This is a genomic window from Dyella monticola (assembly GCF_003363155.1).
Lineage (GTDB): Bacteria > Pseudomonadota > Gammaproteobacteria > Xanthomonadales > Rhodanobacteraceae > Dyella_B > Dyella_B monticola.
Genome location: NZ_QRBE01000014.1, coordinates 1 through 57,671, shown reverse-complemented (window position 1 = coordinate 57,671; position 57,671 = coordinate 1). Strand labels below are relative to the sequence as shown.

At 60.4% G+C, this 57,671-nt stretch carries 46 protein-coding genes and 1 pseudogene (1 of these 47 running past the window's edge); 23 read left to right on the top strand and 24 right to left on the bottom strand.

Annotation, left to right across the window (positions count from 1 at the left end):
* From DWU98_RS18415 to DWU98_RS18390, 6 genes are all read left to right on the top strand, one after another.
* Positions 1 to 985 carry the 3' portion of an ABC transporter ATP-binding protein gene (locus DWU98_RS18415; protein ID WP_115497038.1) on the top strand. Its footprint begins 437 nt before the window's first position, so 985 of the gene's 1,422 nt are visible here — the last part of the coding sequence; the start codon falls outside the window, past its left edge; its stop codon occupies positions 983 to 985.
* Positions 986 to 987: 2 nt separating this feature from the next.
* Positions 988 to 4,398 (top strand): glycosyltransferase, encoded by a 3,411-nt coding sequence (locus DWU98_RS18410; protein WP_115497037.1) that lies wholly within the window; start codon positions 988 to 990, stop codon positions 4,396 to 4,398.
* A 272-nt stretch (positions 4,399 to 4,670) separates the two neighbouring features.
* On the top strand, positions 4,671 to 5,423 hold the full coding sequence (locus tag DWU98_RS18405; RefSeq protein WP_115497036.1) for an NAD-dependent epimerase/dehydratase family protein: 753 nt from the start codon (positions 4,671 to 4,673) through the stop codon (positions 5,421 to 5,423).
* Between the two features lies 1 nt (position 5,424).
* Positions 5,425 to 6,420, top strand: coding sequence for a glycosyltransferase family 2 protein (locus tag DWU98_RS18400; protein ID WP_158545113.1), 996 nt, complete (start codon positions 5,425 to 5,427; stop codon positions 6,418 to 6,420).
* A gap of 7 nt (positions 6,421 to 6,427) precedes the next feature.
* On the top strand, positions 6,428 to 6,853 hold the full coding sequence (locus tag DWU98_RS18395) for a GtrA family protein (RefSeq protein ID WP_230474932.1): 426 nt from the start codon (positions 6,428 to 6,430) through the stop codon (positions 6,851 to 6,853).
* Positions 6,854 to 6,882: 29 nt separating this feature from the next.
* The gene (locus DWU98_RS18390) at positions 6,883 to 7,590 is read left to right on the top strand and encodes a class I SAM-dependent methyltransferase (RefSeq protein WP_158545111.1); all 708 of its coding nucleotides are present in this window, start codon (positions 6,883 to 6,885) and stop codon (positions 7,588 to 7,590) included.
* Positions 7,591 to 7,670: 80 nt separating this feature from the next.
* Here DWU98_RS18390 and DWU98_RS18385 read toward each other — a convergent pair whose 3' ends face one another.
* From DWU98_RS18385 to DWU98_RS18375, 3 genes and pseudogenes are all read right to left on the bottom strand, one after another.
* Positions 7,671 to 8,303 carry a class I SAM-dependent methyltransferase gene (locus DWU98_RS18385; RefSeq protein WP_115497032.1) on the bottom strand — a complete coding sequence of 211 codons (633 nt, stop codon included), beginning with the start codon at positions 8,301 to 8,303 and terminating at the stop codon, positions 7,671 to 7,673.
* A gap of 206 nt (positions 8,304 to 8,509) precedes the next feature.
* The gene (locus DWU98_RS18380; protein WP_147293365.1) at positions 8,510 to 10,117 is read right to left on the bottom strand and encodes a hypothetical protein; all 1,608 of its coding nucleotides are present in this window, start codon (positions 10,115 to 10,117) and stop codon (positions 8,510 to 8,512) included.
* Positions 10,118 to 10,207: 90 nt separating this feature from the next.
* Positions 10,208 to 11,293 (bottom strand): annotated as a pseudogene (locus DWU98_RS18375) (IS3 family transposase).
* A 192-nt stretch (positions 11,294 to 11,485) separates the two neighbouring features.
* On the opposite strand from DWU98_RS18375, the gene DWU98_RS18370 reads away from it, so the two are divergent.
* From DWU98_RS18370 to DWU98_RS18355, 4 genes are all read left to right on the top strand, one after another.
* The gene (locus DWU98_RS18370) at positions 11,486 to 12,736 is read left to right on the top strand and encodes a sulfotransferase family protein (protein ID WP_115497030.1); all 1,251 of its coding nucleotides are present in this window, start codon (positions 11,486 to 11,488) and stop codon (positions 12,734 to 12,736) included.
* A gap of 188 nt (positions 12,737 to 12,924) precedes the next feature.
* Positions 12,925 to 13,830 carry a sulfate adenylyltransferase subunit CysD gene (gene cysD, locus DWU98_RS18365; RefSeq protein ID WP_196239536.1) on the top strand — a complete coding sequence of 302 codons (906 nt, stop codon included), beginning with the start codon at positions 12,925 to 12,927 and terminating at the stop codon, positions 13,828 to 13,830.
* Positions 13,830 to 15,686: a sulfate adenylyltransferase subunit CysN gene (cysN, locus tag DWU98_RS18360; protein WP_115497028.1), complete on the top strand. Its 1,857-nt coding sequence runs from the start codon at positions 13,830 to 13,832 to the stop codon at positions 15,684 to 15,686. Before cysD ends, cysN begins: the two co-directional genes overlap by 1 nt.
* A gap of 80 nt (positions 15,687 to 15,766) precedes the next feature.
* The gene (locus DWU98_RS18355) at positions 15,767 to 16,942 is read left to right on the top strand and encodes a DegT/DnrJ/EryC1/StrS family aminotransferase (RefSeq protein WP_115497104.1); all 1,176 of its coding nucleotides are present in this window, start codon (positions 15,767 to 15,769) and stop codon (positions 16,940 to 16,942) included.
* A gap of 58 nt (positions 16,943 to 17,000) precedes the next feature.
* Here the strand turns inward: DWU98_RS18355 and DWU98_RS18350 are convergent, their stop codons facing one another.
* The 4 genes from DWU98_RS18350 to DWU98_RS18335 all read right to left on the bottom strand — a co-directional run bounded on the left by DWU98_RS18350 (position 17,001) and on the right by DWU98_RS18335 (position 22,573).
* On the bottom strand, positions 17,001 to 17,945 hold the full coding sequence (locus tag DWU98_RS18350; RefSeq protein ID WP_115497027.1) for an electron transfer flavoprotein subunit alpha/FixB family protein: 945 nt from the start codon (positions 17,943 to 17,945) through the stop codon (positions 17,001 to 17,003).
* A gap of 29 nt (positions 17,946 to 17,974) precedes the next feature.
* Positions 17,975 to 18,721, bottom strand: coding sequence for an electron transfer flavoprotein subunit beta/FixA family protein (locus DWU98_RS18345; RefSeq protein WP_115497026.1), 747 nt, complete (start codon positions 18,719 to 18,721; stop codon positions 17,975 to 17,977).
* A 111-nt stretch (positions 18,722 to 18,832) separates the two neighbouring features.
* Complete coding sequence (locus DWU98_RS18340) at positions 18,833 to 20,926, bottom strand: glycosyltransferase (protein ID WP_329955409.1); 2,094 nt, start codon at positions 20,924 to 20,926, stop codon at positions 18,833 to 18,835.
* Between the two features lie 30 nt (positions 20,927 to 20,956).
* Complete coding sequence (locus tag DWU98_RS18335) at positions 20,957 to 22,573, bottom strand: electron transfer flavoprotein-ubiquinone oxidoreductase (RefSeq protein WP_115497024.1); 1,617 nt, start codon at positions 22,571 to 22,573, stop codon at positions 20,957 to 20,959.
* Between the two features lie 156 nt (positions 22,574 to 22,729).
* On the opposite strand from DWU98_RS18335, the gene DWU98_RS18330 reads away from it, so the two are divergent.
* From DWU98_RS18330 to gcvH, 4 genes are all read left to right on the top strand, one after another.
* On the top strand, positions 22,730 to 24,145 hold the full coding sequence (locus DWU98_RS18330; protein ID WP_115497023.1) for an amidase: 1,416 nt from the start codon (positions 22,730 to 22,732) through the stop codon (positions 24,143 to 24,145).
* Positions 24,126 to 24,767, top strand: coding sequence for an alpha-ketoglutarate-dependent dioxygenase AlkB family protein (locus DWU98_RS18325; protein WP_230474931.1), 642 nt, complete (start codon positions 24,126 to 24,128; stop codon positions 24,765 to 24,767). Before DWU98_RS18330 ends, DWU98_RS18325 begins: the two co-directional genes overlap by 20 nt.
* Positions 24,768 to 24,836: 69 nt before the next feature.
* The gene (gcvT, locus tag DWU98_RS18320) at positions 24,837 to 25,937 is read left to right on the top strand and encodes a glycine cleavage system aminomethyltransferase GcvT (RefSeq protein ID WP_115497021.1); all 1,101 of its coding nucleotides are present in this window, start codon (positions 24,837 to 24,839) and stop codon (positions 25,935 to 25,937) included.
* Between the two features lie 111 nt (positions 25,938 to 26,048).
* Positions 26,049 to 26,450 carry a glycine cleavage system protein GcvH gene (gcvH, locus tag DWU98_RS18315; protein WP_115497020.1) on the top strand — a complete coding sequence of 134 codons (402 nt, stop codon included), beginning with the start codon at positions 26,049 to 26,051 and terminating at the stop codon, positions 26,448 to 26,450.
* Between the two features lie 371 nt (positions 26,451 to 26,821).
* Here the strand turns inward: gcvH and DWU98_RS22500 are convergent, their stop codons facing one another.
* Positions 26,822 to 27,223: a hypothetical protein gene (locus DWU98_RS22500; RefSeq protein WP_343126345.1), complete on the bottom strand. Its 402-nt coding sequence runs from the start codon at positions 27,221 to 27,223 to the stop codon at positions 26,822 to 26,824.
* Here DWU98_RS22500 and DWU98_RS22495 point away from each other — a divergent pair.
* Together DWU98_RS22495 and DWU98_RS18300 are read left to right on the top strand one after the other, a co-directional pair.
* Positions 27,104 to 27,565, top strand: a complete 462-nt coding sequence (locus tag DWU98_RS22495; protein WP_343126344.1) for a met regulon transcriptional regulator MetJ — start codon at positions 27,104 to 27,106, stop codon at positions 27,563 to 27,565. The genes DWU98_RS22500 and DWU98_RS22495 overlap by 120 nt on opposite strands.
* A 395-nt stretch (positions 27,566 to 27,960) precedes the next feature.
* Positions 27,961 to 29,013, top strand: a complete 1,053-nt coding sequence (locus DWU98_RS18300; RefSeq protein ID WP_115497017.1) for an energy transducer TonB — start codon at positions 27,961 to 27,963, stop codon at positions 29,011 to 29,013.
* Between the two features lie 58 nt (positions 29,014 to 29,071).
* Here the strand turns inward: DWU98_RS18300 and DWU98_RS18295 are convergent, their stop codons facing one another.
* Positions 29,072 to 30,391: a serine hydrolase domain-containing protein gene (locus tag DWU98_RS18295; RefSeq protein ID WP_115497016.1), complete on the bottom strand. Its 1,320-nt coding sequence runs from the start codon at positions 30,389 to 30,391 to the stop codon at positions 29,072 to 29,074.
* A gap of 290 nt (positions 30,392 to 30,681) precedes the next feature.
* Between DWU98_RS18295 and DWU98_RS18290 the strand changes: the two genes are divergently transcribed.
* Entirely contained in the window at positions 30,682 to 31,986 is a 1,305-nt protein-coding gene (locus DWU98_RS18290; RefSeq protein WP_230474930.1) for an NTP/NDP exchange transporter, read from the top strand.
* Positions 31,987 to 32,019: 33 nt separating this feature from the next.
* Here the strand turns inward: DWU98_RS18290 and DWU98_RS18285 are convergent, their stop codons facing one another.
* The 3 genes from DWU98_RS18285 to mtgA are packed head-to-tail and all read right to left on the bottom strand — an operon-like array spanning position 32,020 to position 34,251.
* A complete protein-coding gene (locus tag DWU98_RS18285; protein ID WP_115497015.1) occupies positions 32,020 to 32,448 on the bottom strand; it encodes a CBS domain-containing protein in 429 nt (142 codons plus the stop codon).
* Positions 32,449 to 32,491: 43 nt separating this feature from the next.
* Positions 32,492 to 33,460 carry a glycosyltransferase family 2 protein gene (locus DWU98_RS18280; RefSeq protein WP_115497014.1) on the bottom strand — a complete coding sequence of 323 codons (969 nt, stop codon included), beginning with the start codon at positions 33,458 to 33,460 and terminating at the stop codon, positions 32,492 to 32,494.
* Between the two features lie 44 nt (positions 33,461 to 33,504).
* Positions 33,505 to 34,251, bottom strand: a complete 747-nt coding sequence (mtgA, locus tag DWU98_RS18275; RefSeq protein ID WP_115497013.1) for a monofunctional biosynthetic peptidoglycan transglycosylase — start codon at positions 34,249 to 34,251, stop codon at positions 33,505 to 33,507.
* A gap of 146 nt (positions 34,252 to 34,397) precedes the next feature.
* Here mtgA and hslO point away from each other — a divergent pair, with 146 nt between their 5' ends.
* Positions 34,398 to 35,291 carry an Hsp33 family molecular chaperone HslO gene (hslO, locus tag DWU98_RS18270; protein ID WP_115497102.1) on the top strand — a complete coding sequence of 298 codons (894 nt, stop codon included), beginning with the start codon at positions 34,398 to 34,400 and terminating at the stop codon, positions 35,289 to 35,291.
* A 21-nt stretch (positions 35,292 to 35,312) separates the two neighbouring features.
* On the opposite strand, the gene DWU98_RS18265 is transcribed toward hslO, so the two are convergent.
* Positions 35,313 to 38,186, bottom strand: a complete 2,874-nt coding sequence (locus DWU98_RS18265) for a bifunctional diguanylate cyclase/phosphodiesterase (protein WP_115497012.1) — start codon at positions 38,184 to 38,186, stop codon at positions 35,313 to 35,315.
* A gap of 291 nt (positions 38,187 to 38,477) precedes the next feature.
* On the opposite strand from DWU98_RS18265, the gene DWU98_RS18260 reads away from it, so the two are divergent.
* Entirely contained in the window at positions 38,478 to 39,368 is an 891-nt protein-coding gene (locus DWU98_RS18260; RefSeq protein ID WP_115497011.1) for a hypothetical protein, read from the top strand.
* Between the two features lie 117 nt (positions 39,369 to 39,485).
* Here the strand turns inward: DWU98_RS18260 and DWU98_RS18255 are convergent, their stop codons facing one another.
* The 5 genes from DWU98_RS18255 to DWU98_RS18235 all read right to left on the bottom strand — a co-directional run bounded on the left by DWU98_RS18255 (position 39,486) and on the right by DWU98_RS18235 (position 44,077).
* Positions 39,486 to 40,391, bottom strand: a complete 906-nt coding sequence (locus DWU98_RS18255; RefSeq protein ID WP_115497010.1) for a DUF4097 family beta strand repeat-containing protein — start codon at positions 40,389 to 40,391, stop codon at positions 39,486 to 39,488.
* A 20-nt stretch (positions 40,392 to 40,411) separates the two neighbouring features.
* Entirely contained in the window at positions 40,412 to 40,867 is a 456-nt protein-coding gene (locus DWU98_RS18250) for a hypothetical protein (protein WP_115497009.1), read from the bottom strand.
* Complete coding sequence (locus DWU98_RS18245; protein WP_115497101.1) at positions 40,864 to 41,415, bottom strand: RNA polymerase sigma factor; 552 nt, start codon at positions 41,413 to 41,415, stop codon at positions 40,864 to 40,866. The genes DWU98_RS18250 and DWU98_RS18245 overlap by 4 nt, the downstream gene beginning before the upstream one ends.
* A 136-nt stretch (positions 41,416 to 41,551) precedes the next feature.
* A complete protein-coding gene (locus DWU98_RS18240) occupies positions 41,552 to 43,321 on the bottom strand; it encodes a phosphoenolpyruvate carboxykinase (GTP) (protein ID WP_115497008.1) in 1,770 nt (589 codons plus the stop codon).
* A 177-nt stretch (positions 43,322 to 43,498) separates the two neighbouring features.
* Complete coding sequence (locus DWU98_RS18235) at positions 43,499 to 44,077, bottom strand: TetR/AcrR family transcriptional regulator (RefSeq protein WP_115497100.1); 579 nt, start codon at positions 44,075 to 44,077, stop codon at positions 43,499 to 43,501.
* Positions 44,078 to 44,180: 103 nt separating this feature from the next.
* Here DWU98_RS18235 and DWU98_RS18230 point away from each other — a divergent pair, with 103 nt between their 5' ends.
* Genes DWU98_RS18230 through DWU98_RS18220 form a run of 3 tightly spaced genes read left to right on the top strand, consistent with a single transcriptional unit; the run spans position 44,181 to position 48,075 of the window.
* Positions 44,181 to 45,089: an alpha/beta fold hydrolase gene (locus DWU98_RS18230; protein WP_425480246.1), complete on the top strand. Its 909-nt coding sequence runs from the start codon at positions 44,181 to 44,183 to the stop codon at positions 45,087 to 45,089.
* Between the two features lies 1 nt (position 45,090).
* Positions 45,091 to 47,559, top strand: a complete 2,469-nt coding sequence (locus DWU98_RS18225; protein WP_115497006.1) for an acyl-CoA dehydrogenase — start codon at positions 45,091 to 45,093, stop codon at positions 47,557 to 47,559.
* A gap of 42 nt (positions 47,560 to 47,601) precedes the next feature.
* On the top strand, positions 47,602 to 48,075 hold the full coding sequence (locus DWU98_RS18220) for a hotdog fold domain-containing protein (protein WP_115497005.1): 474 nt from the start codon (positions 47,602 to 47,604) through the stop codon (positions 48,073 to 48,075).
* Here DWU98_RS18220 and DWU98_RS18215 read toward each other — a convergent pair.
* The 6 genes from DWU98_RS18215 to DWU98_RS18190 all read right to left on the bottom strand — a co-directional run bounded on the left by DWU98_RS18215 (position 48,041) and on the right by DWU98_RS18190 (position 56,883).
* A complete protein-coding gene (locus DWU98_RS18215; protein ID WP_115497004.1) occupies positions 48,041 to 48,973 on the bottom strand; it encodes a type II CAAX endopeptidase family protein in 933 nt (310 codons plus the stop codon). The genes DWU98_RS18220 and DWU98_RS18215 overlap by 35 nt on opposite strands.
* A 95-nt stretch (positions 48,974 to 49,068) precedes the next feature.
* Positions 49,069 to 50,055: a diguanylate cyclase domain-containing protein gene (locus DWU98_RS18210; protein ID WP_230474929.1), complete on the bottom strand. Its 987-nt coding sequence runs from the start codon at positions 50,053 to 50,055 to the stop codon at positions 49,069 to 49,071.
* An 8-nt stretch (positions 50,056 to 50,063) separates the two neighbouring features.
* Positions 50,064 to 50,633: a chemotaxis protein CheB gene (locus DWU98_RS18205; RefSeq protein WP_115497002.1), complete on the bottom strand. Its 570-nt coding sequence runs from the start codon at positions 50,631 to 50,633 to the stop codon at positions 50,064 to 50,066.
* Positions 50,630 to 51,475 (bottom strand): CheR family methyltransferase, encoded by an 846-nt coding sequence (locus tag DWU98_RS18200; RefSeq protein WP_115497099.1) that lies wholly within the window; start codon positions 51,473 to 51,475, stop codon positions 50,630 to 50,632. The genes DWU98_RS18205 and DWU98_RS18200 overlap by 4 nt, the downstream gene beginning before the upstream one ends.
* Positions 51,476 to 51,494: 19 nt before the next feature.
* Positions 51,495 to 55,136, bottom strand: coding sequence for a response regulator (locus tag DWU98_RS18195; protein WP_230474928.1), 3,642 nt, complete (start codon positions 55,134 to 55,136; stop codon positions 51,495 to 51,497).
* Between the two features lie 145 nt (positions 55,137 to 55,281).
* Entirely contained in the window at positions 55,282 to 56,883 is a 1,602-nt protein-coding gene (locus tag DWU98_RS18190; RefSeq protein ID WP_115497097.1) for a peptide chain release factor 3, read from the bottom strand.
* A gap of 458 nt (positions 56,884 to 57,341) precedes the next feature.
* On the opposite strand from DWU98_RS18190, the gene DWU98_RS22320 reads away from it, so the two are divergent.
* The coding region (locus DWU98_RS22320) for a hypothetical protein (protein ID WP_230474927.1) at positions 57,342 to 57,671 on the top strand (330 nt) is incomplete at its 3' end.

Below are 57,671 nucleotides of genomic sequence, written 5' to 3'. Positions count from 1 at the left end.
CATCGGCGACTTCATTCGGCAGCCGGTAAAGACTTATTCCAGCGGTATGTACGTACGTCTGGCGTTCGCGATTGCGGCACATGTGGACGCCGACACACTGGTGATCGACGAAGCGCTCAGCGTAGGCGACGTACGCTTCACGCAAAAATGCATGCGCTTCATGCGCGATTTCCAGAAGCGCGGGACGCTACTGTTCGTCAGCCACGATACGACGGCCGTAACCAACTTGTGCGATCGCGCGATCTGGCTCGATCAAGGTCGCATGATCGTGGACGGACCGACCCGGAACGTGGTGGAGCAATATCTCGCCGAGCAGCATGCGGCAGATCGTTCAATCACGGGCGAGAGCGTGGCCGTGCGTTCTGGTGCTCAGGCTTCGGGGAGCAAGGGAATCTCCACACGAACCTCATTCAAGCGGCCGACGTTGGACGTACCCGTCGACGTGGTGGATGCACGAATGCCGATACTTCAAGACGGTGGAACACGCAACCGGGTCGAGGTATTCGAGTTCGATCCGGACGCAACCGGCAGCGAATTCGGCGCGGGTGCAGCCAAGATCACGGATGTCCGGCTGCTCGATTTTCGCGGTGAAGCCAGCCGGCTGCTTACTGGCGGAGAAGTGGTGACGCTGGCGATCGAGGCGTCGTCGTCCCAATTGCTGGAAGCGCCCATTTTCGGTTTCTACATAAAGGATCGATTAGGGCAACGCTTATTCGGTGACAACACCTATCTGACGTATCGCGAGCAACCCATGAGTGCTGTTGCGGGCGAATGTCTCCGTGCAATGTTCAAGTTCCGGATGCCGATACTCCCTGCGGGCGATTACTCGGTTGACGTGGCGCTGGCGACAGGGTCGCAGGACGACCATACTCAACAACATTGGATTCACGATGCGCTCACGTTCAAGGCCAGCGACAGCACCATGCGCCATGGGCTGGTAGGTGTGCCAATGCATTCGATCGAAATACAGCGGGCAGGAGCGTAATCATGGAATTTACCGGCGAACGCTTCCTGCCGTCGCTGTCCGGCGAAATCAGGCACGAACATTTTCATCGCTATGTCTGGTGCAGGGCCTTGGTGAAGGGCAAGCAGGTACTCGACATTGCATGCGGGGAAGGCTACGGCAGCGCCATTCTTGCGCAGCAAGCCGCCGCGGTGACCGGAGTGGATATTTCCCAGGAAGCGGTCGATCACGCGCGCAGTACTTATGGAAATATAGCCGGTCTGCTATTCCAGCAAGGTGACGCGGCATCGATACCATTGCCCGACAACAGCGTGGACGTGGTGGTCTCCTTTGAGACTATCGAGCATCACGACAAGCACGTGGAGATGATGAATGAAGTGCGTCGTGTGCTTCGTCCTGACGGTCTGCTCATCATGTCGTCGCCTAATCGGATCGTCTATTCGGAAAAGGCTGGCTATCACAACGAATTCCACGTCAAGGAGCTGGACTTCGGCGAATTCGATGCGCTGTTGAAAAGCCGGTTTTCCAAGGTACGTTATTACGGCCAGCGGCTCGCGGTGGGTTCGGCCATCGTGGCGATCCAGCCGGATGAACCGGAGTTGGCGATGGAGGCCTTCACCGATACGGGGTCGGATGTCGTTGCGCGTTCACCCGAACTGCAGGATCCGGTCTATTACGTGGCCATTGCGACAGGCGACGGCGTCGAGCTTCCGCAGCCTCACTCGTCGGTGTTTTTCTCCGAAGCGGAAGACCTCTACAACCACCATCGCAAGGTCGCTACGTGGGCGCATAACCTCGACGACGAGCACAATCGGCTGCGTTCGGTTCACTCCCAATTGGTGGAAGAGCATGAACGCGTCGCCACATGGGCAAAGGGCCTGAATGTAGAGGTCGAGCGGCGCGACAAGCAATTGCAAGTGCTGAGGGAGAAGCTGGCCCAGAGCGAAGAAGAGATCGAGGCACAGAAGGAAAAGCTCGACTTCTTCAGCGGACGGCTTGGTGCAGGTGTCGACGAGATCCTCGCGCTGCGCAGTCAACGTGTCGGCGAGGCTACCAAGAGTGCCGGACCCGCGGACCGGCCGCACGAAGTGGAAGAGCACGTCGATGCGCTGGATCACTTCGAGATCGCGCTGCACGACTTGATGAAAAGTTATGACGTAGAACTCAAGCACGCGGCCGACTTCAAGGCGAAGTACCAGCAGCAGAAGAAACTGGCCAAGCGCTACGCCAAGAAGAGCAATCAAATGGTTCTCCGCGTGCAAGCGCTGCGGACAGAGTTGGAGGAGTCCCGCCAGCAGTTGCAGACCGTCCTGCGTTCCCGTTCCTGGAAGGTAACCCGGCCACTGCGGGGTCTTGCTCGGCTGGCGAAGGGGGACGTCGCATCGGTCAAGCAGGCGTTGAAGGCCTATATGCGCGGGTCTCGGAATATCGGGCCGCAACGAAGCGACCCTCAACTCAGCACGCAAGCCAAGCTTAAGAAATTACGGTTTGCGGAAAGCGCAGAACCACTGGTGAGCATTGTTATCCCGACATACGGCAAGCTCGACTACACGGTGGCTTGTCTGTATTCGATCATGCTCAATCAGCCATCCGTGCCGTATGAAGTGGTGGTGCTGGAAGACGCGTCCGGCGACACTGCAATGAAAGCACTAATGAGCGTACCGGGACTGCGCTACGAGGAAAATCAGGAAAACTTAGGTTTCGTGCGTTCCTGCAATCGGGCCGCGACGCTTATTCGTGGCAAGTACCTGTACCTTCTCAATAACGATACCGAGGTCACCGCGCGCTGGCTGGACGCGATGCTGGACGTGTTTGAGCGTTTTCCCGCCTGCGGCATGGTGGGCTCCAAGCTGGTCTATCCGGATGGCCGCTTGCAGGAAGCCGGTGGCATCATCTGGCAGGACGCGTCGGGCTGGAATTACGGCAGGCTGAAAAAGCCGGACGAACCCGAATACAACTACGTTCGCGAAGTGGATTACTGCTCAGGCGCCTCGTTGCTGCTTCCACTGGAACTGTTCAAACAGGTGGGTGGTTTCGATGAGTGCTATGCGCCGGCTTATTACGAAGACACCGACCTCGCATTCAAGGTACGGGAGGTGGGTAAGCGCGTGTTCTACACACCGTTCTCGGTGGTGATCCATCATGAAGGGGTGTCGCATGGCACGGACGAAAGTTCCGGCATCAAGGCCCATCAAGCGCGCAATCGCGAGCGTTTCTTGAAACGGTGGGCCGACACCCTCGCGAGCGAGCATTTTTCAAATGGTCAGGACGTACTGCGAGCGCGTGAGCGTGGCGGACGGGCCGGCACCATTCTCGTGATCGATCATTACATGCCGCAGCCGGATCGTGATGCGGGTTCTCGAGTCATGGTTGAGTTCATCCGTCAGTTCATCGACATGGGACTGAAGGTGGTCTTCTGGCCCGACAATCTTTGGTACGACGCCGCGTACGCTCAGCGATTGCAGGCGATGGGTGTGGAGACCATCTATGGAACGCGCTGGCTTGGAGCATTCGACCGGTTCCTGGTCGAGCGTGGCGAAGACATCAAATATGTGCTGCTTAGCCGCCCGCATGTCGCCATCAAGTACATTGAGGCGTTGCGGCAGCGTACGCATGCGCACATCAGCTACTTCGGCCATGATCTGCATTTCCAGCGCCTGCGGCGCGAAGCTGAAGTAAAAGGCGACGCTGAATGTCTGAAAAAGGCGGACACCTTCGAGCAGACCGAGCGGCGTGTGTGGGCGCTTAGCGACACAGTGCTTTATCCATCAGAAGAAGAGGCAGCTGATGTCCGCCGGTTGGCGCCGGAGGTCGACGCGTTGGCAGTGCCTTTGTGCTGCTACGGAAACGTCGTGGAGAATGCCGCTGCGAATCTCTCTGAACGCGAGGGTATTCTCTTTGTCGCAGGCTTCGGCCATCCACCGAATGTCGATGGTGCTGTGTGGTGGATGAAAGAGGTCATGCCACTCATACGACAGCGGTTCCCGGAGGTCATCGTGCGCCTCGTCGGTTCCAATCCCACTGACGAAATCAAAGCACTCGCCGGGCCGCGCGTGAAGGTATTGGGCTATGTGCAGGATGAGACCCTGGCGTCCCTGTATCGCCAATCCCGAGTGGCGATTGCGCCCTTGCGTTTCGGAGCGGGAGTCAAGCTCAAGGTGCTGGAGGCCATGCAGCAAGGCATTCCGCTGGTGACGACCTCCGTTGGCGCACAGGGGCTTTCCGGTCTTGAACAGTGCCTCCCGGTAACAGACGAAGCCGAGCATTTCGCCGCCCATGTCATTGACCTGCTGAGCAATGACAGCCAATGGCTCACGATTTCGCAGAGCGAAGGCGGTTTCATTCGCCGATTCTTCACCAGGGAGATCATGCTCAAGGCCCTGCGGCGGGCCTTGCGGATGGATGCGCCTGAGGTCGCTTTGCATACTCCCTGATCACGAACTTTCGTTTTCGCTCTCGGTTCATGTGGGGCTGGGGCGACTTGGGGTCTGGCTTTAGAGTACTCTTTCGCAAGTTGTTGCACACCGGGCGACCAAGGCGCCACCGTTCGCTGGCTAATCGGTGTGCACGGATGGATACGGGCCATAAGCTCCACTATCAGCGCTCAACGCAGATGGGCCGGATAGGGTCCTCCTTAGGCGGCGTCGAGAAGGGGCTCGATCAGACAGGTCATAATGGTGCGTCATGCTAAGAGGGGTTATCGCAAGTGATAGTTGGTAAAGGACTGCTGGCCCGAGCGTTCGAGCCGTACTTTGGCAAGGACCCGCATGTTGTCATCTTTGCCTCGGGCGTTTCCAACTCCCTGGAGACACGCCCCAGCGAGTTCGAGCGCGAGCAGTCGCTCCTGCGTGACCTACTGGATAAGGGTGCCCGGCGGTTCGTTTATTTCGGTAGCTGTGGAGTGACCGCTTCGGAGCCCGAATTGACCCCTTATATGCAGCACAAACAGGCGATGGAGACGCTGGTGCGCTCCGCTCCAGGTGGGCTCGTGCTGCGCCTGCCGCAGGTGGTCGGCAAGACGGATAATCCACATACACTGACCAATTTCCTCAAGGATCGCATTGCGTCGGGCCAGCATTTCACCGTCTGGTCACGCGCAGAACGCAACTTGGTGGACATTGACGATATCGTCAGGATTGGCTCCAAGATGGCCGTCGAATCGAATAACACGGTGACGATGATGTCCATTGCGGCGATGAACTCAATGCTGATGCCGGAGATCGTCAAAATATTCGAGTCGGTACTAGGCAAGCGGGCCAACTTTTCCGTCGTGGAAAAGGGTGAGCCGATGCACATCGATACCCTGCTGGCCAAGGAAATCTGCGCCGAGCTAGGTATCGATCTCGGCAAGGGCTACATCGAAAGCGTGATCCGTAAGTATTACGGTTCGGATTACCGCTTTGGGCAGGAGATGCCGGAACATCATTCACGTGTTCAACACTACTATGAGTCGAAATGACATGAATCCGCCGAACACCGACGCGATCCCTGCCGTATCGGTCGTGGTACCTGTCTACGGTGGCAGCGCCGGGCTGGGGGAACTGTGCGCGCGGCTGGCGGTTGCCATGGCGCCGACCGGGCTCGACTACGAAGTGATCCTGGTGGATGACCGCGGTCGCCCGGAGTCCTGGGGAAGGATATGCCAGGTCGCGGCGCAGCATCCTAATGTGCAAGGCCTTCGCCTGGGCAGGAATTTCGGGCAGCATGCGGCCACAATCTGCGGTATCGCGCACGCCCGGGGCGAATGGATCGTCACAATGGACGACGATCTGGAACATCCGCCCGAATCGGTGCCGGCCTTGCTGGCTAGCGGCGATGAGGACCATCCTCTGGTGTACGGTGTTTCCAAGAAACGCACGCATGCTGCTTATCGCAACCTCAGTTCGGAGCTGATGCGCCGCTTGCTCAAACGCGCGTTTCCGGACATCAACGAAGACTACTGTTCGTTCCGCGTGATCCATGCGCCGCTGGCGAAGCAGCTGACAAAGTTCGGCCTCAACCGCCCGTACATCGATGGCATGTTGTCATGGCTGACGTCGTCCACGCGCAGCGTGATCGTGCCGCACGAACAGCGCCATCATGGGGAGAGCGCGTACACCTTTTCCAAGCTGATGTCGCACGCGGCAAATATCTTCGTCACCTTCTCGCATCTACCGCTGCGCATCGCAACGTTCAGCGGCGCATCGCTGGCCGCCCTGAGCTTTCTCTACATTCTCTACGTGATCTACGGAAGGCTCACTGGCAGTATTACCAATCCGGGCTATGCGTCGCTGATGTCGGTGGTGCTCTTCGCCTGCGGCATACAATTGTTGATCCTTGGCGTAGTCGGGGAATACATCGGTCGGCTGATGGGGGCGACGTTTCGCAGGCCTATGTACGTGGTGGATAGTCAGACATCCAGGCATGCGGGTCCGAAGCGGCCACTCGTTTCCAAGGACGGCGCGACCGAAAACTGACCAGCCGATGTCCCGTGTATCTCTCAAAGCGATCATAGTAAGCATCCGCCACGCAAGGTTGATCTCGACGTTGGGCGGAGAGGTTTTCCGCTATCTGCTGGGAGCTCTGGTGAATGTGGTCGTTGGCTACGGCAGTTACCTGATCTTGCTGCACTGGTTCGGCTACGAAGTGTCGTACGCCGCGGCTTACGTCATCGGTATTGCTGTGTCTTACGTTTTCAACGCGCTGTACGTGTTTCGGCAGCCGTTACGACTACGCTCCGCCCTTAGCTACCCGCTCGTCTATCTCATGCAGTTCCTGCTTGGCCTGGCGTTGCTGAAGATACTAATCGCCGGTTTGCACGTTCCCACCAAGTTGGCGCCGCTATTGGTGGCCATGCTCACGATACCCGCCACGTTTTTGGCATCGCGCATCATCATGCGTGCAAGCTGAAGCACGAATTGATGCCAGGGAAAACATCCATGAATAAGTCAGACAAACCGGAATTCGATCAGTACGCGAACGATTACACCGAAATGCACAAGGCCAGTGTGCAGATGAGCGGAGAAGATCCGGCTTTCTTCGCGGCATACAAGGCAAAATTCATGGCGGCGCAGATCGGAAGCGATGCCAAGTCCAAGGCGTTGTCCATCCTGGATTTCGGCTGTGGCGTGGGAAACACCATTGCGCATCTGCGCGAGGCCTTTCCCGCTGCCGAGCTCTATGGGACGGATCTTTCGGGAGAGAGCATCAAGCTCGCGCTCGACACGCACGCATCCGAAGCAACTTTTCGCACCATCGAAAACGCGCGCATTCCCTATGTCGACCATAGCTTCGACATAGCGGTCGCCGCATGCGTGTTCCACCATATCCCGCCGAGCGAACGTAACCATTGGATCGCAGAACTTCGGCGCGTCCTCAAGCCAGGCGGTCAGGTTTTCATCTTCGAACACAACGTCCTGAATCCGCTGACGGTCAAGACGGTGCGGGATTGTCCCTTCGACAAGGACGCGATCCTGCTGCCGCGCTCGGAGCTGTTGAATCTCGCGCGCGCGGGCGACTTCGAAAGCATTCGCAGCCAATACATAGTGTTCTTCCCCAAACCGCTGGCCTATCTACGCCTGCTTGAACCGGTCATGGGCTGGATACCCTTCGGAGCACAATACGTTGTCCGCGGGCTTGCGGTGTGACGTCACCTTCAACGCGAGGCGCGCCGCCTTGTGGGGTCGAGGACGGCTGGTGCTGCTGAGCGACCGGCTTCGTCGTTTGCCTAGGGCTTTGCTTCGATGACGATCAGCGTATACGGGATGCGCAGCAGTCCAGTCAGGATGTAGGTGTCGAACCGTTCGAAGGTCTTGGAAACCAGGGCCTTCCATTCGGGTTCGCTACGGACATTTTGGCCGCGGTCCTGCTTGAGTATCCATTTGGCCAGAAACGATTGGCTGATCAGGAAGCTTGCTTCCAGGCATACCAGCCGTCCGCCCGTGGCCAATGACTTGTGCGCAAGCTTCAGCGCGGTCAGCGCTTCGTCGTCGTTCAAGTGGTGCAAAAGCCCGTTGATGATGACGAGGTCGGCATCTTGCATCTGCGGCGGAAGGTGATCGACGAAATCCTCTGCGACCCCCACTAGAAAGGTCTTGTCAGGGTCGGATGCGTATTTCGCTTTTGCGCTGGCGATGTATTTATCGCTTACATCGAAGCCGACGTATTTCACGCCGGGTGGCAAGAAGTGAACAGCCGTGGCAGGGCCGCATCCAAGGTCTATGACTTTTTGCCCCGGTTGTGCGCGCCAAAAATGTTCCGCAACCCATTTCCTTGAGTTGGTGGCCCCGACCAGTTCCTGGAAAAGATTGTAGGCCCAGGAGAGAGTAAAGATTCGCTTGAGCCCACGATCATCTTGCATAAATACCCTCGGTTCTGTGCATGTCAGGCTGTTCTCGTCCCGACTTACGATGCGTTGGACAGGCACCACTCCGTCAGCAAGTCTAAGCTATTTCCAGCTCCAAACACGACATCCGACTGGATTGCCATATATGAGCCACCGGCAATGCCAGGCTAGAAAACAGAATAGGATGGTGTATTGTCAACACTGCACGGAATTAATCTTCCTCACCCTTGAGGGACGAGATAGGGATGCCATTTCTGTACTTTGGGTGAGAAAACATTGAGTTTGTTTTCTTTTAGAAGCCCGGTGAGGGCCGCACGTGTGGTGGGAGGGGCGCCGCAGACCGGTTCAATTGTTGCGCAATCTTTAAAATGCGCCGGATCTTTGGCTAACGCCTGAATCTGGTGAGCCATTGCTGAGTAATACGCCCACTTATATGGACGAGTGTGCCAAGCATCCTGTGATTGTGGGATTTGAATGAGGAGAAGGATCAAGCTCCCTGCCACCGGTACCCACAGTTTCAGTGCGCGCTCAAAAGGCGCCGGTCTTTCGAGAGTCGTTGATGAACTGGCCCACATCAAAAGCAATGCAATCAAGTGACCGGAATAGTAGAGTACGTAGCGAGGCTGCTCCAGATAGTCATTACCGTCCGAGCTTACACGCCAGAGCAAAATTCCGGCTATCCATCCGTAAGTTAAAAGCATCAGGTTCACTGCCGCAAATGCTCTGATGTCATACTTTATACGCAGCGCTCTTCGCCAGAATGCAATATGCGCGGCAAGCAAAAGAGCTGCCATAATCGCCTGGGTGACGTGCCACATGGCAACATGCGCTTGGCCAAACGGGTTTTGGTAATACACCGGCAGCACTAGAGGAAAGAATATCCATTGCCACCAGCCGCCGTCCTTGAACTGCTCAAGCAGCAGGGGGACAACATTAGTTAATGAATGCTGGCTCTGGCTGGTGTATCCCATTGGAATACAGGCATAGCCAACACGCACTGCCGCGATACAGACACCAATGACGACAATTACCTTCCAGTCTGCGTAGTTTTTCCCCGCGATATTCGTTCTAAGCATAAGTACATAGGCGATCAAAGATGCCATTGCGGCGACCAGGGCGCTGTCATCGCTGGTGACGCCAAGAACGAGCGTTGCCACCACTAGCAAATACTGCTGTCGCGTCCGATATGCGTGCCACGTAGCCAGGATGAACGACAAGATGAACAGCTGCGTTAAGTTTTCGAGCGATACTAGGGGCCAGTCCCATACACCAATGCTATTCAATGAAAGCATTAATGCGCTAACCGCCATCCAGCACACAGATAAGACAAGCCTCTTGCGGGGTATTGACCCAGAAAAAATAATAATCCGGAAGATTAGGCAGCATCCGACGGCAGAAAGGCAGCCGACGACAGCATCTAGGACATAATCGACATCGAAATAGCGGTAGTTGACTAACAATAACAGTCGGAAAAGCGGTGCGGCGTGATCGTCGACATTTCTCTTGATGAAAAAATCGGAGAGATTAAGCGTATGGTCGATTGCGTGTTTTAAAAAGGATCCTAGATAGTACCAACCGTCAGCAATGATTACCGGGTTGGAGACCCGCAGCACAAAGTACATGGCGTTGATGGCGAGCAATGCCACGACCACCCATGGAAGCAAGGGTACGAGGCGATGCGGACGATAATTTTCGTCTCGATAAGGAATCATACGCTTATAACGTCCTTTACTTACGCCGAGGGGATTCAGAAGAATAACTTGGTTGTCTTGTTTACAGTTGATGTTACTGACCTTATCCTCGTATTTGTAGCGCCCTAGTAGAGTCATCGGTAGTTCGAGGGCCAGATTGCCTCGGCTGGCGTGCGGTTTGTCAGCGATGGGTAATCCCCCCGCTTTTAGCGGGCTCCAAAAGTGGAGTTAAGCGATCATTGCCAGTTTCTGCATGGGTGTGATCCCGCCAAGCGCCATGTTCAGGCGCTCATGGTTGTATGTCCATAGCCAACGGGTCGCCATGTCTTGCGCCTGTTCGATCGAATCAAACAAAGTTCGTGCGAGCCATGCATAGCGCACGGTCCGGTTGTAGCGTTCGACACAGGCGTTCTGTTGTGGTTTTCCCGGTTGAATGTGGTCTATCCGAATACCCTGCTGTTCCGCCCACGCCAGCAGCGCTCCACTGATGTATTCGGGACGTTGTCACAGCGAATGGCGCAGGGCTTGCCGCGCCATTGGATGATCTGCTCCAATGCACGGATCACTCGGGCTGAAGGCAATGACAGATCGATCTCGATCCGTAGCCCTTCGCGATTGAAATCGTCCAGCACATTGAATAGTCGAAAGCTGCGCTCGTCGCTAAGTTGGTCGTGCATGAAATCCATCGACCACACTTGGTTGATCGCGCTCGGCACGGCCAGCGGCTCCGGTCGGTCGCGCACCATCCGCTTCCTGGGCTTGATCCTCAGGTTCAACTCCAGCTCCCGGTAGATGCGGTAGACGCGCTTGTGGTTCCAGCCAAATCCTTTGACGTTGCGAAGATGCAGAAAGCACAGACCGAAGCCCCAGTCGCGATAGGCGCTGGTCAATCGGATCAACCAATCGGCGATCCGTGCGTTCTCCTCGCACGCCTTAGCCTGGTAACGGTATCCGGTCTCGCTCAATGCAAACGTCTGGCAGACATGCCGGATGTTCGTGCGCCCACCCTCTACGGCCCATCGGGCCATCTCCCTGCGTTGAGATGGCCTCACCATTTTTTTCCATCGCCTCCTTCAACAGATCCGCGCTGAGCTGGGCGTCGGCGTACATCTTCTTCAACCGCCGATTCTCGTTCTGCAGCTCCTTGAGCTGGGACATCAGCGAGGCGTCCATACCACCAAACTTGCTTCGCCACTTGTAGAACGTCGCCGAGTTGATGCCATGTTCCCGGCACAACTCCGGGACCGGCGCGCCGTCTTCCGCCTGCTTGAGCACCGCGATGATCTGGCTGTCGCTAAAACGAGACTTCTTCATGGAACCTCCTCGAGTCAGATTACGAGAAAATTCCACTTCTGGCGTCAGCTAATTGGCGGGCGGATTACCGTCTGGCGAATCCTTTAAAAAAGTGTAATCTTACGACAGGCTGACTAAATCGGAGCGCTAAAAATTACGGGGAGTTGGAACAGGCGGCCGAACTGAAGGGTTCCTTGCGAGGGCGGTGGAGGAATGACTAAATCAGAAGCGACGCATGCGAAGGGCCCGGTTTTCGTAGTGGGTTCGCCGCGTTCGGGCACAAGCATCCTGACATGGTGCCTGGGGCAACATCCGAACATTCTTCCGCTGGAGGAGTCCGGGTGGATGGGACGGCTTGCGATCGACCTGGGCGTCGGATATCGGGCGGGTAGCCAGTTCGGGCCACGCTCCCAGCTAAGCGCCCTGGGCGTGGATCGCGACGCCTATTTTGAGGCGTTCGGCAAAACCATTGATGCGATCATCCATCAACATCGTGGCCAGCTCGAACGCAATTGCAAGCGCTCTGCGGCACCCAATCTGGCCGCTGTGGAATCGCCATTCAGTATTTCACGTTCGAGTGCGGATCCGAAATCGCGCTGGGTGGACGGGACACCCGAGTATTCGTTCCATATTTGTGGACTCCGGAAGCTGTTTCCCAATGCGAAGTTCGTGCACATCGTGCGCGACGTTCGTTTGGTGGTGAATTCGATGCTGCATTTCAAGCAGCGTGGCGTGTCGGGCCTGTTCGAGACAGAGCAGCAGGCGTACGAATATTGGTCGAATACCGTCGAGGCATGTGTTCGTGCCGAGCACGCATTAGGGTCCGAAATCATTCATCGTCTTCGCTATGACGATCTCGTGCATCAGCCAGAGCAAGCGCTGCGCAACCTGCTTGCATTCCTGGATGAACCTTATGCTTCGGCGTGCGTGGAGCCGCTTGCTCAGCGCATCAATAGTTCGGACGTTCCGGCTGGTTTCCAGGCCCGTGATGCCAGCACCGATGCGCGCGTGGTGGAACGCGCCCTGCGCTTGAGCGACCAACTACAAGTGCCATGCGAATACTACCGGCCGACGCCATCGGCCCGCGTCGAGTTCGAAGCGGGTTTCAATAAACAAGTTGCGTTTGCGGCGGAGCTGGATACTGAGTATGCCTCAGCCCAGCGGAAGGTGACCGCGCTGGGCAAGCGGTTGAGCCTGTGCGGGATCATGGTCGTGGCCAACGTAGTGTTCGCTGCGGGTGCCACGTTGCTGGAAGAAGCGCATCGACCAGGGTGGTCGCGCCTCTGGCTGGCTCTATCGCTCGTTGGGCTGGGCATCTATGCGGTGATCCGTCGGGCTGGCCTGATGCAGCTGCTGGCCAGAGTTGGCAAAAGACTGAAGCTTAGATCCACCACACCGAACGTGGGTGATGGCTATCCTTACGACGCCCACCGCGTTTCCCGCAAGAGCGGTGCGGGCGTGTAGCTGCGCGTTGTGGGCCTCAGCTTGTTGCTCGGCGGTGTAAACCTGCAACGCCAAGTTGGGGTACTTACGTAGCATTTCGGCATGCGTCCTCGCCAAGACGGGCCGTGTGCGGCGTGATTTAGTGGTGAAGGTCACTGTAGGCCTGGGTCGCATGGCAAAATGTCGTTTCCTCGATAGCGAACGGACCGATGAATACTTTGTTCTCTCACCTGGATTCGCTCGAAGCCGAAAGTATTAACGTACTGCGAGAGGTTGCGGCGTGCTTCCAGCGCCCGGTCATGTTGTATTCCATTGGCAAGGATTCGTCGGTTCTGTTGCACCTGTTGCGCAAGGCCTTCCATCCGGCGCGTTCACCCATCCCGCTGCTGCATGTCGACACTACCTGGAAATTTCGGGAAATGATCGCTTTCCGCGATCAGATTGCGGCAGCCGCGGATCCGCCATTGATGGTTTACATCAATGAGGACGGTGTGCGTCGCGGTATTTCACCGTTCGTGCACGGCGCCGCAGTGCACACGGATGTGATGAAGACCGTTGCACTCAAGCAGGCACTGGACAAATATGGTTTCGACGCTGCCATCGGTGGCGCGCGTCGTGACGAGGAGAAGTCTCGTGCGAAGGAGCGCGTGTTTTCTTTCCGTAATACCCAGCATCGTTGGGATCCCAAGCGCCAACGCCCGGAATTGTGGAGCCTTTACAACACGCACGTGCACAAGGGGGAAAGCATGCGGGTGTTCCCTCTGTCCAATTGGACGGAAATGGACGTCTGGCAATATATCAAGCGGGAACACATTCCGTTGGTGTCGCTGTACTTTGCCAAATCGCGACCGGTGGTGGCGCGCGATGGCGCACTGATCATGGTGGATGACGACCGGTTTGTCTTGCGCGACGGTGAGCGTATCGAGCAGCGCATGGTTCGCTTCAGGACGCTGGGATGCTACCCGTTGACGGGGGCGGTGGAATCCACCGCGAGCAACATTGACGAGGTCATCGAGGAGATGACCCGTTCCAAGTCGTCCGAGCGTCAGGGGAGAGTCATCGACCAGGACGTCTCTGCCTCGATGGAACGGAAAAAGCAGGAAGGTTATTTCTGATGACACGTAACGAATCGTCGACGCACACGTTGCTGCGCTTCATCACCTGCGGGAGCGTGGACGACGGCAAGAGTACCTTGCTAGGCCGCCTCCTGTATGACGCCGGCATGTTGTCCGATGATCAGATCGAGGCTTTGCAACGCGATAGCCGCGTGGCGCATCCGGAAGGCGAGGCGCTGGATTTCTCGCTGCTGACGGACGGCCTGGATGCCGAGCGCCAGCAAGGCATCACCATCGACGTTGCGTACCGTTATTTCCATAGCAGTCGCCGCAGCTTTGTCGTTGCCGACTGTCCGGGCCACGAGCAATACACACGCAACATGGCGACGGGTGCCTCGCACGCCGATCTGGCGGTGGTGCTGGTCGATGCACGCAAAGGCCTCCTCGCGCAAACCCGCAGGCATACCTATATCTGCACGCTGCTGGGTATACGCAAAATCATCCTGGCCGTGAACAAGATGGACCTGGTCGATTATCGGCAGGACATCTACACCTCCATCTGCTCGGCTTATGAATCGCTGGCAGAGCAACTGGGCACGATGGAAGTGCATGCGTTGCCGGTGGCAGCATTGCGCGGCGACAACGTGGGTATGCGCTCGGAAAACATGCCCTGGTACAACGGCGCAGCCCTGCTTGAGTTGCTGGAAACGATTGACGTACCGCTGAGCCTAGGGGTCGATTTCCGCATGCCTGTGCAATGGGTCAATCGCCCCGATCCATCGTTCCGTGGCTATGCAGGAACTGTCTGCGGAGGAAGCGTTCGTGTCGGCGATGAAATCATGGTGCAGCCTGGCAACCAGCGGGCCTGCGTCGCACGTATCGTTACGGCGGACGGTGATCTCCAGCTGGCGAGCTTCGGTCAAGCCGTCACCTTGACGCTCGACAGGGAGATCGACGCCAGCCGTGGCGATCTGCTTGCCGACGCAGTGCGACCTGCGCCGGAGGCCGACCAGTTCGCCGCGCACATGATCTGGATGGGTGATGAGCCGTTGCTGCCCAACCGCGGTTACTGGATGAAGATCGGTACTCGGACGGTTAACGCTCGCATCACTCACATCAAGCACAAGGTGGATGTGAACACACAGGCCAAGCTGGCGGCGCTTCGGCTGGAGCTTAACGAGGTCGGTTATTGCAACCTCGACCTGGATCAGTCCATTGCGTTCGAAGTGTATGCGACCAACCCTACGCTGGGTGGCTTCATCCTGATTGATCGGTTGAGCCATGCCACGGTTGCTTGCGGCATGCTGGACTTCGCCCTGCGACGCGCCACCAACGTGCATTGGCAACACCTGGACGTCGATAAGCGCATGCGTGCGCAAAGCAAGGGGCAGCAACCGCACTGTCTGTGGTTCACGGGCCTTTCCGGTGCCGGCAAATCCACCGTGGCTAACCTGCTTGAACGGCGCCTGGGCTCGCTGGGCTGTCACACGTATTTGCTAGATGGTGACAACTTGCGCCATGGCCTGAACCGTGATCTTGGCTTTACGCCGGAAGCGCGCGTGGAGAACGTGCGTCGAGTCGCCGAGGTGGCGCACCTGATGGTGGATGCTGGGCTGGTCGTGCTGGTGTGCGTCATCTCTCCATATCGCAGTGAGCGGGAATTTGCGCGCAGTCTTTTTGCGGAAGGCGAATTCGTCGAAGTATTCGTGGATACCCCGCTGGAGGAGTGCGAGCGGCGCGATCCCAAGGGGCTGTATCGCAAGGCGCGAGCCGGCGAGATCGGCAATTTCACAGGCATTGATTCTCCCTATGAGCGTCCGGATTCGCCGGAGGTCCATCTGCAGACCCAGGCGATGTCCCCTGATGCGATGGTAGAGAAACTCGTCGCGCAGATATTGCCGGGCTCAAGGCAATAACCGATTGTATCGACAGTAGGCGTGGCGTGGCCGCACGCCTATCATGGCGTAATGTTCATCGAATGCTTGGCGTTGCGCTCATGGCCCACGATTCAGATTCGCTGCCTTTTCTCGTCTTTGGCGCGCCGCATATCGGCGAGGCGGAGATCGATGAGGCACTGGCATGCTTGCGTTCGGGTTGGCTAGGTACCGGGCCGCGGGTGGCGCAATTCGAGCAGGATTTCGCGGTTTTCCGTGGGGTGAAGGCAACGCAAGTGGCCGCCGTGAATTCCTGCACGGCAGCCTTGCACGTCAGCATGCTTGCTGCGGGCATCGAGGCTGGCTCAGAAGTCATTACGACGCCACTGACCTTCTGTGCCACCGTCAATGCCATCTTGCATGCGGGACTGGTGCCGGTACTTGCTGACGTGGATCCGCAAACCCAGAACATCGATCCGGACGCTATCGAGGCGGCCATCACGCCTCGCACGCGTGCCATCCTACCCGTGCATTTTGCCGGCCGGCCATGCGCCATGGATCGGATCATGGCTCTTGCCCGCAAGCATGACTTGGTGGTCATCGAAGATTGCGCACATGCCGTGGAAGCGCAATTCAACGGACTGCCTTTGGGCACGTTCGGTGATTTCGGCTGCTTCAGTTTCTACGTCACAAAGAACGTGGCAACCGGTGAGGGCGGCATGATCGTCGGTCGCAGCGACGAGCAGATCGCTCGGTCTAAAGTGCTGGCGCTGCATGGTATGAGCAAAGATGCCTGGCATCGCTTCGGCGACCAGGGTTACAAGCATTACCAGGTCGTGGAGTGCGGTTTCAAATACAACATGATGGATCTCCAGGCTGCAATCGGTTTGCACCAGTTGGCGCGCGTGGAAGAGAGCTGGTTGCGCCGCGACGCGATCTGGAAACGCTATGACGCGGGTTTCGCTCAGCTGCCGATCGGCCTGCCGTCACCGGCCGAAGCGGGCACACGCCATGGCCGGCATCTATACACAGTGATGATCGATAATGATCGGTGCGGCATCAGCCGGGACGGCTTTCTCGACGCGATGAACGCAGCCAAGATTGGAACCGGCGTGCATTACCTGTCCGTTCCGGAACATCCTTACTACCAGCAGCGTTTTGGTTGGCGCCCAGAGCAGTGGCCCCATGCAATGAAGCTAGGGCGTGAAACTGTCAGCTTGCCACTGTCGCCCGCGCTCTCCGACGCGGACGTGACGCGCGTGATCGATACGGTGCACGGCATTCTGGTTGGCAAATAGCCGAAAACGACAAAGGGCGACAACGCACGCCGCCCTTTCCGCAGCGATAGGAGGGCCCTCAGCCGATCGCCTGTTCCAGTTCCGGAATAAGCTTGAACAGATCACCCACCAGGCCAATATCAGCCACTTCGAAGATCGGTGCTTCGCCGTCCTTGTTGATGGCCACGATGGTCCCTGCATCCTTGATGCCGGTCAGGTGCTGGATGGCGCCGGAGATGCCGATGGCGATGTACAGTTCCGGCGCGATGATTTTGCCCGTCTGACCCACCTGCAGCTCGTTCGGCACATAGCCGGCATCAACGGCGGCGCGGGAGGCACCCACGGCAGCGCCAATTTTGTCGGCGAACGTGTAGATAATCTCGAAGTTCTCCTTCGAGCCTACGCCGCGACCACCGGAAACGACCTTGCTGGCGCTCTGCAGATCTGGACGGTCGCTCTTGCCCTGCTTGAGCTCGACGAAACGCGTATGCGTGGGTAGTACGGCATCCACGCTGAGCGCTTCGACCGGCGCGCCGTTGGAGCCACTAGACGCGGCTGCCCAGGAGGCGGTACGAATGGTCGCCACGACGGCATGCGCGGCATCGGCTTCCACCGTAATGATGGCGTTGCCGGCGTAGATGGGCCGCTTGAAGGTGTGGCTGCCTTCCACGCTCATCACGTCGCTCACCTGTGCCACGCCAAGCAGGGCGGCGACGCGTGGTGCAAGGTCCTTGCCGAACGTGGTGGAGGGCGCGAAGACGTGGCTGTAGCCCGCCGCGGCCTTGGCGATCTGCGGCGCCAGCACGGCAGCCAGAGGATGGGCGTTTTCCGCTCGTGCAACGGTGAGCACGCGGCTTACGCCCTGGAGTTTTGCGGCTTCGGCGGCAATGGCATCTACCTTGTCGCTCAGCACCAATACATCGATGGCCTCGGGTTTGACCGCTGCGGCAGCACTTACCGCACGCGCCGTAGAGGGGTTCAGCTTGCCGTCCAGGTGTTCGGCGATAACCAGGATCTTGCTCATGGATGTCTCCTTAAGTTCCGGCCGGCTGCTTAGAGCAGCCCCTTTTGCTTGAGGACCGACACCAATTCGGCGGCGTCCTTCACCATCACGCCCTTGCTGCGCTTTGCCGGCGCGGCGTAGTGGGTGGTCTTCAGCTGGTCGTGCGTATCGACGCCCAATGACGCGAATTCGATGGTATCGATGGGCTTGGATTTGGCTTTCATGATGTCCGGCAGCTTGATGAAGCGTGGTTCGTTCAAGCGCAGATCGGTGGTGATCACGGCCGGCAATTCCGCTTCGATCACTTCGAGGCCGGCGTCCACTTCACGTGTCACCGCGGCTTTGCCATCGGAAATATCCACCTTGCTGGCAAAGGTTGCCTGCGGGCGATCCCACAGCGCCGCCAGCATCTGGCCGGTTTGATTGGCGTCGTCATCGATGGCTTGCTTGCCCAGGATGATCAGGCCCGGTTGTTCCTTCTCCACCAGCTTCAGGAACGCGCGCGCTGCGGTAAGCGGCTGCACAGCGTCGGATGTCACCACATGGATGGCGCGATTGGCGCCCATCGCCAGCCCGTTGCGCAAGTGCGCGGTCAGGTCGGCCGGGCCGATACCCACGACGACGACTTCATCGGCCACGCCTTTTTCACGCAAGCGCAGCGCCTCTTCCAGGGCGATATCGTCGAAGGGATTGGCGGAGAGCTTTACGCCGTCAGTCACCACGCCGGTGCCATCGGGCTTGACCTGGATGCGGACGTTGTAGTCCACCACGCGCTTGTAGCCGACGAGAATCTTCATGTGGGTTCCTTCAACCATGCGCCTTGAGGGCGAGATCGGGATGATGCAAACGCTTATTGTAGCCGATGCCCCATCCGGGGGGCGAATGGACGGGGCGGGAGCGGCGCGCGTTTAAAGCGGGCCGGTCTCCGGCAGCGCCTTGCGCAACGCCTCACGCGCCGCGTCGAAAGAAAAGTATCGGCGTATGTTGTCCAGGCCGCCATCGGACAGGCGGATCCATAGGGCTTCATCGTCGTACAACCGAAGGATCGCGGCTACGAAACCAGCCGCATCGTCGGCGATGAGGACGCTTTCCCCGTCGCGAAGCTGCATCCCTTCGCTGGCAATGGTAGTGGCGACCACGGGCAGTCCGTAGCTCATGGCCATGTTGACCTTTCCTTTGACACCCGCGCCGTAGCGCAGCGGCGCCAAGGCGATCCTGCATTCGTCCATCCACGGTGCGAGATCGTCCACTCTCCCGTGTATGTGAATGCCAGGTCCTGACAATCGGGTGCGGGCCGGTTCTGGTATGTCGCCGATGAGATGCAAGGCAATCTCCGGACGCGCCGCATACAGAGGAGGAAAAATGCCTTGGGTTAGCCAGTCTACGGCGTCGACGTTCGGAGGGTGACCGAAGCCGCCGACAAAGACGATGCCTTTGCGTGGCGCGAAATCGGCGCGACGTCCAAATACTTCATGCACATTTGAAACAAGCGCAACGTTTGCGTCGGGCGCTTCCTTTGACAAGAGTTCCTGCTCGATAGGGCTCACGACCAGCGTGACATCGCATGCGCGTATAAGCGACATTTCACGCCGCCGGGATGATTGCGCCTGGCGCATCATGGTGTGATTGCCCGTGTGCTGCGCCTCGCGCAATTCGCGTACGAAATGCAGATCGACCGTATCAAAAATGATCTTGGCACTGGGAGCGGCCCGCCGCACCAAGTCGAAGTTCGGGGCCGCAACGTAATGTCGCGATAGCAAGACCGCCTGCAACGTATGCTTTTCGCGCGCAAGCCAGCTCGCCAGCGAAGGCGACCAGGGCTTGCACAAGGTTTCCACGCCGATTCGTCCCAGTTGGGCAATTTCCTTGTCGCTCGCCATGCGGTTGTCGGCCATGAAGGTGACGCGCCAACCCAATTCACGCAGCAGCCGCATGATGTTGATCATGCGCAAAGAGCCGGAGTCGCGTGAAGCGTCCGGTGTCAACGCGTCGACGATCAAAATGTGGGGCCGCTCGCCATGAATCGCTTGCTCGATAAGTGATCCCGCCGAGGGTTGGCGTACCAGAACGTGCGCCCATTTTTCCGCGAACTTTGCCTTGTTGACGACTTGATATTGCTTTACGCCGGCATGCAGATCGGTACCTGAACTGATGCCTTCGAAGTGGATGACGACGCTTTCGGGTTGATAAATAACGCGCCTTCCGACCGACCGAACGGAAAACGCCAGATCCGTATCTTCGTAATAGGCGGGCGTATAACGGGTGTCAAAGCCCTGTAGCCGATTGAACAACGAGGACTCGATCATCAATGCGGCGCCGGATACATAATCCACATCGCGGCGATAGCGGAAGCGCGCATCATCGGGCGATTCGAAACGGCCATAATTCCAGCCGTCCGCATTGGAGAAGATAATCCCCCCTGCTTCCTGCAAACGTCCATCGGGATAAATCAGGCGGCTGCCGGCAATGCCGCAATCCGGCTCGTCCTTGAAGCAATCCAGCAAATAGTCGAGCCAGCCGGGGGTGACTTGGGTGTCGTTGTTGAGGAATAGCAAATAACTTCCGCGTGCAGCAGCGGCACCCGCATTGCAACTACCGATGAAGCCAAGATTGCGCGGATTGCGAAGGAGCCGCAGGCCAGCCACGCCGCTCAAGACCGAATGGGTGGCATCCTGCGAGGCATCGTCCACCACGATAACTTCGAACGGCGCTTTGGCCCCGTGATGGGCGATAGACCGGAGGCATGCCAAGGTGTAATCGAGTTTTCCATGCACCGGGATGATCACCGACACCTGCGGGGCATCGCTGGTTGGCAATGCGGGGGGCGCCGTCGCGTCATCCAGGGATTCCATAGCCCATGTCGGCGATGACTTGGCATGATGCCGAAATTCCTGCGCGATGCGCGTCACCGTGCCTCGCAAACCGCGCCGCACCATGCTCCCGGTCACGCGCTGCATAAGGTAATACAGACGCCTCGCGCGCCAGGTCAACGAATTGCTCAAAGCCATTTCCCAGTGGCGCCTACTGGCGGATTACAGATTCTGGTAATTGGGCCCGGACCCACCTTCCGGCGGAACCCAGTTGATGATTTCGTACGGATCTTTGATGTCGCACGTCTTGCAATGTACGCAGTTGGCGGCGTTGATCTGCAGGCGTTTGCCCGCGCTTCCATCCGGCATGGTGTCGTTGACGATTTCGTACACGTTCGCAGGGCAGAAGCGCGTGCATGGATTGCCGTATTCCTCCGCGCACTGGCTAACACATATTGACGTGTCGGCAACATGCAGGTGAACCGGCTGATCCTCATCGTGTTCGGTGGCGGCGAAATAGACGCCGGCCAGGCGGTCGCGTGGAGGAAGATCGCGCGGCACGTAATTGCGTTGGGGTTCTTCGTACTGCCCGAGCTTGTGCAGCGAGCTCCAGTCGGGTTTGTTTTTCAGTGTCCAGGGCGACTTGCCGCCGGTGACGGTTTCCCACGCGGCGTTGAGCATGCCCAGCCACAGCCCTTTCTTGAAGCCAGGCTTGATGTTGCGCACTTTCTTCAGCTCAGCCATGACCTCTGAACCGCGCAGTTTGGCGTCGAAACCGGCGGGTTTCAGATCGTTCGCGGCCAGATGTTCGGCGGCGAGCATGCCGCTCTTGATCGCCTGGTGCGTGCCCTTGATCTTGGGCACGTTGAGCAGGCCGGCGCTATCGCCGATCAACAAGGCACCGGGCATTTCCACGGTCGGTAGCGATTGGTAACCGCCAGTAACGATGGCGCGTGCGCCGGCGGAAAGAATGGTGCCGCCTTCCAGCAACGGTTTGACCAAGGGGTGATTCTTCCATTGCTGAAAGGCTTCCCATGGCTGGTAGTTGGGATCTTTGTAATCCAGCCCGCTGACGTAGCCCAACGCGATGCGATCTTTATCCAAATGATAGAGGAAGGCGCCGCCGTAGGTCTGGTTGTCGGCGGGCCAGCCGAAGCTGTGGAAAATCTTGCCGGGCGTGACGCGGCCGGCCGGCACCTGCCAGAGCTCCTTGATGCCAATGGAATAACCCTGCGGATCGCGGTCTTTGTCCAGCGTGAAGCGCTTGATGAGCTGCTTGGTCAGGCTGCCGCGCGCGCCTTCGGCGAGCACGGTGATTTTGGCTTTGATGTCGATGCCTTGCGTGTAACCGGGTTTGTGCGAACCATCCTTCGCCACGCCCATGTCGCCGATGCGCACGCCTGCCACGGAGCCATCGTCGTTATAGATGGTGTCAGCGGCGGCGAAGCCGGGGAACACGTCCACGCCCAGCGCTTCGGCTTGCGGCGCGAGCCATGCGCACATGGCGCCAAGGGAGACGATGAAATTGCCGTGATTGTTCATCGTCGAGGGCACCGGCAGCTTGCGACCACCGGTCTTGGTGAGCAGCCAGAATTCATCTTCCGCCGCGGGCACGCAGATCGGTGGCGGATTATCGCGCCAACCGGGCAGGAGGGCGTCCAGCGGCTGTGGTTCGATCACGGCGCCGGAAAGAATCTGCGCGCCGATGGTGGAGGCCTTTTCGATCACGCACACGGTCACGTCCGGCTTGAGCTGCTTGAGGCGGATCGCGAACGAAAGCCCGGCCGGCCCGGCACCGACGACGATCACGTCGTATTCCATCGTCTCGCGTTCGGTCATAGGGCTCTCCGTCGTGTGTGGCTGAAGGCTGCTGAGGGGTCCGTGATGTTACCGGAGTGGCCGGGCGGTTATTCTCCGGGTTCGCCGTCTGCGCGGCAAACCGGTCTCTTCTAGCGGCCGGTGGTCGCGAGGGATCCAACCTGCGCCGGAGCGTGCATGAGTTCTCTACCGCCCATCACCGATATCGACCTTCGTCGCGCCACGTTGTGCCAGCTCCTGCACTGGCTGGCCGCCGGGCGAACACACCCGGTGAAGCTGACGGAGGTCTATCTGGATGCCATCAAGCGCATCAATCCTGAGCTCAATGCCTGCATCGGGCAGCACCCGTCGGGGCTCGTGCTCGAACAGGCGCAAAGCGCGGAGCATCGCCGTCGCGATGGCGTGATCGGGCGGCTGGATGGTATCCCCGTAGCGCTCAAGGACAACTTTGATGTGGCCGGTTGGCCTACGCGCTCCGGGTTGCCTGGTTCAGTTCCGCCCGCCGTGCACGATGCGCATGTGGTGGCCAGGCTGCGTGCGTCGGGCGCGGTGCTGTTGGGGAAAACCAATATGGATGAGGGTGCGCTTGGCGCGGTCACCCACAATCCGCACTTCGGTCCCACGCACAACCCGCATCGCCGTGGCTATACCGCAGGCGGTTCGTCCGGCGGGGCGGCTGCGGCGGTCGCGGCGGGGCTGGCGGTGGCGGCAATCGGTTCGGATAGCTTGGGCTCGATCCGCATCCCCGCCAGCTATTGCGGCGTGTTCGCCCTGAAGCCGACCCAAGGGGAAATTTCCGCCCGAGGCATGACACCGGCTGCGCGACGTCTGGATACGGTGGGCTTGCTCGCGCGCAGCGTGGATGACCTGACCGTACTGCTGCAGGTACTCGCCGGCTACGACGCCGACGATCCACGTTCGCGCCGCCGTCGCGTGGCGTTGTCGCCGCCCGATTGGGAGCCGGGAAAATTGCGCTGCGGCCTTTTACCCAACCTGGCTGCGTGGGGCGTCCAGCCGGATGTTGCAGACGTGTTCGAAGCAGCGCTTGCCAAGCTCGAGCATGAACGGGGCGACTGCCGCACGGTGGATTTCGATGACTGGCATTTCGCGCGCGCCCGTCGCGCCGGATTGCTGCTGATGGAAGCGGAAATGCTCGGCACGTTTGCCACGCAGCTTGCCGATACGGAGCATCCCGTATCGCCACAATTTCGCCGCATGCTCGATTACGCGGCGCGCAAGACCGCCGCCGATTACGCGGACGCCGATCGCGTACTGGATGCCGCAACACTGAAGATGCGCAGGCTCTTTGCGCAGATCGATGTGCTGGTCATGCCCACCACGCCGCAGGGCGCGTTCCCGCTCGATGCGCCCGTGCCCGACACGCAAGCTGACCTCACCAGTTTTGCCAGCCTGGCAGGTTGTCCGGCAGTGAGCATTCCCATGGGCACGCTGCCCAATGGATTGCCGATTGGCATGCAACTGGTGGGCGCGCGCGGTTCGGATTTACGTTTGCTCGAGCTGGCGCAGGTGTGGTCCGCGACCCTCGATGCGGCGCCTGCGTATCCGGTCTGGCATGAGCATGTTGCCGCTTGAATCGGCCGTTGCATGGCAACGACTGCCGTTGCCGGACGCGGACGTGCGCTACGCGCAAGCGTGGCTTGCCGGTGACGAGGCCGACCTTCTGTGCCAGCGTTTGCTGGATGAAATCCCCTGGGAGCGACATCGTCTGCGCATGTTCGGGCGCGAGGTGGATGCGCCGCGTCTGAGTTGCTGGATCGGTGATCCCGGCGCCGCGTACGTGTATTCACGCAGTCGCTTTGAACCCAGGCCGTGGACACCTGCGCTGGCGGCGTTGCGCGAACGCGTGATGATTTCGTGCGGAGCGCGTTTCAACAGTGTGCTCGCCAATCTCTACCGCGATGGACACGATTCCATGGGGTGGCACAGCGACGACGAGCCGGAACTTGGCCCGCAACCCGCCATTGCATCGGTGAGTCTCGGTGCCGAACGGCGCTTCCGCTTCCGCCGCAAAGCCGCCACCGGTGCGCATCCTTCTTCACCGGTCGGCCTCACGCTCCTGCATGGCAGCCTGTTGTGCATGGCGGGCGATACCCAGCGCCTGTATCGGCATGATTTGCCCAAACAGGCCGGCGCGTGCGGTGCACGGATCAACCTGACGTTCCGCTTGATCGACACCTGCGCGCAGCGTTCATGACGCCCTGCAGCTTGGAATGGTGGGCAACGGTGGGATAATGCGTGATCCCCTCATCCTTGCAGGCCCGCAATGACCCAGAAGACCGCACTCAACGCCACCCATCGCGAACTCGGTGCGCGCATGGTCGATTTCGGCGGCTGGGACATGCCGATCAGCTACGGCTCGCAGATCGAAGAGCACCACGCGGTGCGTCGTGATGCGGGCATGTTCGATGTTTCACATATGACAGTGGTGGACCTGCATGGCGCGCGCGTACGCGACTTCTTGCGTCACCTGGTGGCCAACAGCGTCGACAAGCTGAAGGTGCAGGGGAAGGCACTGTATACATGCATGCTCAACGAGCAGGGCGGGGTGATCGACGATCTCATCGTCTATTTTCTGGGCGATGAGTTCTTCCGCCTGGTGGTCAATGCCGCCACGCGCGACAAGGATCTGGCCTGGATCGAGAAGCAGGCCAAAGCATTCGATGTGACCGCGCAGGAACGTCCGGACTTCGCGATGATCGCGGTGCAAGGGCCGCATGCGCGCGCCAAAGTGATCGGCCTGTTGCATGAGGTGGATCGCGCACGCATCGAAAAGCTCGGCCGCTTCGCCGCCGCCGCGGCGCAGGGTCCGCACGGCGTGCCGCTGTTCATCGCGCGCACTGGTTACACGGGCGAAGACGGTTTCGAAATCATCGTGCCGGACGATCAGGCCGTCGCCTTGTGGAAAGAACTGGCCGCTGCCGGCGTTGCACCATGTGGCCTCGGCGCGCGCGACACGCTGCGCCTGGAGGCGGGTATGAATCTGTACGGCCAGGACATGGACGAAACCGTCACGCCGTGGGAAGCAGGCCTTGCCTGGACGATTTCGCTGGACGAGGGGCGCAACTTCATCGGTCGCAAGGCGCTGGAGGCGCAGAAGGCGGCGGGTGTGACGCGCGCACTCGTCGGTCTGGTGCTGGATGACAAAGGCGTACTTCGGCATGGCCAGAAGGTGCTAACGCCCAGCGGCGAAGGCGAGATTCTTTCCGGCGGCTTCGCACCGACGCTGAATAAATCGGTGGCCTTTGCGCGCGTACCAGCGGACGCGACGGGCAATGTGCGGGTGGACATCCGTGGCCGCGAGGTACCGGTGCGCGTGGTGAAGTTTCCGTTTGTACGCGACGGCAAGCCGTGCGAGGGCATCTGAGCCCGGGCGCGGATCAACAGATGGATGCCCCATTCCCGCAACATCAGCAGTTAGAATTTGCACTTCCAACCCCCTGATCGAACTGATCCAAACCAACGACTGGACCCGACCATGAGCGCGAGCGAGATTCCCGGCGATCTGAAATTCCTCAAATCCCACGAGTGGGCCCGTGTCGAAGACAACGGGTTGATCCGCGTGGGCATCTCCAACCATGCACAAGAACAGCTCGGCGACCTGGTCTATGTCGAGCTGCCGGAGATCGGCGCCTCCGTACAGGCTGGCACCGGCGCGGCGACGGTGGAGTCGGTCAAGGCGGCCTCCGACATCTATTCGCCGGTGTCGGGGGAGGTGGTCGAGGTCAACGAAAACCTGGCCGACAAGCCCGAGACGATCAACGAAGACGCCTACGGCGAAGGCTGGCTGTTCGTCGTCAAGGCAAGCGATCGCTCCGAACTGGACGAACTGCTCGATGCCGACGCCTACGCCGAATTGATCGAGAACGACGACCACTGACGGTGGCCTGATCGCGTTTCAGCAACGGCCGCTTAGGCGGCCGTTGTCGTGTCGGCACACGGCATGACGTTGCCGATGACGTGCTTCGGCATGTCATGCGTGGTGTGAAAGCGGTGCATCAAAACGGTCGAGTGATGCCGTCGACGTCGTCTATCGCATGCATGCGGCGGTGAGTCGACCGGGTGCGCATCGAGGGTGTTCGGGATGTTTCGGACCGTTTCCGACACCCTTGCGGGTACCTTCCGGTCTAACTTCGTTCATGCTCCAAATCGCCCCCTCGGACCGGTTGGATCGGCGCGATGCAACCGTTGCTCGCAGTGTTCCAATGCATGCCACGCCTGTATCAGGGGTGATGAGAAAAATCACATTTTTTAGCTTGTTTTTGGCGCTTTTTGAAAAGCGGCAAAGCTAATGCTTTGGATGTTTGGATGGCTGTCTGCACACGATGGCGCCATCGAAAAACCTTCCTTCAGACCACCGTCGCAAACCGGTCGCCGGGGCGAAGGGATTGATTTCATGGCAAAAATCAATTGACAGTTGAAATGTTCAGGAATAGCTTTCGCACCATATAACGGGGAACGGTAACAATGGTGGCATCGAAATTCATCAAGCCATACATACAGCACGGTGAAAAATCCGGCGCGGTGAGAAAGATCACTGTTTCGATTCCAATGCACGTATTGCGACTGCTGTCGGATCTTCGCACTTACCGACAGGTCAACAATTTGAGGCACGCCACGAACAGCGACTTGCTGGTTGAGGCGTTCCTCCACGCTTTTACTGGGCAACCACTGCCAACTGATGAGGAGCTAAGACGAACTATGGCCACTGCCAAGAAAACTGCTAGGAAATCGGCTAAGAAAGCCGCCAAGAAATCCACCCGTAAAGCCGCCGCCAAGCGGCCGGTCGCCAAGAAGGCCACCGCTAAGAAGCGCACCGCACGCAAGACCGCCAAGAAGGCTGGTGCAAAGCGCGTAGGCGCGAAGAAGGCCACCGCTAAGCGCGTTGGCGCCAAGAAGACCGCCAAGAAGGCATCCCGCAAGCGCACTGCCAAGAAGGCAGCCGCTGCCAAAGTTGTGAAGGCCACCAAGGCCTCCAAAGCAACCAAGAAGTAAGCACAACAACTACACGCTTCATCCGATTTATCTCCCTGCGGTGCCCAGCGCAGGGAGGTGCCTCAAAAGCGTTTCGTCCCGGCCTTGCGCCGGGACGCTTCATTTTGGAGGCTCATAAATAGAGAGGGGAAATAAGGAGGCACGTGGCAAGGAGCGTGCCTGCGCCACCTTTCTAATGCGTCTTGATGCGCGCGGGGCCGTTCTGGCCGCCCATCTGTGGCCCTCCATCGGCCATCTGCCGCTCCCCGTCGTTCCGTGAAGCGCCCCACATTTGCTGTGTGGACTTAATCGCGTTACCTTTCATCCATCCGCGCCGCGGCGAACCTGGGGGGAGCCGCTCCTGGATAACAGGGGGGAAGCGCGGGTATCTGATGCCACTGCAGTAGTGAATGATCATGGATACCCGAAAAAGCCGTCATGGGCGCTCGCGTGCGCGCGGGGCCATTAAGCCCATTACCATTGCCGTCCTTGCCATCGTGGCATGTCTGGCCGTTGCGTCATGGTTCCTCATCATCAAGCCGCATGAGGACATGCTCAGCACCGATGCCGGAGGCCACCCGTCCACGCCGGTCAACCTCAGTCAGCAGCAGACTGCGGCGCCCGTCAATGTGGAGGCGATGAGCCTGAACGACCTCTTGGCCGAAGCGCGCAAGGCAATGAACGAGCAGCGCATCATCGCGCCGGCCGGCAACAATGCCTTCGAGTTCTATCTCAAGGTGTTGCAGAAGCAGCCCGGCAATCAGGTGGCTGCGGATGCCTTGCGCGAAACGTTCCCCTTTGCCGCCAGCAACGTGGAGCAGGTGATCAACCAGCGTGAGTTCACCGAAGCCGACCGCGAGATCGATCTGCTGGCAAAGGTCGACCCCACCAATTACACGCTGACGATTTTGCGTTCCAAGCTCGACGCCCAGCGCAAGACGCTCGACGAAGAACAGCAAAAGCAGCTCGACCAGCAGCATCAGGCCGAACTCGCTGCGCAAAAAGCGAACGTCGACAAGGCTGCTGCGCAAAAGGCGCTCGCCGACAAGGCCGCCGCGGATAAGGCTGCGCAACAGCAGGCCGCGTTGGCCGCGCAGCAAGAAAAGGCCAAGCAGGAAGAAGAAACCAAGAAGGCGGCGGACACGACCAACGAAGTGGCTGCCGGCAACACCTCTTCCGGTGGCGGTCAGACGCGTGACGCCATTCCGATCTCCACCATCCGTCCGCGCTATCCGACCTCGGCGCTGCGCAACAATCAGGAAGGCTGGGTGGATGTGCAGTACACGGTCAATGCCGATGGCAGCGTCAGCAATGTCCAGGTCCTTGGTGCGGAGCCCAGGCACGTATTCGATAATGCGGCGGTCGACGCACTGCGCCGCGCCAAGTTCTCGCCAGCCATGCGTGACGGCGTAGCGACCGCTTCGCAACAGCAGAAGCGCATCGAGTTCAAGCTCAGCGCAGCGCAATGATGCATGCAAGCCACCGCCCCTCATGAGGGCGGTGGCGATGCCTGCCTGTGTCGGGTAGTCAACTGCTGTGATGGCGGTATGTGTGGCGGCCCTTCGTCGCGGGACGATCAGAGGGCGGATCGCCCTCCACGCCGGCCCAGTCCACGTGCGGCAGGCCGAGCATCGTATCGAACACCATTGGCATCAGGTCGGTACCGATCGCGCCTGGCGAGTTCCACATCGATACCATGCCGATCTGATATTTCGGGAAGAACGCGATCATCGTGCGATAGCCTTCCACCGCGCCGGCGTGGTAGATCATCGTTTCGCCTGCATAGGTGAACACACGCCAGCCCAGCGCATAGCTGGCGGCAGTCAAGCGTGCGCGACGCCATGGCGCGGCGCGCAATTCGGTAGGCGTGGGAATACCGGGCGTATGCAGCGCATCCAAGAGTGCCGGTGACAGCACATCCGGACGGCCACCCATCTGCGCGATCAGCCATTTTTCCATGTCGCGCAAGCTTGCGTTGACACCCGCGGCGGGTGCCACGCGGTAATACGCTTCTTTCGGATCGAACGGCTCCCAGGTATGCACACCGTGCGGACGATGCGGACGCGCCCAGCTCTTGCTGTTCTCCAGCCCTTCGCGGCCATAGCTGGCGGTGGTCATATCCAGCGGGAAGAACAGACGCCGGTCGACCTGGTGGTAGAAGAAGTCGCCGGTTTCGGCATAGATCAGATCGCCAATCAAGCTGAAGGCCACGTTCTGATAGCCATAACACTGGCCGACATTGCAGGTGAGGTTCACTTCGTCGAGTTTGCGCACCAGTTCTTCGTACGGAACGTTGTCTTCCAGCATTTGATCGTAGGTGTTGTGCGGCAACCCCAGACGCTGCCCGAGAATGTCTCGCACCGTCACTTCACTGGAGGCCTGCGCATCTTTCAATTGGAAGAACGGCAGCGCATCGGTCAACTTGGTGTCCCAGTTGAAGCGGCCCTCTTCGATCAACAAGCCGGTGACGGCCGTAGCGAAGGCCTTGGACAGCGAGGCGAGGCGAAACACGGTAGTAGGTGTTACCGGCTCCTGCGTTGCTGCGTCGGCGTAGCCGAGCGTGCGCTCGAAGGCCACTTTGTTGTCCACCACCACGGCGGTGGCCATGCCGGCCACTTCATTGCGTTGCGCTACCACGTCCAGCCAATGCGAATAAGCATCGAGTGCCACCTTGATGCGTTCGGAAGGGAGGCTGACGCTGGCGTCGAGGTCGGTGGCGCCATGGCGCGCCGGAACGCCGAGCGCCGCTGGTGCGTGGGTGGAAACGGTTTGCGACGCAAAGCAGGGGATCAGCGTTGCGCAGGTGACGAGCACGCCGGCGGTTAACAGGGGAAGCTTACGGAACATGCTACTCCGCGTATCAAGGCGCGCTGGCACCCGGGGTCATGGTGGGTCGTCCATGGAGGTGAAGCGGGATTGTGCTGCACTTCGGACAAGGTCACAACGATGTGATGGCACGGACGGGATAGCGTTCAGCCACGGCCTGGATCATTCCGTGCGGCAGCTTTGGATGGATGGATGAGTTGAAAGCGTGGCTAGCGCATTCAGCGCTGCGCACTATGGACTACTCCCTTCCGCGCACAAGGGCGTCACCGACGCATGGTAGGCTTGCGCCGCCTCCAACGGGACACCATCCGGTGCGTTTGTCATCTGACGTTTCTCCTCATCGCGACGCCACGCCGGTTACCTCTGCGCTCGCGTTCTTCTTCCTGCTGACCGCGTACTACATCATTCGACCGGTGCGCGACCAGCTTGGCGGCGCGGTGGGCTCCACGCAGTTGCCGCTGTTCTATGCGGCCACCTTTCTGGCCATGGTGTTGTTGACGCCGGTGTTCGGTGCGCTGGTGGCGCGTTTTCCGCGACGGCGTCTGCTGGGTTGGAGTTACAGCTTCTTCATCGTGTGCCTGTTGCTCTTTATTCCTGCGTTCGTGGCGCAGGATCGCATCGGCGCGCGTGCGCTCGGCGTGGTGTTCTTCATCTGGGTCAGCGTGTTCAACCTGTTCGTGGTGTCGCTGTTCTGGAGCTTCATGGCGGATGTCTTCGACAGTCGACGTGCGCGCGAAGTGTTTTCATTGATCGCGCTCGGCGGCATGGCTGGCGCCCTGTTTGGCCCGATGGTGACCAGCCTGCTGGTGGGCTGGCTCGGCGTGGCACCGCTGCTGCTGATATCGGCGGTGATGCTTGGGATGTCCTTGTTGCTGTTGTTGCGCATATCCGTGCAGCACTCAAACGACCACGCGGCGGAACAGCCCGTGGGCGGCTCGCTGTGGGCAGGTGTCTGCGAGCTGTGGTCGCGGCCTTTCCTGCGCTGGATGGCCATCCTGATGCTGCTGGGCGATGGCGTGGGTACGCTGGGCTACGCCCTGGTGGCCGACTATGCCAAGGCGCATCTGACCTCTGCCGGCGTGCGCACGGCGTTCTACGCACATATCGATCTGGCGGCGAACTTGCTCGGTGTGCTGCTGCAGCTTACGTTCTCGCGCTGGTTGCTCATGTATCGCGGTGCGTTGTGGACGCTTGTACTGCCGCAACTGGTGAATCTGCTGTTGCTGGTGATGGTGGCAATCGGCGGTCACGCGCAGTGGAGCCTACTGGGCTATGGCGTGCCGCTGTTGGCGATCATGATGGCCGGCACGCGCGGCTTCATGTATGGCATGACCAAGCCTGCCAGCGATGCGCTCTATACCCGCGTGCCGCGTGAGACGCGTTACAAGGGCAAGAATTTCGTCGAGACGGCCGTGTGGCGTTTTGGCGATGTCGCCATCACCACCGGCATCAGTGGCCTGGTCAAGCTAGGCGTCGCCGTGGGGGGTATTGCGCTCATTGGCGTGGGGGCGTCGTCGGTGGCCGCCTGGGTGGCGCGCAAAGCCGCCATGTCGCCGGATCTGGCGCCTGAGCCAGGGAGCAGGGAACAGCCGACGGGAAACGAAAACCTCGCTTGAGGTTTCACGTTCCCCGCAGCCTGCGCTGCTTTTTCAGCTGGTGATGTAACGCTGCAACTGCTCGATCTGTTCGGCCTGCGCGCTGATCACTTCTTTCACCAGGTCGCCGATGGAAATTACACCCATCACGCGATGACCCTGGACCACCGGCAAATGACGCACTCGGTTGTCGGTGCAAAGGCGCATGCAATCGAACACATCCGTATCGGCGGTGACGGTGAGTACCGGATTGCTCATGATTTCCGAAACCGGCGTCTGCGCCGACGAGCGACCCTGCAAAATGATTTTGCGCGCGTAGTCGCGTTCGGAAACGATGCCTACCAGTTGTTCGCCGCGCATCACCAGCAGCGCGCCGACCCCTCGCTCGGCCATGTGCTTGATGGCTTCCAACACCGGCGCTTCCGGCGCGATGGCGAAGATGTCGTTGCCTTTCCTGTCCAGCAAATGCCTGACCTGACGCATCCAGACCTCCCCAGCGGCCGCAGCATGGCCGCGTGAGCACAGTTTAGCGCCGTGGCGTTGCCTGGGTGTGAAACGAAGTGCGCGATACGGGAGCCTGTTCTTCCTCGATGAAATACAACGGCCGCTGCTTGCTCTCGTTGTAGTTGCGGCCCAGGTATTCGCCAATCACGCCCAGCGCAAGCAACTGAATGCCGCCGAGGAACAGGATCACCACCATCAGGCTCGGATAACCGTGCACCGGATCGCCATGGAACAGTGCTTTGAGCAGCACTTTGAGCCCGAAAAGGAAGGCCACCACGGACGCGGCCAAGCCTGTCCAGGTCGCAAGCTTGAGCGGCGCGCTGGAGAACGAGGTAATACCTTCGATGGCGAACTGGGTCAGTCGCCAGTAATTCCATTTGGTTTTCCCCGCCAGCCGCGGATCGCGCAGATATTTCACTGAGGTCTGGCGATAACCGATCCACGCGAACAGGCCTTTCATGAAGCGCTGCCGTTCTCGCAATTGTGACAACGCGGCAAGCGCGCGCCGGGAGAGCAAACGGAAATCACCCGTGTCGCGCGGCACGGCGACATCGGACATGACTTCCATGGCACGATAAAACGCCGCTGCGGTAAAGCGTTTCAAGCCGGTCTCCCCAGCGCGTGCGCTGCGTGTGGCGTACACCACGTCATAGCCGCTCTGCCATTGTTCCACCAGCTGGGCAATGAGCTCGGGTGGATCCTGCAGATCGGCGTCGATGACGACGGCAGCATCGGCGTCCACATGGTCGAGCCCCGCCGTCAGCGCAGCCTCCTTGCCGAAATTGCGCGACAGCTTCAAGCCGCCCGCGCGGGCATCGGCGCCAGCCAGGGATTGAATGATCGCCCATGTATCGTCGCGACTGCCGTCATCCACATACAGCACGTCGCATGACAGTGGCAGCGCGTCCAGGACTTTGGACAGCCGCGCGTGAAAGGCGGCGAGCACGGCCGATTCATTGTAGGCAGGGACGACAACCGTGAGGCGCTGCATGCGAGGTTCCATAAAGCGGCAGGTGGAGAAAGTGTAAACGCGCTTCAGCGCCGACGGATGGGATGCACATCGCGCGGCGGTTGCCGGCTCGTGAGATAGGCCGGGCCGCCAAGCTGATCGATCTGCTGCTCGATCCATCGGCTGCGCTCCAGCACGTAGGCGCTGGGGCGATCGACGTGGAACCGGTCCGGATTGGGCAGCACCGCCGCCAGCTTCGCTGCCTGCGCGGGACCAAGCTGCGCGGGTGAGGCGTGGAAGAACACTTCACTGGCCGCGCCCACGCCATAAACGCCGTCACCGAACTGGGCGATGTTCATGTACACCTCCAGGATGCGTTGCTTGGGCCACGTCAGCTCCAGCAGCACCGTGAAATACGCCTCCAGGCCCTTGCGCACAAAACTGCGACCGTTCCATAGAAACAGGTTCTTCGCCGTCTGCTGGCTGATGGTGCTGGCACCGCGCAGGCGCTTGCCATCGTCGGCTGCATCGATGGCGTTTTCGATGGAACCGAAGTCGAAGCCGTGGTGAAACGGGAATTTCTGATCTTCGCCCGCCACCATCGCGATAGGTGCCCATGGCGAGATGCGCGACCAGGGCACCCAGTGATGCCGGAATTGGAAATGCTTGTCGCCGTGAATAACGGCGTCCAGACGCTGCTCCATCATCACCGCCGAGGTCCACGGCGGCACGAAACGCAGCACCAGCACCACGAACCAACTCAGGCCGACCCATGACAGGATCACGATACCGGCATAACGCAACAGGCGGCGAAAGGGCGGAAGATGCGGCATGGTCCAGGCGGTGTGGAAAGGAGCGCCTCGCAGTATAAGTGCCGCCAATAAAAGGGCTATTGCTCTTGCGTGCGAGAGCCCCCATTTTTGGGGGCTTGCCGCCATGAGCGGTGTATTTCCCGATCTGTCGCCGTGAGGTTGTTCTGGTGAAAACCGTGCTTGCCGAAGATGTGCTCCATCGCTTTCTGTTGGAACGCGCCGGCGTTCGAGGCGTCATCGTGCGCCTGGGTGCCGCTTGGCGCGAGGTCGCCGGGCGCGCCGAGTATCCGGCGCCCCTGCTGGACCTCCTGGGTCAGACGCTCACCGCCAGCGCTCTGCTGACGGGCAACATCAAGTTCGATGGCGCATTGTCGATCGAACTCAAAAGCGCCAGCGCGCTGCGGCTGCTGTTTGCCGAGTGCTCCGATGCAGGCCGTCTGCGCGGCTTGGCGCGTTGGAACGGCGCTTTGCCCGAAGCGCTATCGCTGGATGAACTGTCGCAGGCCGTCATGGCCATCACCATTGGCCAGGCCGACCGTGGGCAGCGTTACCAGGGTTTGGTCGATCTGCGGCATCCCACGCTGGCAGAGGCGCTGGAGAGCTATTTCAAGCAATCCGAGCAATTGCCCGCGCGTTTCGTGCTAGCGGCCGACGGCGAACACGCGGTAGGGCTCATGTTGCAGAAGCTGCCGGGTGAAGGCGGCCATGACGCCGTGCAGGACAACGATGCGTGGTCGCGCGTGGAGCATCTGACCGCGACGCTCGGACGCGAGGAGTTGCTCACCACGTCGCCCGAAGAGCTGCTCTATCGCCTCTACCACGAAGAAACCGTGCGCCTGTTCGAGCCGCGTCCGCTCGCCTTCGGCTGCAGCTGCTCGCGCGAGCGCGTGGAAGCCATGCTGCGGTCGCTGGGACGGGAGGAGATCGAGGCCACGCTGGAAGCGCAGGACGGCATGATTGAGGTCACCTGCGAATTCTGTGCGCGCGCCTATACCTTCGATCGCGTCGATGCCGAGCATCTGTTGAGCGGTGGTGCGGCGGCGAGTTCGACGGTGCAGTGACCGCCAGGGGATAAAGCAACGCTACTTGCCCAGCCACACTTCGGCAGGCTGCGGATGCGCAAACAGGAAACCCTGTCCGTAGCGGCAGCCGATATGCCGCAATGCCTGCCGTTGCGCATCATCCTCGATGCCCTCGGCGATCACCTGCATTTGCAGTGAATCGGCCAGTACCTGGATGGCGCGCACCACCGGTACGCTGGCGCTGTTGGCACTGCCCAGTTCCGTGATGAAGCTGCGATCGATCTTGAGCGTTTCGATCGGATATTGATGCAGATAACTCAGCGACGAATAACCCGTGCCGAAATCATCCAGCGCAATGCTCACGCCATGCTGGCGCAAGTTGTCGAGCATGCGTTTGACCTGCGCGGGGTTTTCCAACAGGGTTCGCTCGGTGACTTCGATGCGCAGTGCGCGTGGATCGACCTGATGCGAGCGCATCAAGTCGAGCAAGCGATCGTCCAGGTCGGATTGGCGGAAATGCCGACCGGAAACGTTGAGGCTGACAAAACCGCCGTTCGCGGACAGCATGCTCGCCTGCATGGCAATCTGCTCGAAAATCTGCCAGTCGATGCTTTCGGCGCTGCCATTTTCTTCAGCTACGGCGAGGAAGTCGCCCGGGGACAACAATCCACGCATCGGATGCCGCCAGCGCAGCAGTGCTTCGTAGCCAACCGTGCGTCCGTCTTCCAACGCCACGATCGGTTGATAGAACGGCACGAATTCGTTGCGGCTTAGCGCACGGCGCAAGTCGCCTTCCATTTCCAGCAGTGACAGCACTTCGCGGCGCAGGCGATCGTCGAACACTGCGGCGCGATGGCGGCCTTCATCCTTGGCGCGATACATGGCGGCATCGGCGTCGCGCAGCAGTTCTTCCGGTTGCTGATAGTGCGGGCCGGGCAGGGCGATGCCGATCGAGGCCGACGTGAAGATTTCCTTGATGCCCAAGCGGAATGGCACGTGCAGTTCCGCAATGATGCGCTCGGCCACCAGCCGGGCCTTGCCGGCATCGCTGATGTTTTCCAGCAACACGGCGAATTCGTCACCACCCAGGCGTGCAACCAGGTCGCGCGTTTTAAGGCAGGCGCGAATGCGGCTGCCGGCCTGGAACAGCAAATCATCACCGATCAGGTGTCCGACCGAATCGTTGATCACCTTGAAGCGATCCAGATCGATAAACAGCACCGCGAACAATTTGTTTGGATCGGCGTGATAGGCCTGCAGTGCTTGTCCGAGCCGCTGCAACAGCAGGGTGCGGTTGGGTAGGCCGGTAAGCGAGTCGTGCAAGGTTTCATACATCAGCCGGCGTTCGACGCGTTCGCGTTCGGCAATCTGCTCGCGCAGATCGCGGTTGGCCAGGGCCAGTGCGCGTGTGCGTTCGGTAACGCGTCGTTCTAGATTGATGTAGGCCTGTTTCAACGATTCGCTGGTTTGCTTGCGTTGCAACGCGTTGGAAATGTGGTAGCTCACGAAGGTGAGCAGCTCCTGGTCGCGCGTGTCGTAGATGTGCTTGGGCGAATAGCTTTGCACGGCCAGCACGCCTTTCACGCGGTCGTCCCATACCAGCGGCACACCCAGCCAGCAGACGGACTTCGCGCCCATTCCCACGCAATCGCCGGTGGAGGCCAGCCGCTCGAAACTCAAGCGGTCGGCCAATAGCGGCTTGCCATGCTTGAGCACGTATTCGGTGGCGCCGTTGCCGACCGGGCGCGGTACGCGTGGGGGTTCGATCTCATCAACCGAATAGGGGAACGTGATGTTCTCGCCGTTTTCGTCGAGCAGTGCAATGTAGAAGTTGCGCGCATACAGCAAACCGCCAACCACGCGGTGTACAGCGGCATAGAAATTCTGCTGGCTTTCCGGTGCACTGGCGAGCTCGGCAATGCGGAACAGCGCCGATTGCAATCGCTCGCCACGCTGTCGTTGCAGTACTTGCTGGCGCAGCACGCGGTTGGTAGCACGCAGCGCAGCCGTGCGGTCAGCGACACGCCGTTCCAGTTCGGCATGCGCTTCGCGTCGTTCCAGCGCGGTCTGCATATGCTGGGCGACGTAGTTGAGCAGGTCGCGGTCGTGATGGGTGTAATGCGTGTCGGGCCGATAGCTTTGCACGACGATGCCGCCGACCGCCTGGTTGCCGTGCAAAAGCGGCACACCCAGCCAGTGTTCGCAGGCCGGCCCGACCAGCACGAAGCGACCTTCAAGCTGGTGCGCCAATTCCTCCACCGACCCCATGATGGGTTGGCCGCTTTGCAGCAGGTTCCAGGTGAGGCTGTAGCGCATCTCCTGCAGCGGATAATGTTCGTCCGGCGCGGGCGGCTTTTGATCGACCGTGTCCACGTAATAGGGGAAGCGCACGCTGTCGCTCACCGGGTCGTACAGGAAGATGTAGAAGTTCTCCGCATACATCAGCATGCCGGCGATCGAATGCAGCGACTGCATCATCTCGGTGATGTTGTGGGCGGTGCCGGCCAGTTCGGCGATGGCGTATAAGGCGCGCTGCAGGCGCTCGGCCATAGCCAGGCGGGAGATGGATTCGTACAGGCGCCCGGTTTCGCTGAGCTGGCGCAAGCGGATACCGGCCAGCCGTCCCAGCCAGGCCACCTCGGCGAGCGTCGACTCATCCAGCAAGGTGGCATCGGTTTGCAGCGCCAGGGTCTGCAGACTTTGCGGGTCGACGGCGAGGTTCACCACGCCCGGTTCGGGTGCTTCGTCTCTATCGGGCGGAAGCCAGCGCAGCGTGCCACGGACGCCGATCTGGGCAAGCGCCGTCTCACAGATAGCCAAGACACCGGCCGGGTCCGCCGCCCGGAACAGCTTTTCCAATATCTCGCACAGGGCCAACGGGAGGGTCCCGTCGGTCTCTAGCGCGAAATTGCGGCTGTCTGGCATTGAACTCATGACCGATGAGCGGGTCCATGCGCGATATGTCGCTTGACTATATATCGTGAAGATACCGTCATGTGGCCATTGCCCGGTGGGCTTGCCTGTGCGAGGAGAAAGATGCTTCCTCTATGCATCCCTCGTGCCAGAAAGGGATGGCGCGAAAGGCCATTTCGGTTGACCTCACCACATAAAACGCAAGCTGTCCGGGGTGTTAGTAAAAAGTAAAGTAAGGTATACTTAACTCCGGGAGTCCGTACTCCAATTGAGGGTGCGGGCGGGGCTTATCGCACGTGTTTTCGAATTTTCATGCGCCGATTGCTGCTCACATTGCCGTTGCTCTGCGTGCCGCTTATCGCGGCAGGGCAGACGCTGTCCGGCGATCAGTCCAGCAATACCAACGCCGCATGGTGGCAACAGCAGTCGCTGTTGAAGAATGGCGCGCAGCAGCCTCAGCAAGGCTCGTGGCTGGTGCAATCGCAGAGCACCACGACGGCGGCGACGCAAAACAATGCGGCGCTGTCGTTCAATCCGCTCGCTGGTGGCAATGCCAATAGCAGTACCGTGCAATATGGCGTAACGCCGAATGTCACGGCACAGGCAGGTGTCACACAGCGCTCATGGGTGACGCAGCCGCGCATTATCAGCAGTGAAGTGGGCGCGACCTATAGCGCCGGACGCTACAGCCTCGGCGTCAGCGTGGCGCAAGACCAGGTGCCCAGCCCCACGCCGCTGCCGCGTGTGCTGCCTGGCGCGGTACCTGGCGTCAACGGGCTCACGGATTTTGATAGCAGCACGCAGGTCAATGCGCGCGGGCGCTTCTCATTGAACAACAATAACGGCGTGCTGCTTGGCGCGAGCATGGGCCGCATCCGCCTGCTGCCGGGCAATCAGCTTGGCCTCAGCACGCTCGATCAGAAAGCATTGAGCTTTGGCATCGAGCACGGCTCGGTGAGCACGAGCATTGTCGGTCGCACCATGCAGCCGGAAACGGGCACGGGTGTGCCGGGCATGCTCAACACGGATCGCCGCTGGAACAGCATCGACCTGGGCGTTACCTGGCATCTGCCGTGGCAGGGCTCGCTGAGTTTCGGCGCGCAGAATCTGTGGTCTTCCGGTAACGCGAACAATACGCCGGCCGGTCCGCCGGAGCCTGATCAGTCGCGCACTCCCTACGTGCAGTACCACCAGGATCTTTGAGCCGTTCCTGATCGGTTTGCGCACGTCAACGTCAAAACGCCCCCATCAATGGGGGCGTTGGCATTTTGGGCGACTGCATATGCGTGAGTGATAACGGTAACGTGCCGTTGCGCGCGCCTATGGGCCCTTTCTGATCTTCACGTCGCCACTAAATGTCTCGATGTGGATCTTGCCGTTGCCACTACCGGCCACCGTATCGAGCGTGCTGCCCGGGCCGTGTTCCGGTCGCGTGGGCGTGCCGAAGTCGGTGCGCAGATCGCCGCTGAAGGTGCTGACGTGCAAGTGGCTACTGAGCGAGTCGGGCAGTTGCACTTGCACATCGCCGCTCATGCTGTCGACACTCATGTTGCCCGCGGCTGCAAGCGCACCGGTGAGCTGGACGTCACCGGAAACGGTGCTGAGATTGAATTGCTGCCAAGGGCCGCCGCCGACCTGGATGCGGCCTGAAACCGTCTGCAGGTCGACCGTGCTGCCTAGCGACGGCGCGAGGATGTCGCCGCTCACTGTCTGCAGTTTTGCCTGTTTGGCGCGACCGGAGAAGGCGACGTTACCGCTCACTGAAACGGCGCTGATCATGGGTGTCTGCGCGTTGATGCGCACGCGACCGCTTACCGAATTCACATTGATGTCGCCGCCGTCGATGCCATCCACGCTCAGCGGCGCGCTGACCACGTTCACCTTCAGCGACGCGCCGCGTGGCACGCTGATGTCCAGCCTGGTCTCGCCCATGGCGTTTTCGCCGTTCCAGTTGAGCCAGCCGCCATGTCCCTTGGCCTGCACGTTGATGGTGAGGTTGTTGTCGCTGCCTTCGATGGTAAGCGGTTGCGCGCCGTCGCCGAGTTGACCGCCGACATGCACTTCGTTGCGATCCCAGGCGTTGATGGTGACTTCGCCTTTAACGTTGGTGATATCGATGTGCGCGGTGGGTGCGGCAGGATGGGTCAGGTCCAGCGGCGTGTCCGCAAAGGCGTAGCCCCATGGGAGCAGGCAGATCAACAGCGGCAGATAGCGGGCAGTTTTCATAGTTGTTATGTCCTTGAGGCTCAGCCGGCTTGTTTCTCGAGTTCGCGCAGATAATTCTGCTGTGCATGGGTGCGTTCCAGCAGGCGCTGCAACGCAGGTGAATCGGGGGCTTGCTGCATGGCCTGCTGCAACTCCATGCGTGCCGCATCCAGTTCCAGCGCGGCGCCAGCCAGGCGCGGATCGCTTGGTTTCCAAGGGGCGTTCTCGTGCGGGGAGATCGACGTGGCAACCGCCGGTGCCTGCTGTGGAAGGGCATGCATATGCCACGCGATACCACAGGCAAGCACGACCACCGCAGCGATACTGGCTGCGGCCGCCCACACCTGGCGATACCGTGCGCGCGGTGTCGGGAGCGAGCTGACGTTCTGCGATGCGTTGTCATCGAGCGCGGCATCAACGCGCGCCCAAAGGTCGTTGCGCGGAGCGGCCGGCTGGTTTAAATCGCGCATCTGGCGCAGCCATTCGAATTCGTTCATCGCTGTTCTCCAAGTACCTTGCGCAACAACCCACGTGCACGATGCAGTTGCGCTTTGGACGAGCCTACTGCCATCTCCAATTCGCTGGCGATCTCTTCGTGGCGCCAGCCTTCCACGTCGTGCAATACCAGCACCGCGCGCGCCCGCGGGGGCAGCTTGCCGATCGCGCGTTCGAGCTCCTCGCGCTCGGCGGCGCAAAACGGCGTTTCGCCATGTTCCGGAACGCTTTCCTCGTCCACATAGCCGACCGGATCGGAACCCCGCGCGCGAATATCCATCAGCGCCACGTTGACCGCCAGCCGGTAAAGCCACGTACCGAACGAGCTTTGCTCGCGGAAGCTATCGAGCTTCTGCCAGGCCCGCACGAACGCATCCTGCGTGAGATCCTCGGCGCGCGCGTGGTCGTATCCGGCCAAGCGCAGCATGGCGCCGTGGATGCGACCCACATGCTGGCGGTACAGCCGCTGGAATGCCTGCCGGTCACCCGCAGCGGCCGCGCGCACGTCATCCATATCGTTGTTTCCCGCAGCGAGCGCAGGTGGGGGCATGGCGCTTCCGTTGGCGATGCAAGCGGCGATCATCATGCCAGCTTGGATGCGGCCGGGGGCCTGGGGGTTTAGAGGCAATGCCTGCTCTGGTGCAGGATTGGCCCTCCTCCCCGGCTGGGAGAGGAGGGGCGTGGTTTCACGCGTTGGCTGCCTTGAGCGGGGTGTGCAGCGCCTGATGCACGCGTAGCTGTTCCTGACGCAACCGAGAGGGCAGGCGATTGCCGAAACTGTCGAGGTATTCACCGATGGCGTGCAGTTCCGTCTGCCAGCCGGACGTATCCAGATCGAGCAGTTCGGCCATCGTATCGCGCGAGAGCGCCAGACCGTCGAGCTTGAGCTCGCCGGCAGCCGGCAGGGTGCCGATGGGAGTCTCCACACCGCGCGCCTTGCCGTCGACGCGGTCGATCATCCATTCGATCACACGCAGGTTTTCGCCGAAGCCAGGCCACAGGAACTTGCCGTCCTTGCCTTTGCGGAACCAGTTCACGTGGAAAATCTTGGGAAGCTTCGCGCCAGGCTTGTCGAACGACAGCCAGTGCGTGAAGTAGTCGCCGTAGTGATAGCCGCAGAACGGCTTCATCGCCATCGAATCACGACGCAGCACGCCGACCGCACCGGTGGCCGCGGCGGTGGTTTCCGAGCCCATCGCGGCGCCCATCAGTACACCGTGCGCCCAGTCGCGCGCTTCCATCACCAGTGGCAGCAGCGACGGGCGGCGGCCGCCAAAGACGATGGCGCTGATCGGCACGCCTTGCGCTTCCTCGGCCTTGGGTGACCAGGTCGGGCATTGCTTGGCGCTTACGGTGAAGCGCGAATTGGGGTGCGCCGCCGGACCGTTGGCCGGATCGTAGGGGCGCCCTTGCCAGTCGGTTACCGGCGTGCCGGGCAGGCCTTCCCACCAGGGCTGATTGTCGGCGGTGACCGCCACGTTGGTAAAAATGGTGTCGTGCGAAATCGAAGTCAGCGCATTGGGATTGCTCTTTTCGCTGGTGCCCGGCGCCACGCCGAAGAAGCCGGCCTCGGGGTTGATGGCATACAGACGCCCATCTTCACCCGGATGCATCCAGCAGATGTCATCGCCCACCGTCCATACACGCCAGCCGTTCTGGCGATAACCTTCCGGCGGAATCAGCATCGCAAGATTGGTTTTGCCGCAGGCCGAGGGAAACGCAGCGGCGACGTAATGCGTTTTGCCCTGCGGATTCTCGATGCCGACGATCAGCATATGCTCGGCCAGCCAGCCTTCGCGGCGGGCCTGGAAACTGGCGATGCGCAACGCATGGCATTTCTTGCCCAGCAATGCATTGCCGCCATAGCCGGAGCCGTACGATTTAATCGTGAGCTCTTCGGGGAAATGCATGATGAAGCGGCGTTCCGGATCGAGCTCGCCGGTGGAATGCAGGCCTTTTACGAAACGCCCTTCGCGTTCGATGCGCGTGAGCGAGGCAGCGCCCATGCGCGTCATGGTGCGCATGTTGGCGACCACGTAAGGGCTGTCGGTAATTTCCACGCCGCAGCGCGACAGCGGTGAATCGATCGGCCCCATGCAATAGGGAATCACGTACATGGTACGGCCTTCCATGCAGCCCTCGAACAGCGCATCGATCTTCGCGTGCGCATCGGCCGGTGCCATCCAATGATTGTTCGGGCCGGCATCTTCTTCGTGCTCGGTGCACACGAAGGTGAGGTGCTCCACGCGCGCCACGTCCGATGGGTTGGAGCGATGCAGATAGCAGCCTGGATGCGTCTGCTGATTGAGTTCGATCAGATCCCCTGTTTGCAGCATCTGCTGCACCAACGCCTGATATTCGGTGTCCGAACCATCGCACCAGTGGATCGTTGCGGGGCGGGTCGTGGCCGCCACGTCGTTGACCCATCGATCAAGCGCCGCGAGCTTGCTCGTCATGCTTTCCTCACTTTGGTATACCCATAAAAGAGAGCTGTGACGCTAAGTTACGCGCACTGGCATTTCAAGGTGGGGTGCAGCATAAGTACGACTAAAGCGAGCTTCGCGCAGCATCTATCGTCGGTGCGACGCGGTCGCTCCGACGTTCCACTTTTTCATTGAGCGAGACCCTTCCGCTTACGCCGGGATCAGTGTCGCAATCATATGTTCGACGTAGGCGTCGAATTCTTCGTGGTTCAACCTTGGCAGGCCAAGTGTGAAATTGAGCTGCAGAAAACCCACGTACGCGGCGTAGGTGAGCCGGGCACGGTTGAGCGCTTGGGCAGGCTCCATGCCCGCTTCCGTGTAAGCGGTGTGAAGAAATTCCGTGCGGCGCTTGGAGACGCGTGCCATCACCGGCACGACCAGCGGGTGATCCAGGGCTTTGAGCAGCGCCGCGTATACGCGGTGCGGATGCAGCTCGTGCGCGACACGGCGGAACAATTCCGGCAGGCGTTCGCGCGGATCGGGGATGGCCTCGATCTGAGCGATGATTTCGCGTTCGCCGTATTGCTCCCAGCGTTCCAGCGCCGCTTGCAGCAGTGCTTCGCGCGTACGGAAATGCCAGTAGAAACTGCCCTTGGTTACGCCCAGCTGACGCGCCAGTGCTTCGACGGCGAGCGCTCCGACGCCTTGTTCGGCAATCAAATTGAGAGCGGCGTCTTCCCAGTCTTCGGCGGAAAGGCGCGTACGTTCGGGTTTCTGGCGGACATTCATTTCCGTATGGTAGCCCATGCCGGCGCCGAACTGGGGCTGCCTCAAGCGGGGAAAAGCTGATGGAAGGGCGGGTTGACGGCGCGTACGCACGCCATCCATACTCATGCGTATGGATCAATATCAAGCCCATCGCACCTCTTTCTCCACCGCCGACGGCCTTTCGCTGGCGATGGATGTGCGCCATGCGACAGGCACGCCCACCCTCCTGTTTGCGCACGGCTTCGGCCAGACCCGTGGCGCCTGGAGCGCTGCTGCCGCCACGCTGGCCGAGCGCGGTTGCCGATGCGTCAGCTTCGATAGCCGCGGCCACGGCGAGAGCGACCGGATGCTCGGCGGCGACTACCACATGCAGCACTTTGCGGATGACCTCGGCGCACTCGCACAGGCCCAACCGGCGCCCCCCATTCTGGTGGGCGCGTCGATGGGTGGATTGCTTGGCTTGGTCGTGGCCGGCGAGGCGCAGCCGTCACTGTTCCGTGCGCTGGTGCTCGTCGACATTACGCCGCGCTGGGAAACCGCTGGGGTTGAGCGCATTCTGGCGTTCATGCAGGCGCATCCGGATGGTTTCGCCGGTTATGCCGAGGCGGCCGATCAGATCGCCGCCTATCTTCCCCAGCGCCGCGAGCGCAAGAGCGAGCAGCAATTGCGTCCCTTGTTGCGCGAAGGCGCTGACGGCCGCTTGCGCTGGCATTGGGATCCGGCTTTGCTCGCCGGCGGCCTGGTGAGCGAAAGCGAACGCTATCAACCGCGCCTGCTGGTCGCCGCAGCGAATGTCCAGGTACCAGTGCTGTTGCTTTCTGGCGAACGCAGCGATGTGGTGTCACATCGCACCGTGGACGAATTTCTCGCGCTGGTGCCGCATGCCCGGCATGCGCAAGTGCCTGGCGCCACGCACATGCTGGCCGGCGATGCGAACGATGCGTTCACCGCCGCCATCGCAGGTTTCATCGAAAGCCTGGAATTGGTCGACGTCAATGCAGGCGCGACCCCGTCATCTGCCATGAGGTGTTGAGATGTACGTACTATTGACCGTGTTGGCGGCGATCATTGCAACCGGCGCGTGCGCCTACCACCGCAGCAGTCTGCGCACGTGGGCGATCGTCACGATAATCACCACCTTGGTCGTCGGGCTGCTGGTCCATACGCCGATCACGATGGTGATTCTCTTGGCCATCGAACTGGCGGTCGCCGTGCCGCTGTTGAACATCGCTTTCCGTCGCAAGCAGATCACCGCGCCGCTGCTGAAGGTGTTCGCCAAGGTGACGCCCAAGCTTTCCGACACCGAGCAAACCGCGTTGGAAGCGGGCACAGTCGGTTTCGAAGGCGAACTGTTTTCCGGCAAGCCCCAGTGGCATGAATTGCTCAAGCAGCCGAAACCCGAATTGAGCGTGGAGGAGAAGACCTTCCTCGCCGGTCCCGTGGAGCAACTATGCAGCATGCTCGACGATTGGCAGATCACGCACGAGCTGGCCGACTTGCCACCGGAGGTGTGGGACTTCATCAAGAAGCACCAATTCTTCGGCATGATCATTCCCAAGCACTATGGCGGCCTGGGTTTTTCCGCGCTGGCGCATTCGGCGGTGCTGCAGAAGCTCGCGACAATGTCGGCCACGGTCGCCTCGACGGTCGCCGTACCCAATTCGCTCGGTCCGGCCGAATTGCTGCTGCATTACGGCAGCGATGAGCAGAAGAACTACTACCTGCCGCGCCTGGCGGTAGGTGAGGAGATTCCCTGCTTCGCACTCACCGGTCCGTATGCCGGCTCCGATGCCACCTCGATTCCCGATTACGGCGTGGTGTGCAAGCACGTGGTCGATGGTGTCGAAACCATCGGCATGCGATTGAACTTCGACAAGCGCTACATCACGCTGGCGCCGATCGCTACCGTGGTGGGTCTGGCCTTCCGTCTGTACGACCCTGAGCATCTGCTCGGAGACAAGGACGATCTGGGTATCACGCTCGCGTTGTTGCCGCGTAACACGCCCGGCCTGGAGATCGGCCGCCGTCATTTCCCGCTCAATATTCCCTTCCAGAATGGTCCGGTGCGCGGCAAGGACGTGTTCGCGCCGATGTCCACGCTGATCGGCGGCCCGCACATGGCCGGCCACGGCTGGCGCATGCTGGTTGAATGCCTGTCGGTAGGCCGCGCCATTTCGCTGCCTTCCAATGCAACCGGCGGCGTACGGATGGCGGTCGCCGCAACCGGGGCTTATGCACGCATGCGCAAGCAGTTCGGTCTGGCCGTCGCGCGTTTCGAAGGCGTGGAAGAAGCGCTGGCGCGCATCGGCGGTCTCACCTATGCCACGGCGGCGTTGTCGCGCGCGACGGCTGCTGCGGTGGATCGTGGTGAAAAGCCGGCCGTGCCTTCCGCCATTGCCAAATATCACGCCACCGAATGGGGTCGCACCATCGCCGGGGACGCGATGGACGTGCACGGCGGCAAGGCCGTGCAACTGGGTCCGAAGAATTACGCCGGTCGTGCATGGCAGGGTGTGCCCATCGCGATCACGGTGGAAGGCGCCAACATCATGACGCGCAGCCTGATGATCTTCGGCCAGGGTGCGATCCGCTGCCATCCTTATGTACTGAAGGAAATGCAGGCACTACAGATCGAAGATTACAGCGAGCGCCTGAAGACGTTCGACCGCGCACTGTTCGGCCATCTTGGTTTCGGCATTTCCAACGCCGTGCGCAGCTTTGTGCTTGGCCTCACTGGTGCACGTATCGGTGATGCGGCAGGTGATGCTTATGTGCGCCGTTATTACCGCAAACTCAATCGCTATTCCGCAGCGTTGGCGTTGTGCGCCGATACGTTCATGGGCGTGCTCGGCGGAAAGCTGAAGTTCAAGGAAAAACTCTCCGCGCGCCTGGGTGATGTATTGAGCTACCTGTACATCGCCAGTGCGATGTTGAAGCGCTATGAAGATACGGGGCGCCCGGAAGCGGATCGCCCGCTGCTGGCATGGGCCTTCCACGAGTGCATGTGGCGCACGCAGATGGCGCTGGATGGCGCCATCCGAAACTTCCCTGTGCGGCCTGTTTCATGGCTGTTGCGCGTGCTGGTGTTTCCGTTCGGCCGTCGCGAAGTGCCGCCGTCGGATCGGCTTGGCCGGCGTGTCGCCGCCATCATCACCGCGCCGGGCGAAGCACGTGATCGGCTGTTGGAATGGGCGTACCTCACGCCTACACCTAACAACACGGTGGGTCGCATGAATCAGTTGCTGCCTGAGGTGATCGCCGCCGAACCGGTGGAACGCAAGTTCGGCAAGGCACAGAAAGCGGGACAGTTCACATCGCACGACTATCTGGAGCAGCTCGATGAAGCGGTTCGGGCGGGTGTGATCGACGCCAGCGAGGCCGCGTTGCTCAAGCGCGTACGCGAAGGGGTGTTCGAGTTCATTTCCGTGGATGACTTTGATCCGGCGGAGCTGCAGTCGGCAATGACGCGCAAGGATCGAAAGAAACTGGCGGATGCCGCTTGATCCTCGCGCGGTGCGCTTCGCACAAGGCGGAGATTTGAAGGTATGAGCGCGTCGCTGCTGACGCTTTATCAGCGCATCACCCGCTGGCCCTGCGGCCACTGGCTGTTCGCCCGCGCGGTGTGCCTGCGCGCGCCTTACTTCGCCACGATTGCGCCACGCTTCGTTGCGCTCGAGCCCGGGCGCTGCGAAGTCCATATGCGCGACCGTCGACGCGTGCACAACCATATCGGTACGGTGCATGCGATCGCGCTCTGCAACCTCGCCGAGCTGAGTGCCGGCGTGATGGCCGAGGCCACACTTCCGCCTGATGCGCGCTGGATTCCCAAAGGCATGCGCGTGGACTATTTAACCCGTGCAAAAGGCACCATGCATGCCGTCGCCACGCCACACCTCCCGCTTGGCGCGGTCGAAAATGGCAGGGAATGGCCGGTGCTCGTCGAGGTTACGGATCCGACCGGGACGCCGGTATTGCGTGCGCACATTACGCTGTGGGTGTCGCCGCGTAAGAAGCGCTGACACGGCGCGACCAGCTCGGTCGCACGATGCTGTTGCGCCGTAGTGCGATCATCAGCAACACCACCGATACCGACGTGCAGACAAGCAGGGCGATCACCGATGCCTCTGCGCCAAAGGCACCGCCGCTTAGCCAATCCGGCCCGGTGCGCGACGACAGCAGCCAGCCTTTTTCGCTGCCGCCGGAGACGGGAATGCCGTAGATCGTTCCTTGCGTAATGTTCCAGGCGGCATGCAGGCCGATGCACGCCCACAGCGTGCGCGTCACATGGAACACCATCGCCAGAAGAATGCCTGCCTCGATCGCGATAGCCAGCGAACTCCACAGCGTGGCAGCCGGATTGAAAATATGCGCGCCACCGAAGAAAACGGCCGAAATGCCCAGCGCCCACCACGTGCCCATGCCTTCCTCAACGATGCGGAACAGCACGCCGCGCGTAATGATTTCCTCGCCGACGCCCGCGCCGACACCGGCGATCAGCACCTCCGGCAGCCAGTTCACATGATTGTTGATGCCCAACACGTGATAGCTACCCAGTACCCACAGCAAACCCACCACTGTGCTGAAGAGCAGGAAGCCACCCACAAAGGCGGCGAGGCCATAGGTCGGCACCTGCCGCCACGACAGCTCACGCATGCGCCTTCGTTCGATCACCATCACCAGCACGATGTAGCTGACCACCGTGGACACCAGCTCGATCGATAGTCCGGCGACGGCATGCTGCAGGGGCGTCGCGGTTTTGCTCATCCATCCCAGCGCAGCCATTGCGCCGTGAACCGCAAAGCCGACGGCGAACGCGAGCGCAGCGAAGATCACGATGCGCGCAACGGGTGAATAGATCAGCCAGCGCTGCCATGCGCGTGCCTGGGCGGGTGTGTGGAAGACGATGGTTTGCGACATGGTGGCTTCCCCCGGAGCAAGTGACTTCAGGTTAGGTGCGCATCACGAAGGCGAGCAGTGCCACACGTCACACGTGCCACGGGATGCCGGGCATGTCAGGAAGAGGCCAGCACGCAGCCGTTTTTGCCACCCTCTTTGACTTGGTAGAGCGCACGGTCGGCGGCCTGGATCAGTGCTTCATCCGAGTCGACGCTGGCGTTCCATAGTGCGATGCCAATACTGGCACTCACGCGCGCCAGCAACGCGCCATGTTCGCCTTGGAGCGGATAGGGTTGGGCCAGTACGTTGCAGATGCCCTGGCAGCGCTGGAGCAACGGCGGCACTTCGTCGGCATCGGTGAAAATGATGGCGAATTCGTCGCCACCCAGGCGTGCGACGGTGTCATCGCTACGAACCTGATGCACCAGCCGTGCGGAAATCGCCTGCAGCAACGCATCGCCCGCGGGGTGGCCATAGGTATCGTTCACGGCTTTGAAGCCATCGATATCGACCAGCGCCAATGCGAACGGCGCATGCTGCAGAATGCCGCGTTGAACCGCCGCGCGCAGCCGATCATGAAACAGCACGCGATTGGGCAACCCCGTCAACATGTCGTGTGTGGCCTGATGGCGTACCTGGGCCTCGATGCGTTGACGTTCGGCAATTTCCGTCTGTAGCTGCTGGTTGCGTGCGGAAAGTTCTTCCAGTGCGTGCTGCAACTGCATCCGTGCGCTGTGGAGTTCAAGAAATACGCGCACTTTCGAGCGCAGGATGACATCGTTGATGGGCTTGGCAATGTAGTCGACGGCGCCGGAGCGATAGCCCTTGAGCCGGTTGATGTCATCGGAATAGGCGGCGGTGACGAAAATGACCGGCGTGTCGTGCAACCGTTCGGCTTCGCCCAGTAGCGCCGCTACTTCGAAGCCGTCCATGTCGGGCATGTTCACGTCGAGCAGGATAAGCGCGAAATCCTGATCGATACACAGCGACAACGCTTGATTGCCGCCGGTGGCCTCCACCAGTTCGGCGCCGCAATCGGCCAGCAGGTGGCGCATGGCCACAAGATTGGCGTGTGTATCGTCGACCACCAGAATCTTGGGCATGGAGCCGGTCATGGCAGACAAAGCCTGTTGAGCAAGGGAGCGATGTCCAGCAGCGGTACGCAATAATCGGCACCGGCAACATCCAGGGCTGCCTGCGGCATGGCGGCAGCTTCGGCATCGGCGGGAGACTGCACCACGGCGGTGCCGCCAAACTGGCGAATGCGTCGCAGGCCGGCGGCGCCATCGGCATTGGCGCCAGTGAGGACGACCCCGATGAGTCGGTCGCCCCACGCTTCGGCCGCTGAATTGAACAACACGTCGATGGACGGCCGCGCATAGTTCACGCGCGGATCGGCGGACAGGGCGAAATGCAGATCGCTTTCCACCAGCAAATGGTAGCCCGAAGGGGCGACATGCACGACGCCCGGATGCGCAACATCCCGCTCGACAGCCTCGGCGATCGGCAGAGCGGACACGCGTTCCAACACTCTGCGGAATATCTCCGTGGTTTCCGAGCGGCTGTGGCAACACACCAGGACGGCTTGCCGCAGGCCGGGCGCGAGGCCGCCCAGAAGCACCTGGAGCGCATCCACGCCGCCGGCCGAGCAACCGATCGCGATGGCCGCCGGCGTCATCATGCCGACAACGTCTCTACGTGGCTGGCCACGCGATAGATGCGCATCGGTTCGATAAACGGGGCGAAATCACGGGCGGTTGAGGCCAGCTCGAGATTCTCCCGCAAACCCAGACACAGAAAGCCGCTACGCACCAGACTGTCGCGAAACAGTGATAGCGCACGATCCTGCAGTGAATTTGAAAAATAGATCAGCACGTTGCGGCAGAGAATCAGGTGTGCCTCGCAAAATACGCCATCGGTGGCCAGGTTGTGCATGGCGAAGGTCACGTTACGGCGCAAGCGCTGATTGAGCTTGATCAGGTTGTAGCCTGCGCTGCAGTAATCGGCCAGCGATTGGCCGCCGCCCGACGCCTGGTAATTGCGCGACCATTGCTGCGCATCTTTCACGGGGTAGATACCTTCGCTCGCATGCTGCAATGCGCGATCGCTCAGATCGGTGGCGAAGATCTGCGTGCGTTCGTAAAGGCCGGCTTCCTCCAGCAGAATGGCCAGGGAATAGACCTCCTGGCCATGCGCACATCCGGCCTGCCATATGTTGATGTGTGGATAGGAAGCCAGCAGGGGCAAGATGTTTTCACGCAGCGTGCGAAAGACCGCCGGGTCACGGAACATGTCCGAAGCGGGCACCGTGAGGCCCTCGAGCACCCGCGGCAACAGCTCCGGCTCGTGCAACATGCGCTCGGTCAGATGGCTGATGGTTTTGCATTGGAACTGACTGGCAAGCTGGCGCACACGGCGCTTCAAGGAAGCGGGCGCATATTGGCTGAAATCGTAGCCATGACGTTTTTGCAGTGCCTGCACGAACACGTCCACTTCGATGCCTTCGAGTTCCGGTGCGTCCATGGGCATTTCCATTCCAGTATCAGTCGCGCAACCACATGCGCATCAATGAGGCCAGCTTGTCCAGATCGATCGGCTTGGACAGGTAATCGTTGGCACCTGCTTCCAGGCAGCGCTCGCGATCGCCACGCATGGCCTTTGCAGTGAGCGCGATGATGGGAAGCTGTTCAAGCCCTTGTTGGGCGCGTATCGCTCGGGTGGCTTCATAGCCATCCATGCCGGGCATCATCACGTCCATCAACACCAGCTCAACTTGCGGGTGATCGCTCAGCACCTGCAGCGCTTTCTGCCCGTCCTGCGCCATGGCAACGTGCATGCCCCAGTCGCGGAGTACTTTTGATAGCGCGAACAGATTGCGCATGTCATCGTCCACCAGCAGCACGTGACGATCGCGTAAACCATCGTGCCCGCTGGCACGGGGGCTGGCCCCTGGCCGGGTGCCGCGAACGCTGTGCAGGAACAGGCTGACTTCATCCATCAGGCGCTCAGGCGAGCGCGCGCCCTTGATCACGATGCTGTCGGTGTACTGGCGAATCCGCAGGTTTTCTTCGCGGCTCAATTCGCGTCCCGAATACACCACCACTGGCGGATTGCTGCCGCTTTGAGCGAGCTTTTCGAGCAATTCCATGCCCGACATGCCGGGCAGACCAAGATCGAGCACGATACAGTCATAGGGCGTCGTGGCCAGCTTCTGCAAGGCTTCTTCGCCCGAGGCTGCTTCGTCCACGTTCACACCGTCCTGGCCGAGCAGCGTGTACACCGCACTGCGCGCATGGGCATCATCATCCACGACCAGCAGATGGCGCGTGCGGCCTTTGGCGAAGTGCAGCAGCCGATCGAACGCTTCGTTGATACCTTCGCGCGTGACGGGTTTGGTGAGTACGCCGACCGCGCCAAGCTCACGTCCGCGGCCTGTATCGTCGGTGGCGGTAAGGAAGTGCACGGGAATGTGGCGCGTGGCCGGATCGGCTTTCAATCGTTCGATAACCGTCCAGCCGTCCATGCCCGGAAGCATGACATCGAGCAGAATGCCGGCAGGATGATAACGGCGCGCCAGCTCAAGGCCTGCTTCACCGTTGGGTGCGTGCAGCATACGGTGGCCTTTCTGGCGCACCATCTCGGCCAGGATGTGCGCGAAAGCCAGATCGTCCTCGACGACAAGGATCACGCTGTCCCCGGCACAGATGCTTTGACGATCATCGTTGAGACCCTGTGCAGGCAGCATGGCGCGCGTCGTCTGGCGCGGTGCCGGCGTGGGGATGGTGGTCGTGCCGGCAGCTGCATTAGCGTTGGCGTCTTTGCTCTGTTCGGGCAGCAGCAGCACGAATTGACTGCCTTGTCCGACTTCGCTGCGTAGAACGATGTCTCCGCCAAGCAGCGCAGCCATGCGTCGTGAAATGCTCAAGCCTAATCCGGTGCCGCCGAACTGGCGACTCGTGCTGTTGTCGGCTTGCTCGAACGCATTGAATACGCGTTCCAGTTTATCGGCGGATATGCCGATGCCTGTGTCCTTCACGCTGATCGCGAGCAGCGACTGACCACGTAGCGATTCTGGCGTGAGCAGATCACCGGCCGGCCGGCCAATGTCGACGCGAATACCGCCTTTTGCGGTGAATTTAAAGGCATTCGAAAGCAGGTTGTTGATGATCTGCTCAAGTCGATTAGGGTCCGTGTGGATGGTTGCAGGCAACGCATCGGCGAGCATGACTTCGTAGTGGAGCGCTTTGTCGCGCGCAACATGATCGAAGTTGCGCCGCAGACTGCGGGCAAGGTCTTGCAGCGAATAATCCGACAGCGAGAGTTCCATCTTGCCGGCCTCGATCTTGGACAGGTCGAGAATGTCATTGATCAGGCGCAGCAGGCTGGAGCCCGCATCGTGAATGATGCGAGCCGATTCCACTTGTTCGGCATCCAGATTTTCGCCGCGGTTATCGGCCAGGCTGCGCGAAAGAATCAGCAGGCTGTTCAAGGGCGTACGCAGTTCGTGCGACATGTTGGCGAGGAACTCGCTCTTGTACTGGCTGGCGCGTGCCAGTTCGTCGGCCTTCTGTTCGGTCTCTTGCTGCAGGGTTTCCACTTGCTGCTTTTGCAGCTGCAGCGTTTCGGTCATCAGGCGCAGTTCTTCATTGGACGCCTGCAATTCGTCGGCCTGCACCCGCAGCTCTTCTTCGGAAGCCTGCAGTCGCTGGGATTGATCTTCCAGCTCGATGGTCTTGGTTTGCAGGGTGTCATTGGCAGCGCGTAGTGCCTCTTGCTGCTGGCGCATGGTGACGGCCGATACCCGTAGCTCGTCCGCCTGCTCGCGTGTCTGTTCCAACAGCTGCTCGGTATTCACTGCGCGGTTGAGGTTTTCCAACGTCAGGGCGGCCAGTGGTAATAATTCGCCCAGCAATTCCTGGTGATGAGGGGTCGGTGCACCGAAGCTGGCCAATTCCAATATGCCGACCAGTTGTTCGCGCACGAGCAACGGCAGAATGGTGAGGTGGCGCGGTAACGCCGAGCCACTGCCGGAATCGATGCGCAGGTAATTCTCCGGCACCTCGTCCAGCATGATGGGTCGATGTGACGCGGCACATTCGCCCACCAGCCCTTCGCCGGGCATGTACGCATCGGGACTGCTTTGCATGCGCAAGCCGTAACTGCCCAGAAGATCCAGGCGCCCGCGCGATGCGTCATAGCCGTAAAATAACGCAACGCCGGCCTGGATCAGCGGTGACAACTGGCTCACCAGCTGATGCGCAAAGTCGCGATGATTGGTAGCTGCCTGCAGGCTTGCGGAAATCGAGGTCGCATCGCTCTTGAGCTTGGTCTGCGCGCGCGACTCGATCACCATCTGCTTGAACACTTGCAGGGCGCGCGAGATTTCGCCGATTTCGTCGCGCCGCTCCACGCCGCGGATCTCGATGGAATGGTCGTGATTGGCGAGCCGAGTCATCATGTTGCCGATACGCCGGATCGGGCGTGTGACCATGCGCGAGGTAAGCGAGAGCACCATGCTGCCGAGCAGGAGCGCAATGAGTGCGCTGGCAACGTTGATGTACAAGGTTTCGTGGAGCAGGCGTGTCGTGTCGTTGCTGCGCACGGCGAGCAATTGCCGCTCGGTCGCGGTCATGGTGTCGAGCACCTCGGTGAAGTCTTCCACGCGGACCGAACGATGGGCCAGATAGTTGGCCTGGATACTGGTCCACTGCGCGCCAAACTGCGGATCGTCGGGCTTGATGCCCGCCAGCGGTGCGGTCAGAAAGTTTTGTACATCGCGGTTCCACTGCAAGACCAATGCCTGGATATGATCGATGCGCATTTGCTGGAGCGGGTTGTCGCTCGTCAGCTGGCGCAATTGCGCCAATTGAACCAGCAGCGTCGTGCTGGCTTCCGTGCTTCGCGCCAGCTGCTGTGCATCGTGGGTAAGCACGAATCCGCGCAAACCCACCTGGCTTGACAGTGCCGTGCGCTGAACAGCTTCGATCTTCAGCAGCACTTCGTAGGTATGGTCGGACCAGCGGCGCGTTTCGGACTGTCGATGCTGGGCGGCGAGGTTGAAGGCGCTATCGAGCAGGAGCAATGCGAGCATCAAGCCAATCGCGAGCAGGATTTTGTAGCGAATGGGCAGATGGGCCAGCCATGAATACTTCCTTGACGTGGAGGCGACGGTAGCACTGGCCATGCGAATTCCCGCTGAGGTGGCAAAGGGGCGCGTCGTCCCCATTGAGACCGGGCGGTGCGCGTGGCAGCCAGATTAGCGAGATGCCATGCCGGGCGGTACTGCCCGGCATGCGTCAGAAATATGTGAAGACGGCAACGCCGCCGCGTCAGACCTCGACGGATGCGGCGTGCTCGCGGGTGGCCGAGAAGCGCACGGCGGGGGAGCGTTCCTGGGTCAGTTGCAGGTTCACGCGCGTCGGGGCGAGATAGACCAGTTCGCCGGCGCCATCGATGGCGAGATTCATGATGTTCTTCTCGCGGAATTCTTCCAGCTTTTTGGTGTCCTCGCACTGTATCCAGCGAGCCGTCACCACACCCACCGGCTCGAACGTGGCGTCCACGCCGTATTCGTCCTTCAGGCGATAGGCCACCACGTCGAACTGCAGCACGCCGACCGCGCCCAGGATCAGATCGTTGCTCATCAGCGGACGGAAGAACTGGGTGGCGCCTTCCTCGGAAAGCTGCGCCAGGCCTTTCTGCAACGCCTTCATTTTCAGTGGATCGCGCAGGCGTGCCCGACGAAACAGTTCCGGCGCGAAGTTGGGAATGCCGGTGAAGCTCACCGCTTCGCCTTCGGTAAAGGTGTCACCAATGCTGATGGTGCCGTGGTTGTGCAGGCCGATGACGTCGCCCGGGTAGGCGCTTTCTACAATCTCACGATCGCTCGCCATGAAGGTAAGCGCATTGGCGATGCGCATGTCCTTGTTGGTACGCGTCTGCACCATTTTCATGCCCGCGGTGTAAGTGCCCGAACATACGCGCATGAAGGCCACGCGATCGCGGTGCGCCGGATCCATATTCGCCTGGATTTTGAACACGAAGCCGGTGAGCTTTTCTTCTGCCGGTTTCACTTCGCGCGAAAGCGTTGCGCGCGGACGCGGCGAAGGCGCGTGCTCCACGAAGAAATCCAGCAGCAATTGCACGCCGAAGTTGTTCACGGCCGAACCGAAGAACACCGGCGTGAGCTTGCCGACGAGGTATTTGTCGAGCTCGAACGGATGCGAAGCGCCTTGCACCAATTCCAGTTCTTCGCGCAATTCGTTCAGCGCCTCGGTGCCGATCGCTTGTTCCAATCCAGGCGCATCCAGACCCTTGAAGATGGTCGAATCCTGGCGCGTGAAATTCTTTCCCGGCTCGAACACATGCACTTCATCCAGCAGCATGTGATACACGCCCTTGAGGCGCTTGCCCATGCCGATGGGCCAGGTCAGCGGCGCGCACGCGATGCCGAGCACGGATTCCACTTCGTCCAGCAATTCGATCGGCGAACGGCCTTCGCGGTCGAGCTTGTTGATGAAGGTCATGATGGGCGTATCGCGCAGGCGGCACACATCCATCAGCTTGATGGTGCGCTCCTCCACGCCCTTGGCGCAGTCGATCACCATCAGCGCCGAGTCCACGGCGGTGAGCACGCGGTAGGTGTCTTCGGAGAAGTCCGCGTGGCCGGGGGTATCGAGCAGATTGACGATCTTGCCCTCGTACGGAAACTGCATCACCGAGGAGGTGACCGAAATGCCGCGCTCCTTTTCCAGTGCCATCCAGTCTGACGTGGCGTGGCGCGCGGCCTTGCGGCCCTTCACCGAACCGGCCATCTGGATGGCGCCGCCGAACAGCAGCAGCTTTTCCGTCAGCGTGGTCTTGCCCGCGTCGGGGTGGCTGATGATGGCAAAGGTGCGGCGGCGCTGGGTTTCTTGGAGGTGGGCGGACATGGGCGGATCGGCTGGCATGCGAGCCGCGTATTGTAGCTGGGATGGCCGGCAGGAGCTGGTTCGCGCCCTGGTTATGTGGCAGTGCGGGGGGTGGAAATCGCATTTCACGAATAGCACGTCGATGCCGATGCCCAGCGTTTGAGTGGCCGATGAGTGAACGGATTGGGCGTTAGCTGAAGTCGCGCGATACCACCAGGCATCCCCGCCATCTCACCAAGATCAGCCGCTCATTCCCATCAGTAGCTAGATCTATGCGTATACCGGATCCCAATAACGGCCCTATTTCAGACACACGCGCCAGCACACCCGCACAAACAAGCGAATCAGTCTCGCAGGGGGTGCCTCCGGAGCCACATGCGATCGAGTCTGGTCGTACCGCGTTTTCCTCACTACCCAGCTCCCCTGCGTCCGCTTCCCGGTCAAAAGGCCAAGCCCACATACCGGTGTCCCACGCGGACGTGACGGATCCCCCCGCATCGGACGCATCGACGACGATATCCAGCACGGTACCCGCTTCCGAGAATCCCTTCGAAGGCGTGCCCCAAGCGGCCATCGTTGATCCCGCGGCCGAGGGGTTGCCCGATGTCGAGCAGCTCTCCAAGCTCAGCGAGGGCCCAAACGCACTGCAGGAACTCGAACAAAAAGCCAAGGATTTTTGGGACCCCTATCCGCCACCTGAGCCCGGCCTCACGCCGCGCCAATGCCAGTATCAAAGGGCATCTTCGTCATTGACCACCGAAGCGGATGTTCGAACCCGCGCCGGTCTGTTGTCACCGCAAGGGAATCAG

What these genes read in the sequence shown, in the direction of transcription:
- DWU98_RS18410 (WP_115497037.1), top strand. Translation starts at nt 988, where the DNA reads ATGGAATTTACCGGCGAACGCTTCCTGCCGTCGCTGTCCGGCGAAATC.
- DWU98_RS18400 (WP_158545113.1), top strand. Translation starts at nt 5,425, where the DNA reads ATGAATCCGCCGAACACCGACGCGATCCCTGCCGTATCGGTCGTGGTA.
- DWU98_RS18395 (WP_230474932.1), top strand. Translation starts at nt 6,428, where the DNA reads ATGTCCCGTGTATCTCTCAAAGCGATCATAGTAAGCATCCGCCACGCA.
- DWU98_RS18390 (WP_158545111.1), top strand. Translation starts at nt 6,883, where the DNA reads ATGAATAAGTCAGACAAACCGGAATTCGATCAGTACGCGAACGATTAC.
- DWU98_RS18385 (WP_115497032.1), bottom strand. Translation starts at nt 8,303, where the DNA reads ATGCAAGATGATCGTGGGCTCAAGCGAATCTTTACTCTCTCCTGGGCC.
- DWU98_RS18380 (WP_147293365.1), bottom strand. Translation starts at nt 10,117, where the DNA reads ATGACTCTACTAGGGCGCTACAAATACGAGGATAAGGTCAGTAACATC.
- DWU98_RS18370 (WP_115497030.1), top strand. Translation starts at nt 11,486, where the DNA reads ATGACTAAATCAGAAGCGACGCATGCGAAGGGCCCGGTTTTCGTAGTG.
- cysD (WP_196239536.1), top strand. Translation starts at nt 12,925, where the DNA reads ATGAATACTTTGTTCTCTCACCTGGATTCGCTCGAAGCCGAAAGTATT.
- cysN (WP_115497028.1), top strand. Translation starts at nt 13,830, where the DNA reads ATGACACGTAACGAATCGTCGACGCACACGTTGCTGCGCTTCATCACC.
- DWU98_RS18355 (WP_115497104.1), top strand. Translation starts at nt 15,767, where the DNA reads ATGGCCCACGATTCAGATTCGCTGCCTTTTCTCGTCTTTGGCGCGCCG.
- DWU98_RS18350 (WP_115497027.1), bottom strand. Translation starts at nt 17,945, where the DNA reads ATGAGCAAGATCCTGGTTATCGCCGAACACCTGGACGGCAAGCTGAAC.
- DWU98_RS18345 (WP_115497026.1), bottom strand. Translation starts at nt 18,721, where the DNA reads ATGAAGATTCTCGTCGGCTACAAGCGCGTGGTGGACTACAACGTCCGC.
- DWU98_RS18335 (WP_115497024.1), bottom strand. Translation starts at nt 22,573, where the DNA reads ATGACCGAACGCGAGACGATGGAATACGACGTGATCGTCGTCGGTGCC.
- DWU98_RS18330 (WP_115497023.1), top strand. Translation starts at nt 22,730, where the DNA reads ATGAGTTCTCTACCGCCCATCACCGATATCGACCTTCGTCGCGCCACG.
- DWU98_RS18325 (WP_230474931.1), top strand. Translation starts at nt 24,126, where the DNA reads ATGAGCATGTTGCCGCTTGAATCGGCCGTTGCATGGCAACGACTGCCG.
- gcvT (WP_115497021.1), top strand. Translation starts at nt 24,837, where the DNA reads ATGACCCAGAAGACCGCACTCAACGCCACCCATCGCGAACTCGGTGCG.
- gcvH (WP_115497020.1), top strand. Translation starts at nt 26,049, where the DNA reads ATGAGCGCGAGCGAGATTCCCGGCGATCTGAAATTCCTCAAATCCCAC.
- DWU98_RS18300 (WP_115497017.1), top strand. Translation starts at nt 27,961, where the DNA reads ATGGATACCCGAAAAAGCCGTCATGGGCGCTCGCGTGCGCGCGGGGCC.
- DWU98_RS18295 (WP_115497016.1), bottom strand. Translation starts at nt 30,391, where the DNA reads ATGTTCCGTAAGCTTCCCCTGTTAACCGCCGGCGTGCTCGTCACCTGC.
- DWU98_RS18285 (WP_115497015.1), bottom strand. Translation starts at nt 32,448, where the DNA reads ATGCGTCAGGTCAGGCATTTGCTGGACAGGAAAGGCAACGACATCTTC.
- DWU98_RS18280 (WP_115497014.1), bottom strand. Translation starts at nt 33,460, where the DNA reads ATGCAGCGCCTCACGGTTGTCGTCCCTGCCTACAATGAATCGGCCGTG.
- mtgA (WP_115497013.1), bottom strand. Translation starts at nt 34,251, where the DNA reads ATGCCGCATCTTCCGCCCTTTCGCCGCCTGTTGCGTTATGCCGGTATC.
- DWU98_RS18265 (WP_115497012.1), bottom strand. Translation starts at nt 38,186, where the DNA reads ATGAGTTCAATGCCAGACAGCCGCAATTTCGCGCTAGAGACCGACGGG.
- DWU98_RS18260 (WP_115497011.1), top strand. Translation starts at nt 38,478, where the DNA reads ATGCGCCGATTGCTGCTCACATTGCCGTTGCTCTGCGTGCCGCTTATC.
- DWU98_RS18255 (WP_115497010.1), bottom strand. Translation starts at nt 40,391, where the DNA reads ATGAAAACTGCCCGCTATCTGCCGCTGTTGATCTGCCTGCTCCCATGG.
- DWU98_RS18250 (WP_115497009.1), bottom strand. Translation starts at nt 40,867, where the DNA reads ATGAACGAATTCGAATGGCTGCGCCAGATGCGCGATTTAAACCAGCCG.
- DWU98_RS18245 (WP_115497101.1), bottom strand. Translation starts at nt 41,415, where the DNA reads ATGCCCCCACCTGCGCTCGCTGCGGGAAACAACGATATGGATGACGTG.
- DWU98_RS18240 (WP_115497008.1), bottom strand. Translation starts at nt 43,321, where the DNA reads ATGACGAGCAAGCTCGCGGCGCTTGATCGATGGGTCAACGACGTGGCG.
- DWU98_RS18235 (WP_115497100.1), bottom strand. Translation starts at nt 44,077, where the DNA reads ATGAATGTCCGCCAGAAACCCGAACGTACGCGCCTTTCCGCCGAAGAC.
- DWU98_RS18230 (WP_425480246.1), top strand. Translation starts at nt 44,181, where the DNA reads ATGCGTATGGATCAATATCAAGCCCATCGCACCTCTTTCTCCACCGCC.
- DWU98_RS18225 (WP_115497006.1), top strand. Translation starts at nt 45,091, where the DNA reads ATGTACGTACTATTGACCGTGTTGGCGGCGATCATTGCAACCGGCGCG.
- DWU98_RS18220 (WP_115497005.1), top strand. Translation starts at nt 47,602, where the DNA reads ATGAGCGCGTCGCTGCTGACGCTTTATCAGCGCATCACCCGCTGGCCC.
- DWU98_RS18215 (WP_115497004.1), bottom strand. Translation starts at nt 48,973, where the DNA reads ATGTCGCAAACCATCGTCTTCCACACACCCGCCCAGGCACGCGCATGG.
- DWU98_RS18210 (WP_230474929.1), bottom strand. Translation starts at nt 50,055, where the DNA reads ATGCCCAAGATTCTGGTGGTCGACGATACACACGCCAATCTTGTGGCC.
- DWU98_RS18205 (WP_115497002.1), bottom strand. Translation starts at nt 50,633, where the DNA reads ATGATGACGCCGGCGGCCATCGCGATCGGTTGCTCGGCCGGCGGCGTG.
- DWU98_RS18200 (WP_115497099.1), bottom strand. Translation starts at nt 51,475, where the DNA reads ATGGACGCACCGGAACTCGAAGGCATCGAAGTGGACGTGTTCGTGCAG.
- DWU98_RS18195 (WP_230474928.1), bottom strand. Translation starts at nt 55,136, where the DNA reads ATGGCCAGTGCTACCGTCGCCTCCACGTCAAGGAAGTATTCATGGCTG.
- DWU98_RS18190 (WP_115497097.1), bottom strand. Translation starts at nt 56,883, where the DNA reads ATGTCCGCCCACCTCCAAGAAACCCAGCGCCGCCGCACCTTTGCCATC.